Source organism: Halobacterium sp. R2-5 (assembly GCF_011734195.1).
Classification (GTDB): domain Archaea; phylum Halobacteriota; class Halobacteria; order Halobacteriales; family Halobacteriaceae; genus Halobacterium.
Genome location: NZ_JAANTH010000001.1, coordinates 545,058 through 600,779 on the forward strand (window position 1 = coordinate 545,058; position 55,722 = coordinate 600,779).

At 70.3% G+C, this 55,722-nt stretch carries 51 protein-coding genes and 1 tRNA gene (2 of these 52 running past the window's edge); 21 read left to right on the forward strand and 31 right to left on the reverse strand.

Features of this window, described 5'->3' with window-relative positions; all coding sequences use genetic code 11:
• Positions 1 to 370, reverse strand: partial view of an NAD(P)/FAD-dependent oxidoreductase gene (locus tag G9C83_RS02945; protein WP_167244615.1) — the start only. The gene continues 1,016 nt to the left of window position 1, outside the view; the window shows 370 of its 1,386 coding nt (coding positions 1–370); its start codon is at positions 368 to 370; the stop codon falls past the left edge of the window.
• Positions 371 to 475: 105 nt separating this feature from the next.
• Here G9C83_RS02945 and ggt point away from each other — a divergent pair, with 105 nt between their 5' ends.
• Complete coding sequence (ggt, locus tag G9C83_RS02950; RefSeq protein WP_167244616.1) at positions 476 to 2,098, forward strand: gamma-glutamyltransferase; 1,623 nt, start codon at positions 476 to 478, stop codon at positions 2,096 to 2,098.
• Here ggt and kdgK1 read toward each other — a convergent pair.
• Both kdgK1 and mutL read right to left on the reverse strand, forming a co-directional pair.
• Entirely contained in the window at positions 2,095 to 3,045 is a 951-nt protein-coding gene (gene kdgK1, locus G9C83_RS02955; RefSeq protein ID WP_167244617.1) for a bifunctional 2-dehydro-3-deoxygluconokinase/2-dehydro-3-deoxygalactonokinase, read from the reverse strand. The genes ggt and kdgK1 overlap by 4 nt on opposite strands.
• Positions 3,046 to 3,069: 24 nt before the next feature.
• Positions 3,070 to 5,076 (reverse strand): DNA mismatch repair endonuclease MutL, encoded by a 2,007-nt coding sequence (mutL, locus tag G9C83_RS02960; RefSeq protein ID WP_167244618.1) that lies wholly within the window; start codon positions 5,074 to 5,076, stop codon positions 3,070 to 3,072.
• 88 nt (positions 5,077 to 5,164) lie between these two features.
• Between mutL and G9C83_RS02965 the strand changes: the two genes are divergently transcribed.
• The gene (locus G9C83_RS02965) at positions 5,165 to 6,193 is read left to right on the forward strand and encodes a hypothetical protein (protein ID WP_208288410.1); all 1,029 of its coding nucleotides are present in this window, start codon (positions 5,165 to 5,167) and stop codon (positions 6,191 to 6,193) included.
• Here G9C83_RS02965 and G9C83_RS02970 read toward each other — a convergent pair whose 3' ends face one another.
• The 3 genes from G9C83_RS02970 to mutS (G9C83_RS02980) are packed head-to-tail and all read right to left on the reverse strand — an operon-like array spanning position 6,194 to position 10,525.
• Positions 6,194 to 6,382, reverse strand: a complete 189-nt coding sequence (locus G9C83_RS02970; RefSeq protein WP_167244619.1) for a hypothetical protein — start codon at positions 6,380 to 6,382, stop codon at positions 6,194 to 6,196. It lies immediately after the preceding gene.
• A gap of 49 nt (positions 6,383 to 6,431) precedes the next feature.
• A complete protein-coding gene (locus tag G9C83_RS02975; protein ID WP_167244620.1) occupies positions 6,432 to 7,841 on the reverse strand; it encodes an FAD-dependent oxidoreductase in 1,410 nt (469 codons plus the stop codon).
• Positions 7,842 to 7,888: 47 nt separating this feature from the next.
• Positions 7,889 to 10,525: a DNA mismatch repair protein MutS gene (gene mutS, locus G9C83_RS02980; protein ID WP_167244621.1), complete on the reverse strand. Its 2,637-nt coding sequence runs from the start codon at positions 10,523 to 10,525 to the stop codon at positions 7,889 to 7,891.
• 110 nt (positions 10,526 to 10,635) lie between these two features.
• Between mutS (G9C83_RS02980) and G9C83_RS02985 the strand changes: the two genes are divergently transcribed.
• Positions 10,636 to 11,892, forward strand: coding sequence for a hypothetical protein (locus tag G9C83_RS02985; protein WP_167244622.1), 1,257 nt, complete (start codon positions 10,636 to 10,638; stop codon positions 11,890 to 11,892).
• Here the strand turns inward: G9C83_RS02985 and G9C83_RS02990 are convergent, their stop codons facing one another.
• Entirely contained in the window at positions 11,893 to 12,915 is a 1,023-nt protein-coding gene (locus G9C83_RS02990) for an AIR synthase-related protein (RefSeq protein ID WP_167244623.1), read from the reverse strand. It lies immediately after the preceding gene.
• A gap of 84 nt (positions 12,916 to 12,999) precedes the next feature.
• On the opposite strand from G9C83_RS02990, the gene G9C83_RS02995 reads away from it, so the two are divergent.
• The 3 genes from G9C83_RS02995 (at position 13,000) to G9C83_RS03005 (ending at position 14,664) form a co-directional block, all read left to right on the forward strand.
• Positions 13,000 to 13,440 carry a hypothetical protein gene (locus tag G9C83_RS02995; RefSeq protein WP_167244624.1) on the forward strand — a complete coding sequence of 147 codons (441 nt, stop codon included), beginning with the start codon at positions 13,000 to 13,002 and terminating at the stop codon, positions 13,438 to 13,440.
• A gap of 83 nt (positions 13,441 to 13,523) precedes the next feature.
• Entirely contained in the window at positions 13,524 to 14,246 is a 723-nt protein-coding gene (gene psmA, locus G9C83_RS03000) for an archaeal proteasome endopeptidase complex subunit alpha (protein WP_167244625.1), read from the forward strand.
• Positions 14,247 to 14,316: 70 nt separating this feature from the next.
• On the forward strand, positions 14,317 to 14,664 hold the full coding sequence (locus G9C83_RS03005) for a thioredoxin family protein (protein ID WP_167244626.1): 348 nt from the start codon (positions 14,317 to 14,319) through the stop codon (positions 14,662 to 14,664).
• Between the two features lies 1 nt (position 14,665).
• On the opposite strand, the gene G9C83_RS03010 is transcribed toward G9C83_RS03005, so the two are convergent.
• Positions 14,666 to 15,385 (reverse strand): DNA-directed RNA polymerase subunit epsilon, encoded by a 720-nt coding sequence (locus G9C83_RS03010; protein WP_167244627.1) that lies wholly within the window; start codon positions 15,383 to 15,385, stop codon positions 14,666 to 14,668.
• A gap of 399 nt (positions 15,386 to 15,784) precedes the next feature.
• Complete coding sequence (locus tag G9C83_RS03015) at positions 15,785 to 16,411, reverse strand: DsbA family protein (protein WP_167244628.1); 627 nt, start codon at positions 16,409 to 16,411, stop codon at positions 15,785 to 15,787.
• 752 nt (positions 16,412 to 17,163) lie between these two features.
• Between G9C83_RS03015 and nucS the strand changes: the two genes are divergently transcribed.
• Positions 17,164 to 17,865: an endonuclease NucS gene (gene nucS / locus G9C83_RS03020; RefSeq protein ID WP_167244629.1), complete on the forward strand. Its 702-nt coding sequence runs from the start codon at positions 17,164 to 17,166 to the stop codon at positions 17,863 to 17,865.
• A gap of 32 nt (positions 17,866 to 17,897) precedes the next feature.
• Here nucS and G9C83_RS03025 read toward each other — a convergent pair whose 3' ends face one another.
• The 3 genes from G9C83_RS03025 to G9C83_RS03035 all read right to left on the reverse strand — a co-directional run bounded on the left by G9C83_RS03025 (position 17,898) and on the right by G9C83_RS03035 (position 21,786).
• A complete protein-coding gene (locus G9C83_RS03025; RefSeq protein ID WP_167244630.1) occupies positions 17,898 to 18,371 on the reverse strand; it encodes an FxLYD domain-containing protein in 474 nt (157 codons plus the stop codon).
• Positions 18,372 to 18,602: 231 nt separating this feature from the next.
• Positions 18,603 to 21,296, reverse strand: a complete 2,694-nt coding sequence (mutS, locus tag G9C83_RS03030; RefSeq protein WP_167244631.1) for a DNA mismatch repair protein MutS — start codon at positions 21,294 to 21,296, stop codon at positions 18,603 to 18,605.
• Between the two features lie 58 nt (positions 21,297 to 21,354).
• Positions 21,355 to 21,786 carry a CopD family protein gene (locus tag G9C83_RS03035; RefSeq protein WP_167244632.1) on the reverse strand — a complete coding sequence of 144 codons (432 nt, stop codon included), beginning with the start codon at positions 21,784 to 21,786 and terminating at the stop codon, positions 21,355 to 21,357.
• 113 nt (positions 21,787 to 21,899) lie between these two features.
• Here G9C83_RS03035 and G9C83_RS03040 point away from each other — a divergent pair, with 113 nt between their 5' ends.
• Genes G9C83_RS03040 through G9C83_RS03050 form a run of 3 tightly spaced genes read left to right on the forward strand, consistent with a single transcriptional unit; the run spans position 21,900 to position 25,232 of the window.
• Positions 21,900 to 22,883, forward strand: coding sequence for a carbohydrate kinase (locus G9C83_RS03040; protein ID WP_167244633.1), 984 nt, complete (start codon positions 21,900 to 21,902; stop codon positions 22,881 to 22,883).
• A gap of 32 nt (positions 22,884 to 22,915) precedes the next feature.
• Entirely contained in the window at positions 22,916 to 24,655 is a 1,740-nt protein-coding gene (locus G9C83_RS03045) for a DNA mismatch repair protein (protein ID WP_167244634.1), read from the forward strand.
• A gap of 58 nt (positions 24,656 to 24,713) precedes the next feature.
• Positions 24,714 to 25,232 (forward strand): DUF21 domain-containing protein, encoded by a 519-nt coding sequence (locus G9C83_RS03050; RefSeq protein ID WP_167244635.1) that lies wholly within the window; start codon positions 24,714 to 24,716, stop codon positions 25,230 to 25,232.
• A 45-nt stretch (positions 25,233 to 25,277) separates the two neighbouring features.
• Here G9C83_RS03050 and G9C83_RS03055 read toward each other — a convergent pair whose 3' ends face one another.
• The 4 genes from G9C83_RS03055 to G9C83_RS03070 form a co-directional block, all read right to left on the reverse strand.
• The gene (locus tag G9C83_RS03055; protein WP_167244636.1) at positions 25,278 to 25,868 is read right to left on the reverse strand and encodes a 50S ribosomal protein L15e; all 591 of its coding nucleotides are present in this window, start codon (positions 25,866 to 25,868) and stop codon (positions 25,278 to 25,280) included.
• Between the two features lie 145 nt (positions 25,869 to 26,013).
• On the reverse strand, positions 26,014 to 26,994 hold the full coding sequence (locus G9C83_RS03060) for a restriction endonuclease (RefSeq protein ID WP_167244637.1): 981 nt from the start codon (positions 26,992 to 26,994) through the stop codon (positions 26,014 to 26,016).
• 80 nt (positions 26,995 to 27,074) lie between these two features.
• Positions 27,075 to 28,790, reverse strand: a complete 1,716-nt coding sequence (locus tag G9C83_RS03065) for a BGTF surface domain-containing protein (protein WP_167244638.1) — start codon at positions 28,788 to 28,790, stop codon at positions 27,075 to 27,077.
• A gap of 203 nt (positions 28,791 to 28,993) precedes the next feature.
• On the reverse strand, positions 28,994 to 29,896 hold the full coding sequence (locus G9C83_RS03070) for a serine/threonine-protein kinase RIO2 (RefSeq protein ID WP_167244639.1): 903 nt from the start codon (positions 29,894 to 29,896) through the stop codon (positions 28,994 to 28,996).
• Between the two features lie 333 nt (positions 29,897 to 30,229).
• On the opposite strand from G9C83_RS03070, the gene G9C83_RS03075 reads away from it, so the two are divergent.
• Complete coding sequence (locus tag G9C83_RS03075; protein ID WP_167244640.1) at positions 30,230 to 31,039, forward strand: biotin/lipoate A/B protein ligase family protein; 810 nt, start codon at positions 30,230 to 30,232, stop codon at positions 31,037 to 31,039.
• Here G9C83_RS03075 and G9C83_RS03080 read toward each other — a convergent pair.
• Positions 31,032 to 31,562 (reverse strand): redoxin domain-containing protein, encoded by a 531-nt coding sequence (locus G9C83_RS03080; protein WP_167244641.1) that lies wholly within the window; start codon positions 31,560 to 31,562, stop codon positions 31,032 to 31,034. The two genes, G9C83_RS03075 and G9C83_RS03080, sit on opposite strands and share 8 nt — an antisense overlap.
• Before the next feature lie 79 nt (positions 31,563 to 31,641).
• Here G9C83_RS03080 and G9C83_RS03085 point away from each other — a divergent pair, with 79 nt between their 5' ends.
• The 3 genes from G9C83_RS03085 to G9C83_RS03095 all read left to right on the forward strand — a co-directional run bounded on the left by G9C83_RS03085 (position 31,642) and on the right by G9C83_RS03095 (position 34,569).
• Entirely contained in the window at positions 31,642 to 32,478 is an 837-nt protein-coding gene (locus G9C83_RS03085) for a deoxyribonuclease IV (RefSeq protein ID WP_167244642.1), read from the forward strand.
• A 142-nt stretch (positions 32,479 to 32,620) separates the two neighbouring features.
• On the forward strand, positions 32,621 to 33,436 hold the full coding sequence (locus G9C83_RS03090; RefSeq protein ID WP_167244643.1) for a methyltransferase domain-containing protein: 816 nt from the start codon (positions 32,621 to 32,623) through the stop codon (positions 33,434 to 33,436).
• 53 nt (positions 33,437 to 33,489) lie between these two features.
• Positions 33,490 to 34,569, forward strand: coding sequence for an aminopeptidase (locus G9C83_RS03095; RefSeq protein WP_167244644.1), 1,080 nt, complete (start codon positions 33,490 to 33,492; stop codon positions 34,567 to 34,569).
• Between the two features lie 165 nt (positions 34,570 to 34,734).
• Here G9C83_RS03095 and G9C83_RS03100 read toward each other — a convergent pair whose 3' ends face one another.
• On the reverse strand, positions 34,735 to 35,868 hold the full coding sequence (locus G9C83_RS03100) for a hypothetical protein (RefSeq protein ID WP_167244645.1): 1,134 nt from the start codon (positions 35,866 to 35,868) through the stop codon (positions 34,735 to 34,737).
• 119 nt (positions 35,869 to 35,987) lie between these two features.
• The gene (locus G9C83_RS03105) at positions 35,988 to 36,635 is read right to left on the reverse strand and encodes a hypothetical protein (protein ID WP_167244646.1); all 648 of its coding nucleotides are present in this window, start codon (positions 36,633 to 36,635) and stop codon (positions 35,988 to 35,990) included.
• A gap of 127 nt (positions 36,636 to 36,762) precedes the next feature.
• Here G9C83_RS03105 and G9C83_RS03110 point away from each other — a divergent pair, with 127 nt between their 5' ends.
• Both G9C83_RS03110 and G9C83_RS03115 read left to right on the forward strand, forming a co-directional pair.
• Positions 36,763 to 38,151, forward strand: coding sequence for an HD domain-containing protein (locus G9C83_RS03110; RefSeq protein ID WP_167244647.1), 1,389 nt, complete (start codon positions 36,763 to 36,765; stop codon positions 38,149 to 38,151).
• 211 nt (positions 38,152 to 38,362) lie between these two features.
• Positions 38,363 to 39,325, forward strand: coding sequence for a TIGR00269 family protein (locus G9C83_RS03115; RefSeq protein WP_167244648.1), 963 nt, complete (start codon positions 38,363 to 38,365; stop codon positions 39,323 to 39,325).
• 46 nt (positions 39,326 to 39,371) lie between these two features.
• Here G9C83_RS03115 and ftsZ read toward each other — a convergent pair whose 3' ends face one another.
• The 3 genes from ftsZ to G9C83_RS03130 all read right to left on the reverse strand — a co-directional run bounded on the left by ftsZ (position 39,372) and on the right by G9C83_RS03130 (position 41,434).
• On the reverse strand, positions 39,372 to 40,562 hold the full coding sequence (gene ftsZ / locus G9C83_RS03120; protein ID WP_167244649.1) for a cell division protein FtsZ: 1,191 nt from the start codon (positions 40,560 to 40,562) through the stop codon (positions 39,372 to 39,374).
• Between the two features lie 2 nt (positions 40,563 to 40,564).
• Positions 40,565 to 40,732 carry a ribbon-helix-helix domain-containing protein gene (locus G9C83_RS03125; protein WP_167244650.1) on the reverse strand — a complete coding sequence of 56 codons (168 nt, stop codon included), beginning with the start codon at positions 40,730 to 40,732 and terminating at the stop codon, positions 40,565 to 40,567.
• Between the two features lie 174 nt (positions 40,733 to 40,906).
• On the reverse strand, positions 40,907 to 41,434 hold the full coding sequence (locus G9C83_RS03130; RefSeq protein ID WP_167244651.1) for a zinc ribbon domain-containing protein: 528 nt from the start codon (positions 41,432 to 41,434) through the stop codon (positions 40,907 to 40,909).
• A 118-nt stretch (positions 41,435 to 41,552) separates the two neighbouring features.
• Here G9C83_RS03130 and G9C83_RS03135 point away from each other — a divergent pair.
• Positions 41,553 to 41,626 (forward strand) — tRNA-Tyr (locus tag G9C83_RS03135).
• A gap of 310 nt (positions 41,627 to 41,936) precedes the next feature.
• Positions 41,937 to 42,419, forward strand: coding sequence for a hypothetical protein (locus G9C83_RS03140; protein ID WP_167244652.1), 483 nt, complete (start codon positions 41,937 to 41,939; stop codon positions 42,417 to 42,419).
• Positions 42,420 to 42,698: 279 nt separating this feature from the next.
• Here the strand turns inward: G9C83_RS03140 and G9C83_RS03145 are convergent, their stop codons facing one another.
• Positions 42,699 to 44,114 carry a sugar porter family MFS transporter gene (locus tag G9C83_RS03145; protein ID WP_167244653.1) on the reverse strand — a complete coding sequence of 472 codons (1,416 nt, stop codon included), beginning with the start codon at positions 44,112 to 44,114 and terminating at the stop codon, positions 42,699 to 42,701.
• A gap of 178 nt (positions 44,115 to 44,292) precedes the next feature.
• On the opposite strand from G9C83_RS03145, the gene G9C83_RS03150 reads away from it, so the two are divergent.
• The 3 genes from G9C83_RS03150 to G9C83_RS03160 are packed head-to-tail and all read left to right on the forward strand — an operon-like array spanning position 44,293 to position 46,056.
• Entirely contained in the window at positions 44,293 to 44,763 is a 471-nt protein-coding gene (locus G9C83_RS03150) for a hypothetical protein (protein ID WP_167244654.1), read from the forward strand.
• Positions 44,756 to 45,529 carry an AAA family ATPase gene (locus tag G9C83_RS03155; RefSeq protein WP_167244655.1) on the forward strand — a complete coding sequence of 258 codons (774 nt, stop codon included), beginning with the start codon at positions 44,756 to 44,758 and terminating at the stop codon, positions 45,527 to 45,529. The genes G9C83_RS03150 and G9C83_RS03155 overlap by 8 nt, the downstream gene beginning before the upstream one ends.
• A complete protein-coding gene (locus G9C83_RS03160) occupies positions 45,526 to 46,056 on the forward strand; it encodes a hypothetical protein (protein ID WP_167244656.1) in 531 nt (176 codons plus the stop codon). The genes G9C83_RS03155 and G9C83_RS03160 overlap by 4 nt, the downstream gene beginning before the upstream one ends.
• 50 nt (positions 46,057 to 46,106) lie before the next feature.
• Here G9C83_RS03160 and G9C83_RS03165 read toward each other — a convergent pair whose 3' ends face one another.
• From G9C83_RS03165 to G9C83_RS03200, 8 genes are all read right to left on the reverse strand, one after another.
• Positions 46,107 to 48,968 carry an FG-GAP-like repeat-containing protein gene (locus tag G9C83_RS03165; protein WP_167244657.1) on the reverse strand — a complete coding sequence of 954 codons (2,862 nt, stop codon included), beginning with the start codon at positions 48,966 to 48,968 and terminating at the stop codon, positions 46,107 to 46,109.
• Between the two features lie 283 nt (positions 48,969 to 49,251).
• Complete coding sequence (locus tag G9C83_RS03170; protein ID WP_167244658.1) at positions 49,252 to 49,749, reverse strand: hypothetical protein; 498 nt, start codon at positions 49,747 to 49,749, stop codon at positions 49,252 to 49,254.
• Entirely contained in the window at positions 49,746 to 50,165 is a 420-nt protein-coding gene (locus tag G9C83_RS03175) for a hypothetical protein (RefSeq protein WP_167244659.1), read from the reverse strand. Before G9C83_RS03175 ends, G9C83_RS03170 begins: the two co-directional genes overlap by 4 nt.
• Positions 50,158 to 50,820 carry a hypothetical protein gene (locus G9C83_RS03180; protein ID WP_167244660.1) on the reverse strand — a complete coding sequence of 221 codons (663 nt, stop codon included), beginning with the start codon at positions 50,818 to 50,820 and terminating at the stop codon, positions 50,158 to 50,160. Before G9C83_RS03180 ends, G9C83_RS03175 begins: the two co-directional genes overlap by 8 nt.
• Complete coding sequence (locus tag G9C83_RS03185) at positions 50,817 to 51,287, reverse strand: hypothetical protein (RefSeq protein WP_167244661.1); 471 nt, start codon at positions 51,285 to 51,287, stop codon at positions 50,817 to 50,819. Before G9C83_RS03185 ends, G9C83_RS03180 begins: the two co-directional genes overlap by 4 nt.
• Entirely contained in the window at positions 51,284 to 51,988 is a 705-nt protein-coding gene (locus G9C83_RS03190) for a type IV pilin (protein WP_167244662.1), read from the reverse strand. Before G9C83_RS03190 ends, G9C83_RS03185 begins: the two co-directional genes overlap by 4 nt.
• Positions 51,985 to 53,829, reverse strand: a complete 1,845-nt coding sequence (locus G9C83_RS03195) for a type II secretion system F family protein (protein WP_167244663.1) — start codon at positions 53,827 to 53,829, stop codon at positions 51,985 to 51,987. The genes G9C83_RS03190 and G9C83_RS03195 overlap by 4 nt, the downstream gene beginning before the upstream one ends.
• Before the next feature lie 19 nt (positions 53,830 to 53,848).
• On the reverse strand, positions 53,849 to 55,722 hold the 3' portion of the coding sequence (locus G9C83_RS03200) for a type II/IV secretion system ATPase subunit (protein ID WP_167244664.1). The gene runs 268 nt beyond the window's last position; the window shows 1,874 of its 2,142 coding nt (coding positions 269–2,142); its start codon lies off the right edge, out of view; its stop codon occupies positions 53,849 to 53,851.

Genomic DNA, 55,722 nt, shown 5'->3' on the forward strand with positions numbered 1-55,722 from the left:
TCCGGTCGTCGACGAACGCCGCGGTCTCGTGGTGGAAGGTGACGTGCTCGCGCTCCGCGAGGTCGTGGACGGCCTCCCGGCGGTGCTCGGCGTACCCGAGCACGTTGTCGTCCTTGCGCTCGACGACCGCCTCCAGGTCGACGCCCGGCGGCGCTCCCGTCAGCCGGGGGTCGTGGCGCGCCTGGTACCGGTGTGCGGCCGCCGACAGCACCTCCTTCGACGGCATGCAGCCGCGCAGGATGCAGAGCCCGCCGCCGGGCTCGCCGTCGTCCACGAGTGTCAGCTCCACGTCCGCCTCGGCGAGCGCCTCGGCGGCCGCGACGCCAGCGCTCCCGTACGCCCCGACGACGACTACGTGCGGTCGCGTCATACCGAGACGGACGGCCGCCCGGGAGAAATGGTTTCGGCCCGTCGCGGCGCACACCGGGTTCGCTGGTTCGCTCACATTTACGGTGGTCGCGGCGCGCCTTCGCGTATGGACTCCCCCGACCTCGACAGATTCTCGTCGCGGCGCTCGACCGTCTACGGGCAGCGCGGCGTCGTCGCCACGAGCCAGCCGCTGGCCGCGCAGGCCGGTATCTCAGTGCTCGAAGACGGCGGCAACGCCTTCGACGCCGCCGTCGCGACCGCCGCCGCGTTGAACGTCGTCGAACCGACCTCCACGGGGCTCGGTGGCGACGTGTTCGCGTGCTACCGGACTGCCGACGGCGACGTCGGCGCGATGCGCTCCTGCGGACACGCCCCGGCGGACGCGACTATCGAGAACGTCCGCGAGGCCGTCGCCGACGACCAGGACGTCGCACCTGCGGACGCCGAGATGCCGGATAGCGGCCCGCACGCCGTCACCGTCCCCGGCACCGCCCGCGGGTGGGAGGCCACCGTAGAGAAGTTCGGTCGGCGGGACCTCTCGGACCTCCTCCAGCCCGCCATCCGGTACGCCACGGACGGCTACCCTGTCTCCGAGCGCGTCGCCGCCCAGTGGGAGCACGGCGAGGCGCTGTTCGACGACGAGCACGCCCGCGACGCCTACCTCTTCGACGGCGAGACGCCCGATGTCGGGCAGGAAGTATCGCTCCCGGCGCTCGGCGAGACGCTCCAGCGCATCGCCGACGAGGGCGCCGACGTCGTGTACGAGGGCGACATCGGGCAGGCCATCGCCGAGGAGGTCCAGTCGAAGGGCGGCTTCCTCACCACCGAGGACCTCGCAGACTTCGAGCCGGAGTTCCTCGACCCCGTCTCCACGACGTACAACGGCGCGGAAGTCTACGAGCTCCCGCCGAACAACCAGGGGTTCATCGCGCTGGAAGCGCTCAACATCGCCGAGGAACTGGGCGCCGGCGACCACCCGCTGGACTCCCCGGAGCGCGCGCACTACCTCGCGGAGGCGACGAAGCTCGCGTTCCACGACGGCCACCGCTACGTCACCGACCCCGAGTACGAGGACCACCCGCCGCTCGCCTCCAAGGAGTGGGCGGCCAAACGCGCTCGAGAGGTCGGCGAGACGTGCAACGGCGACGTCTCGTTCGGCGTGCCGGACGCCAACGCGGAGGACGCCGACACCGTGTTGCTCTGCGTCGCCGACGACGAGGGCAACGTCGTCTCCTACATCAACTCCCGGTTCGCGGGCTTCGGCTCCGGGCTGGTCGCCGGCGACACCGGCATCGCGCTCCAGAACCGCGGGTCGTCGTTCTCCCTCGACTCCGAGCACCCGAACAGCATCGAACCCGGCAAGCGCCCGTTCCACACGCTGATTCCCGGCATCGCGAAGCTCGGCGAGGACGACTGGGCGGCGTTCGGCGTGATGGGCGGCTACATGCAGCCACAGGGCCACGTGCAGGTGATTTCGAACGTCGTCGACTACGACCAGCCGCTGCAGGCCGCCCTCGACCGGCCGCGCTGGCGCTACCGCGAGAGCGGCGAGCTCGCCGTCGAACCGCACTTCGACTCCGACGTGGCCGCGAAGCTCGCGCGGAAGGACCACGACGTTCGTCTGCAGCCGATGGACGAGTTCGGCGGCGCGCAGATCGTCAGAAACGACGGCGGCACGCTGTCCGCGGCCACGGAGCCACGGAAAGACGGCAACGCCCAGGGCTACTAGCGGTCGATTTCGCCCGTCCCGCCCGTCAGCACGTTCTCGACCTCCTCGCGCGTGACGAGCGCCGTGTCGCCGGGTATCGTGCGCTTCAGCGCCGCCGTCGCCGCGCCCCACTCCAGGGCGTCGGGCACGCTCCCGCCCTCGATGCGCCGCGCGAGGAACCCGCCGACGAACGCGTCCCCCGTCCCGACCGGGTCGTGGGTGTCCGACTCGAACGCGGGCTGCGCGTGGACGTCGCCGCCGTGGAGCGCGAGCGCGCCGTCCGCGCCCCGCGTCACGACGACCGTCTCGAAGCCGAACTCCTCTGCTAGCTCGCGCGCGATCCCCTCGGCGTCCCCCTCGCGGGCGAGCACGCGCCGGGCGTCCCGCGCCGCGACGACGAGCACGTCCACGTCCGGGAACAGCGTCTCCAGCACCTCGCGGGCCTCCTCGGGCTCCCAGAGCTTCGCGCGGTAGTTCACGTCCAGCGCCGTCGTCGTCCCCGCGTCGCTCGCCAGCTCCAGCAGCGCCGCGGTCGTCTCCGCGAGCGTCTCCGAGAGCGCGGGCGTGATGCCGCTCGTGTAGAAGTAGTCGGCCGCCTCCACGCGCTCGGTCGCGAGCTCGTCCGGCGTCGCCGTCGTCACCGCGGCGTTCGCGCGGTCGTAGACGACGTTCGTCCCGCGGGGCTCGCCCGCGGGTTCGAGGTAGTACGTCCCCTGTCGGCCGTCCTCGCTGTACGCCACGTCGGGCTCGGTGCCCTGCGCGCGCAGCGTCGCCGTCACCTTCCGGCCGAGCGGCGAGTCCGGCAGCTTCGACAGCCACGCCGTCTCCGCGCCCAGCCGGCCCGCGTTCACCGCGACGTTGCTCTCCGCGCCCGCCGCGCGGAACTCCAGTTCGGTCGCGCGCTCCAGCCGCTCCTGTTCCGACGGCGAGAACCGGAGCAGGGTCTCGCCGAACGTCACGAGGTCCATACCCCGCGGTTGTCCGGCGAGGGTTTAGTTCCCGCCGTCTTCCCGCCGCCGGCCGCCGTGTCCGGGGTAGTCCCGCTCGAAGCGCTCGGCGAGCTCGTCGGCGTCCACGCGAATCAGCGTCGGCCGGCCGTGCGGGCACGCGTACGGGTTCTCGCAGCCGTCCAGCGCGTCCAGCAGCGACACCACCGACCCCTCCGTCAGCGACGTGTTCCCCGTCACCGCGGGCCGGCACGCCAGATCGGCGAGCAGCTCGTCGGCGGCGTCCGCGACCGGGTCGCCGCCCGCGTCCGCGACGAAGTCCGCGAGCACGTCCCGCGCCAGTTCGGGGTCGAGGACGTCCGCCAGCACCGCCGGCACCGCCGTCACGCGCGCCGTCCGCTCCGAGCGCTCCGCGTCGAACCCGAGCGCCCGCAACGCTTCGACAGCGGCGTCGAAGACCGCCGCCTCGCCCGCCGTCAGCTCCAGTTCGACCGGCGAGACGAGCGCCTGCGACGCGCCGCCGACCTGCTCCTGGAGGCGCTCGTAGTGGACGCGCTCGTCGGCCGCGTGCTGGTCGACGAGCACGAGCCCGTCGTCGCTCTCCGCGACCACGTACGTCTCCGCCAGCTGACCGAGCACGCGAAGTTCCGGCAGCGAGTCGAAGTCGCCCGTCGCGCCGTCGTCCTCCGCGCTGCTGGTCTCGGTGAGCCGGGCGTTCTCCGTCGGTGCGTCGAACGACGAACGAGTGCTCGCGCGCTCGCTGGTGTCGTTATCGCTCGTCGACGCGTCTCGCGTCGGCTCGCTCGCGCTCGGCTTCCGCTCGGTCGACTCGGGCTCGTCCCCCGCCAGCGAGTCCGTCGCGCGCGCCTGCCGTTCCGTGCTCGCGCGGCTCGATTCCGCCCCCGTGGTACTGTCGCCCGCCGCTGCACCTGTGTTCGCGTCCCGCCCCCGGGCTGGCGTCTGCACCGACGACTGGTCGTCGTCGCTCGCCGGTGAAATCGCCGCGTCGCCGGGCTTCGACGTCCCGCGGGGCGCCTGCGAGCGCACGATGCCCGCATCGAGCAGCGCGTCCCGGACCGCGTCCTCGACGGCCGCCCGCACGGCGTCTTCCTGCTCGAAGCGGACCTCCATCTTCCGGGGATGGACGTTCGCGTCCACGCCCTCGGTCTCCACGAACAGCACGGTGAACGGGTAGCGGTCCGCGGCGAGCTGGCCGCCGTACGCGTCGAGGACGGCCTCGCGGAGCACCGAGTCCCGGACCGACCGGCCGTTCACGTACGTCGCGAGGTACTCGCGGGTCGAGCGCGTCGTCTCCGGCTCCGAGACGTAGCCGTGGACGCGCTCCACGGGACCCTCGGAGGTCGCTTCGACTGGAACGAGCGACTGCGCGACCTCGCGGCCGTACACCGCCAGCGCCGCGTCCCGCACGTCCCCGGTGCCGGTCGTCGCGAATACCTCTCGTCCGTCGTGGGTCAGCGACACCGCGACCTCGGGGTTCGCGAGCGCGTACCGCGTCACCGCGCGGTTGACGTGCGCGAACTCCGTCGCCGGCCGTTTGAGGTACTTCCGGCGCGCCGGCGTCTCCGCGAACAAGTCCGCGACTTCGACGGTCGTCCCCGCAGGTCGGCCAGCGGGCCGCACGTCCCCAATCTCGCCGTGTTCGACGGTGAGCGTCGAGCCCGAGTCGCCCGCGTCCCGGGCGCGCGTCGTCACCGTCATCCGCGAGACGGAGCCGATGGTGTAGAGGGCTTCGCCGCGGAACCCTAGCGTCGCCACGGCTTCCAGCTCGCTGGCGTCGCTGAGCTTGCTCGTCGTGTGCTGGCGGACCGCCGTCCGGAGGTCCTCGCCGGTCATCCCGCGGGCGTCGTCCGCGACCACGATCCGGTCTCGGCCGCCGCGCTCGACCGTGACGTCGACGCTCGCGGCGCCCGCGTCGAGGCTGTTCTCCACGAGCTCCTTCACCACGCTCGCGGGCCGTTCGACGACCTCGCCCGCGGCGATCTGGGCCACGGTCGCGTCGTCGAGCTCGCGGATGCGGTCGCCGCCTGTCATACTCGCCGGCAGGCGCGCCGCGCGTATCAATCCCCCGTTGCGCTCGGACCGCCGTCACCTTTGTCAGCCGCTGTGACGACTCTAGAGTATGGGCGACGACCAACCCGAGTACACGATGCGGGGGCGGGTCGGGGGCACCTTCGACCGGAAGCGGCTGTGGGTGTTGCTCAACGCCAACCGGCTGCTCCTGACCGCCGTGGTGTCGGCCGCGATGTTCGGCTGCTTCGTGGTGCTCGGGGCACTGGCGCCGTTCCGAGCGTTCATGGTGAACATGGGCCCCAGTCGCTACGTGTTCCAGGCGCTCGTCGGCGCGCTCATCACGGGCGTCACGCTCGTCGTCACCATCACCCAGCTCGTGCTCTCCCAGGAGATCGGGCCGATCGGCAAGCACCGCGACCGCATGAGCGACGCGATGTCGTTCCGGGACGACGTCGAGGCGATCTTTCACTCGATCAGCCCGCCGGAGCCAGAGTCGTTCCTCCAGGCGCTCATCGACAACAGCCGCGAGAACGCGGCGGCGTTCCGGGCGGCCGTCGAGGGCAACGACAACGGCGAGCTCGTCGACGACGTGACGCAGTTCACCGACCACCTCGCCGACCACGCCGACGAGGTCGTCGCGAAGCTCGACGACCGGACGTTCGGCGAGTACGCGGTCGTCGAGGCCGTCCTCGACTACAACTACAGCGAGAAGATCTACCGCGCGCGGCGCATCCGCGACCTCTACGACGACGACCTCTCCGAGGACGAGGAGCGCGCGCTCGTCGCCCTCGTGCAGGTGCTGAGCTTCTTCGGGCCGGCCCGCGAGTACATCAAGACGCTGTACTTCCAGTGGGAGCTCGTCGACCTCTCCCGGAACATCATCTACACGACGATTCCCGCGCTCGTCGTCACCGGGTCGATGGCGCTGTACCTCTCCCCGACCACGTTCACCGGGGCGACCCTCGGCGTCGACAACCTCGTCTGGGTCACCAGCGCCGGCGTCACCGTCGGCCTCGCGCCGTTCGTGTTGCTGTCGACGTACATCCTCCGGCTCGCGACCATCGCCAAGCGCACGCTCGCCATCGGACCGTTCATCCTCCGGTCCTCGGAGCGCTCCAGCGATATCGACTGGGAGTGACTACGACTCGACCGGCCGGGCGAACACGAACAGGAACGTCGAGCTGTCGACCCGCAGCGTGCTCTCCAGCACCCAGCCGTCGCTGGCGACCTCGTTGAGGGTGTCGTCGAACTCGTAGCGCTCGTTGCGCAGTTCGTCCGGGGCGACCGACATCGGCTCCACGCGGTACTCGTAGCGTTGCTCGCCCATACCCGCAGTACGCCCGCCGGACACAAAGGTCTGGGTCGGCCAGGAACACTCAGCGCTTGCCGTCGACCACTTTCGCGGCGGTCAGCACGGGGTCCCACGTCGTGTTGAACGGCGGCGCGTACGCGAGGTCGTAGTTCGAGAGCTCGTCGACGGCGACGCCCTCGGTCACCGCGCCGACGAGCGCGTGGCTCCGGTGGACGGCGCCCTCGCCGTACTCGGACGCGAGGCTCCCGCCCAGCACGCGGCCGGACGGCCGGTCGACGGTGAGCGTCACCCGTACGGTCCCGCCCTCCGGGTAGTAGCCGGCGCGGGACTTCGCGTCGATGGTTTCGGTCATCGGCTCGAAGCCGGCCTCGCGGGCGCGCTCGTGGTCGAGGACGCCGGTGCGGGCGGCCTCCATCTCGAACGCTTTGACCGCCGCCGTCCCCGCGACGCGGCCGCCCTCCGTCGGCTCCCCCGCGACGGTCTTCCCGACCGCTCGCCCGTGACGGTTCGCGGTCAGCGCCAGCGGCACGTGCGCCGGTTCGCCGGTGACGACGTGCTCGGCTTCGGCGCAGTCCCCGGCCGCGTACACGTCCGGGACGTTCGTCTCCCGGTACGCGTCGGTCGCAATTGCGCCCGTCTCCCCGAGTTCGATACCGGCGTCCTCGGCGAGGTCGGTCCGCGGACGCACGCCCGTCCCGACGAGCACCATCTCCACCGGGACGCGCCCGTCGCCCGTGACGACTGCCTCGACCCGGTCGCGGCCCGCGAGTCCCTCGACTTCCTCGCCGAGGTAGACCGCGACGTCCTCGTCGCGGAGGTGGTCGAGGACGGCCTCGCTCGTCGCCTCGCTGAACTCCTTCAGGATGCGGTCGCCGCGCTGGAACAGGTGGACCTCGAAGCCGTTGGCCGCGATCGCCTCCGCCATCTCCACGCCGATGTACCCGCCGCCGACGATTCCCACGGGCCCGTTGCACGTCTCGAGGAACTGGCACGCCGGCCCGCGGTCGGGCTGCTGGAGGTCCTCGTCGGAGCGCGCCCGGCCGACGTACTCCCGGAGGTCGCGCCCGTCCGACATCGACCCGAGCGTGTAGACGCCCTCGCGGTCCATCCCCTCAATGGACGGCGTGACCGCTTCCGCCCCGGTCGCGACGAGCAGGTGGTCGTACTCCTGTCGCAGCTCCCCGTCGTCACTCTGCGCCGTGACGACTCGGCTCTCGGGGTCGACGTCGACGACCTCGTGGCCGGTCCGGAGGTCGACGTCACGCTCCTCGCGGAACTCCTCGGGCGTGACCGACACGAGGTCGTCGAGGGACTGGATCTCGCCCTTGACGTAGTACGGCAGCCCGCAGGCGCCGTACGACACCCACTCGCCCTTCTCGAAGACGACGACGTCGAGGTCGGGGTCGTCCCGTTTCGCTTTGCTGGCGGCGGACATGCCGGCGGCGTCACCGCCGACGACGACGAACGTTGACACAGTTCACGCGACGGCCGGCTGGACTATAAAGACGGCCTCGGCGCTCGTCACTCCCCGTCCAGCCGCCGCTGCCACTCCTGCACGCGCGAGAGCAGTTCCACCGGCGGCGTCTCCTCGACGTCCACGCCCCGCAGGTCGTCGAGCACCTCCCGGGCCTCGGGGTCGAGCCCGCCGGCCTCGCCGCCGTCCGCGGCACTCTCGACGCCCCGTTCGTCGCTCCCGCCGCTCGCCTCGAACGTCCCGGATTCGAGGTCGAACACCGCCTGCACGGGTTCGCTCGCGGAGCCGCGCGCTTCGACCGCCTTCTCCTCGCGCAGCCGGTCGAGCACCTCCCGCGAGCGGTCCACGACCGGGTCGGGGACGCCCGCGAGGTCGGCGACGTGGACGCCGTACGAGCGGTCCGTCGCGCCGTCCCGCACCGTCCGCAGGAACGTCACGTCGCCGTTCCGCTCCTCCGCCGCCACGTGGACGTTCGCGACGTCCGCGAGGTGGTCCGCGAGCGCCGTCAGCTCGTGGTAGTGGGTCGCGAACAGGGTCTTCGCACGGACCTCGTTGTGCAGATATTCGGTAGCCGCCCACGCGATGGAGATGCCGTCGTAGGTCGCCGTGCCGCGGCCGACCTCGTCCAGAATCACGAGCGAGCGCTCGGTCGCGGCGTGGAGGATGCGGCTCAGCTCCTGCATCTCCACCATGAACGTCGAGCGGCCCTGCGCGAGTTCGTCGAGCGCGCCGACGCGCGTGTAGATGCCGTCCACGAGCCCGACGCGGGCGCTGTCCGCTGGCACGAAGCTCCCGACCTGCGCGAGCAACACGATGAGCGCGACCTGGCGCATGTACGTCGACTTCCCGCTCATGTTCGGACCCGTGACGACGAGGAACCGCCGCCCGTCGCCGAACGCGGCGTCGTTCGGGACGAACTCCGTGGTCTGCTCGACCACGGGGTGGCGGCCGCCCTCGATTGCGAGGTCGTCGCCGTCTACGAGTTCCGGGCGAACCCAGCGGTTCGCGGCGGCGTGCTCGGCGAGGCTCGCGAGCGCGTCCAGTTCCGCGAGCGCGCGCCCGACGCGCTGGAGCGCTTCCGCGTGTCCGCCCACCCACTCGCGGAGGCCGTCGAACAGTTCGTATTCGAGGTCGCCGCGCTCCTCCTCGACGCGCAGAATCCGGCGCTCGCGCTCCTCCAGTTCCTCGGTGGTGTACCGCGTGGAGTTCTTCAGCGACTTCACCTCGCGGTACTCCTCGGGGACCGCGTCGGTCTCGGAGTTTCCCACTTGGATGTAGTAGCCGTCGGTCTTGTTCCGGTCGACCTGCAGGTGCGTGACGCCGAGTCGGTCCTTCTCGCGGGCGGCGAGCCCGTCGAGCCACTGCTCGTGCTCGCGGGCTTCTCGGAGTAGTTCGTCTAGCTCGTCGTCGTAGCCCTCGCGCAGTAGCCCGCCCTCGCGGAGCGTCTTCGGCGGGTCGTCAGCGAGCGCCGCGTCCAGTTCGGCGCGCACGCCCGCGGCCGCCTCGCGGTCCACGCCATCTAGCACCCCCGTCACGGGCGAGTCCGCGAGCTCGGGGTCGGATTCGAGCGCGTCCGCGGCCTCGGGGAGCGCCGCCAGCGTCTCCCGGATTCGCAGCAGGTCCGTCGCGTCCGCGCGACCGCCCGCGGCGCGGCTCGCGAGCCGTTCGAGGTCGTAGACGCCGCCGAGCACGTCCCGGAGCGCGTCTCGCGCGAGCGGGGCTTCGGCGAGCGCGCCCACCGCCGCCTGCCGGCGCTGTAGTTCCGCGCGGTCCCGCAGCGGGCGCGTCAGCCACGCCTGCAGCCGCCGGCCGCCAGCAGCGGACACCGTGTGGTCGAGCGTCGCGAACAGCGTTCCGTCGTCCTCGCCGCCCATCGTCGCCGTGAGTTCGAGGTTGCGCTGGGTCGTCGCGTCCAGTTCGACGTGGTCGTCCGCGCGGTACGGCTGGAGCCGCGTCAGCGACGCCAGCACGCCCGCGTCCGTCGCCGCGACGTAGTCGATTGCCGCGCCCGCCGCCCGGGCCGCGGGGCTGTCGCTGTCGACGCCGAGGCTGTCGAGCGCGCCGTCGCCGAACTGCTCGCGCACGCTGTGAGCTGCCTTCCCGGGCGCGAACGCCGACGCCTCGTGCAGCGTCAGCGTCGCGTCCGCCCGCTCGCGGAGCGCGCCGAGGAAGTCGTCGTCGCTGCGCAACTCCGGCCCGGGCAGCACCTCCTCGGGGCTGAAGCGATGGAGTTCCGTCAGCACGTCCGTCTCCGTCTCGGCGTCCGCGACGTGGAACTGGCCGGTGGTCACGTCCACGAACGCCAGCCCCCACGCGTCGTCGCGCACGACCGCCGCGAGGTAGCGGGCGTCCGCGCCGGTCACGTCCACGAACGTCCCGGGCGTCGCTACCCGGGTGATTTCGCGCTCGATGTCGTCGGCGCCGTCCTCGATCTGGTCCGCGATGGCGACCCGGTAGCCGCGCTCGACGAGCGTCGCGACGTACGGCGTCAGGTCGTCGACCGGCACGCCCGCCATCGGGTACGACGACCCGTGCGCGGACTTCTCGGAGACCTGCAGGTCGAGGACGTCCGCGACCGTGCGCGCGTCCTCCGCGAAGAACTCGTAGAAGTCCCCGACCTGCATCGCGAGCAGGTCCGCGTCCGTCCCGTCTTTCAGGTCGAGGAACTCCTCGACTATCCCCATGGCTCGGCCCTCGCTCGCATCGTCGGAACCTCGCCGCGCGTCGCCAAGAACCCTCCGGACGCGTCGTCCCCACCGCAACCAGTTAGTGTCCGGTCGCCGAAACGTCTCGCATGGACGCCACCCGGACGGTGCTCGTCTGCGCCCTCCTCGCGCTCGCCGGGTGTACCGCCCCGAGCACGACTGCGCCCGGCGCGACCGCGCCCGCAACGACGGAGGCCGACGCCACCGCGACGACGGAGGCCGACGCCACCGCGACGACGGAGGCCGACGCCACCGCGACGACGGAGGCCGACGCCACCGCGACGACCAGCAGCGACCCGACGACCGACTCTCCCGACGGCGTGGTCGTCGACGGCGACCTCGACGTGGCCGCCAACGCGACCCACGAGCGCGTCCAGCGGCTGCTCGGCGCGGAGTACGAGCGCACGCGCGTGGTCGTCCGCGACCTCTCGGGGTACAAGACCGCGGACTACGACAGCGTGCCGTTCTTCCGGCTGTTCGGCGTCTCCGACCCCGCGCTCGACCGCAGCGAGCCCACCGGGCTGACGACCCTGGACGCGACCGTCTACCTCTCGCCCGCGGACGCCGGGCCCGCGCGCGTCGAGCAGGTGCTCGCCCACGAGTTCGTCCACGTCGGCCAGCTCCGCGAGGAGCCCGTGCCGTGGTTCGGCGAGCTCTCCCTCGAACGCGTCGCGCTCGACCAGCGGCTCGCCCGCCGCGCGCTCGTCGAGGGCGGCGCCGTCTTCGTCACGGACGCCTACACCCGCGAATACCTCCCGGAGACGTCCCTCCAGTCCGAGCGCATCGCCGCCGCCTACGCGAATGCCTCCTCGGGGGGTCGCGTCGCCTGGTCGGCGTACCACTTCGGCCATCGGTACGTGAACGCCACCATCGACTCGTCCGAGAACCTCGGCGCAGTGTACGACGATCCGCCGGAGACCACGGAGAACGTCCTCCACCCGAACGCGTCCGACGCCCCCGTCCCGCTGAACGTCACCGTCGAGACCGAGACGTACCCGCAGGCGAACTCGCCGACCACGCGCGCCGGCGAACTCCTGACGCGCATCGCGCTCCGGGACGCCGTCGGCCGGGCGGCCGCGGTGAACGCGAGCGCGGGCTGGGGGAACGACCGCGTCGTCGCGTTCGGCACGAAAGGCACGCGCTCGCTGGCGTGGGTCACGCGCTGGGACTCGCCCGCGGACGCCGACGAGTTCGAGACGGCCGCCCGCGCGCTCGGCGGCGAACCCGACGGCGCCGACGGCTTCCGCGTCGAGCGCGTCGACGACGCGACGGTCGTCGCGTTCGCCGGCACGGAGTCGTTCGTCGAGCGCGCGTCCGCCGCCGGGAACGTCACCGTCGCGGCGTAGCTACTCGCCCCGGAAGCGCTCGCGGCCGGTCTGGTAGGCGGCCCACAGCGGGTCGGACTCGGGCTCCGGGAGCGGGTCGCCGTCCGCCGTGACGCGCGCGCCGCCCGCTTCTTCGACTCTGCCGACCTCGGCGGCCGGGACGCCCTCGCTGTCGAGCGCCGCCAGCACCGCGTCGACGTCCCCGGGTGCGACCGTCGCGACGACCGTGCCCTCGCTGGACGACGTCCACGGGTCGATATCGAAGTACTCGCAGACCTCGCGCACGCCCGGGAGGACGGGTACGCGGTCGCGCTCGACCGCCAGCGAGACGCCGCCGGCGGCCGCGAGCTCGTGGAACGCGTTCGCAAGGCCGCGCTCGGTCGCGTCGTGCATCGCGGTCACGCGCCCGGCGGCCGCCGCCGTGAGCGCGTCTCGTACGGGGCTGACGTCCTCGAAGCGTTCCCGGGCGGCGGCAGCGGCGTCCTCGCCGATGGGGAGGTCGTCGCCGAACAGCACGCCGAGCAGCCCGGTCGTCTCGATTGCTGGTCCCTTCGTGACGACGACGCGGTCGCCCGGCCGCGAGCCAGTCGGCACCACGAGGTCCGCCCGGTCGCCGACCGAGAGGGCTGTCGCGGCGCCCACGGTCGGGAACGAACAGCCCTCGTAGGTGCCCGTGTGGCCGGTCGTCAGGCTCGTCCCCAGTTTCTCGGCCTCCCGGTCGAACACTTCCCAGACGGCGTCGAACGTCTCAGTGCTCGTGTCCGGCGGGAGATTGAGGTTCACCGCGAGATGTGCGGGCGGCAGCCCGGAGAGCGAGACGTCGCTGACGCAGATGTGGAACGCGAACCACGCCGCCCGCTCCAGGCCGAGGTCGCGGAGCACGAACACGGGGTCGGTCGCCATCGCGACCACGCTATCGCCGACGTCCACGACGCCGAAGTCCGCGCCGTACGTCGGACCGAGCCGGACGTCCCCGCGGTCCGCGCCCGTCCGCCCGGCGACGTGGTCCTCGAAGAACCGCCGGCTCGCCTTCCCGGAGTCCATACCCGCGCTTGTGCGCCGGGGGTAAAGTAGCCCCGCGACTTCGGCGCGGGAACGACTAAGCCCCTCGCCGCCGACGCCACGCCTATGGTTCCGACGACATCTACCGCTGCGGCCGCGGGTACAGTCCGCCCGAGCGCGCTCCTCGCGCCGCTCGGCGTCTGGCTGGTGCTCGCCGTCCTCGCCGTCGCGAACGGCGCGTTCCGGGAAGTCGTGCTGATTCCGCGCGTCGGCGAACACACCGGCCACGTCGTCAGCACGCTCGTGCTCGTCGCCGTCATCTTCGCCGTCTCCGCGGCGTTCTTCGCGTCGACGGACGCCCAGTACGCCACCGCGGAGCTCGTCACGATCGGCGTCGTGTGGACGGTTCTCACTGTCGGCTTCGAGTTCCTCGTCGGCTACGTCGAGGGCACGCCCGTCTCCGTGACGGTCGGCCAGTACGACGTGTTCGCGGGGCAAGTGTGGATTCTCGTGCCGCTGTCCCTGCTGGTCGCGCCGCTCGTCTTCGGGCGCGCGTTCGCCGGCTGACCGGCGATTCGGCCGGCTGGCGCACCCTGCCGAAAGTCAAAGCCCTTTACGTGGGCGTGACTTACGTCGTGTCAAGGAAGACAATGCAGGGTCAGAACCAGCAGCAGGCCTACGACCGCGGTATCACGATCTTCTCGCCGGACGGCCGCCTCTACCAGGTGGAGTACGCGCGGGAAGCGGTCAAGCGAGGCACCGCCAGTATCGGCGTCCGCACCGAGGACGGCGTCGTCCTCGTCGTCGACAAGCGCACCCGGTCGCCGCTCCTCGAGGGCTCCAGCGTCGAGAAGCTCCACAAGGTCGACGACCACGTCGGCGCCGCCAGCGCCGGCCACGTCGCCGACGCCCGGAAGCTCATCGACCACGCGCGCCAGCAGTCCCAGGTCGAGCGCGTGCGCTACGACGAGCCCATCGGCGTCCGCACGCTCACGAAGGAGGTCACCGACCACATCCAGCAGTACACGCAGGTCGGGGGCGCGCGGCCGTTCGGCGTCGCGCTCCTCATCGCGGGCGTCTCCGACGGCGAGCCCCGCCTCTTCGAGACGGACCCGTCGGGCACCTCGAACGAGTGGAAGGCCGTCGCCATCGGTTCGGACCGCTCCGCGATCCAGGAGTTCCTCGAGGACAACTACGAGGAGGGCCTGTCGCTGGACGACGGCGTCGACCTCGCGCTCCGCGCGCTCGGCGAGGGCCGCGAGGACGACCTCTCCCCGGAGGGCGTCGGCGTCGCCACCGTGGACGCCGAGACCGGGCTGTTCCGCGAACTCGAGACCGAGGAGACCGCCGAACACCTCGACGACCTCGAGTAACGCTCCCGCGAGAGCGGCGGTTCACGCCCCGGCAGCAGTCCTTTTCCGCGCTCGTCCCCTACGTTTTCGTATGAGTACAGAGTCACAGCAGAGCGCACAGAAGCCGATTCGCGTCGCCGACGGCGACGAACTCCGCGAAGTCCTCGACGAGCACGACCGTGTGCTCGTGGACTTCTGGACGAAGGGCTGCTCGCTCTGTCAGGCGATCGAGCCCGTGCTGGGCAACGTCGCCCGCGAAACGGGCATCACGGTCGCGATGGCCAACCCTGGCGACGACATCGCGCTCGTCGACGAGTGGAACGTCCGGAGCGCGCCGACGCTCGTGCTCGTCGAGGACGGCGAAGAAGTCGGGCGGCTCGCCGAGGGGTTCCAGGGCGGCGACGACATCGAGGCGTTCCTCGACGAGCACCTCGACTGAGCTAGTCGTCGCTCGCCGGCTCCTCGGGGACGTCACGCTCGGTGACGTCCGGGAGGTGGGGGTCGCGGTTCGGGTCCCGGCCGAACGCCGGCAGCCCGTCGCCTAGCTGTTCTTTGAGCACGCGACGCAGCCGGTTGAGGCTCGTCTTGTCGAGGCCGTAGCGCTCGGCGAGCTCCGCGAACGCGGGCTCGTCGGTGACGTCGTGGCTGCGATAGCGCTCGTAGAGGTCGTTCATGCGGTCGGCGTCGAGGTCGCCGGGGTCGAGGTCGTCGATGCCGAAGTACCGGCGGCGGTCGACGTCGACGACGTGGCGGATGACCACGAGCGCGACCTTCTCGATGGCGCGCTGGCTGCCGAACTCCCTGAGGTCGATGTTGCCCATCACGCCGAGCGCGACGTCGCGCTGCCACGGCGTCACGTCCACGGCGTTACAGAGCGCCTGCGTCGTGCGCAGGCGGTCGAGGTAGTGGGTGCGGCGGCTGTGGCCCTCGGTCGCGGTGTGGCGCTCCTCGTGGAGCCGCCGGATGCTCTCCGAGAGGTCCGCGTCCGGGGACTCCGCGCGCCCGATGACGGTCGCGCTCGGGGAGACGACGCCCCACTTTCGGACCGTGGTGTCGCGCTGGGCCTCCGCCCGGGAGAGCGCGCCCGAACCCGGCCGGTTCTCGACGCGGCGCTCGTCGCGGGTCTCCCAGCGGACGTGGTCGCCTCCGTCTGCACTCATTGCACGTCCATCCGGCCTCGTCGGGTTTAAACTCTCGGCCGGCGACGCCGCGGCTACGCGGTCGGGGTCCCTGAGAAGCTCCTCGTATCTACCCCTTGTCGCCAGAACCACTTAAAGAGGGCCGGCGAGCGGTCTCGCTGCCGCTGGCCGCTGGAAACCACAGCGCTGTCGCTACGAGGCGTAGTGCGCTGAGAAGCTCTTCGTATCTACCCCTTGTCGCCAGAATCACTTAAAGAGAATCGGGGGTGGCTCGCCGCTCGCGAGTTGGCCTCGGATTCCGAGAACAGCCACGGCTGGCCGGTGCAACGCTCGGGAGAAGTCCTTCGTATCTATCCTTTGTCGCCAGAACTACTTAAAGCGAGAGCCGCCCCGGCCGCACGCCGGGCCGTCCATACTGGTTTACTCGCCTTCCACGAGCCGCCGGAGCTGGGACGGCGGGACGGCGCCGCGGGCCGCGTAGCCGTCGTACGCGAACGTCGGCACGCCCGTGACGCCGTGCTCGCGCGCCTCACGGAACCGCTCGCGGAGCTCGTCGTGGTACTGCTCGGTCTCGACGACCTCGCGGAGCTCGTCGGCGTCGAGGCCGACGTCGGCCGCGAGCTCCGCGAGCACGTCCACGTCGCCGATGTCGCGGCCGTTCTCCCAGAGCGCCTCGAAGATCGCGACGTCGAACTCCAGCCACTGCTCGGGGTGCTCCTCGCGGACGTACAGCGACGCCGCCTGCGCGTCCAGCGAGTCCACGTCGCGGGAGAAGTCCATCACCATCTCGTCGGCGCCGTACTCCTCGCGGAGGCGCTCGACGTTCTCGCGGGCCTGCTCGAAGTACTCGTCGTCCTTGCCGTCGTCGACGTCGTGGTCGATCTCGCCGTCCGGCCCGCGCTTCTGGGCGCGCAGATCGAAGGGATGCCAGTCGACGTTGAGTTCTTCCTCGCGCTCGTCCTGGTACGTCGACAGCGACTGTCGGCCGAGGTAGCAGAACGGGCAGACGTAGTCCGAGTACACCGTGATAGCTTCGGCGTCGCTCATCGCCTACACGTAGGACGCGCTCGCCGAAAAGGCCCGTGCTGGCGGGGGTTCCCGCTGGAGTCCGGCGTGGACGAGGCAGCGGCTACGCGGTCGGTGTCTCCGAGAAGTCCTTCGTATCTACCTCTTGTCGCCAGAATCACTTAAAGAAACGTCGGAGTTTGGGCTCGACACCGCTATCTCTCGTGCGTGGGAGAACGACGGCACCGCGGCTACGGGGCGTAGCGCGCTGAGAAGCTCTTCGTATCTATCCCTTGTCGCCAGAGATACTTAAAGCGAGAGCGGGGGTCGGACGACGGGGAGCGAACGGGCTCTCGTGGTTCGACAGGAGCCACTCGACTGACAGCCACGGCTGGTCGGTGCAACGCTCGGGAGAAGTCCTTCGTATCTATCCCTTGTCGCCAGAACCACTTAAACCGAGAACGGTCGGGGACCCGAGAAGATGTTCGCCACAACGCCTTCCACAGTTCGCGGTCACCGCTCACGTGCGTGGCTGGTGTCCCCCCGTACGGGTCCTCCGTACACGGCCAGTCCGCAGTGGTCTAACGTTCGATGGCGACACTCGACTCTCGCGCCGTCGGCCGGCAGCGGCCGGCCGCTCGGCGGAGTCTTTTCCCCTGTACCGACGTGCCGTGTCGGCCGTGGCCGCGTGCTCTTTGCCGGCCTCGACGCACAAGCGCGAGCGCTCGCCGTCGCCCGCCCTCAGGTAGCGTCGCATCCACGCGCTTTTTCCCGTCCGCCGTCTATCTGGTGCCGTGACTCGCGCGCTCTCGAACCCCGACGCTGCCCGCGCGGCCGAGTTCGCCGCGGACGCCCGCAGCGGCGGCCTCGCGGTCTCGCTCGTCGGCGAGTGCGCAACCGTCTTCGAGGGACGCGCCGAGCGCCGGCTCCCCGCGGGCGTCCGGAGCGTCCTCTGGAAGCCCGACGACACGGTGCTCGTCCACGGCGCGACGGGCCGCGACCCCGACGCGTGGGCGTCCGGCGGCGGCGTCGACGTCGAGGCCACCGACGGCTCTCTCGAACTCCGCTGCGGCGACGGCGACGCCGCGGACGCGCTCACCGTGCGGCTCGACGCCGTCCACCACGCCGCCGCGTTCGACCCGGCGGACGCCGACGCCGAGGTGTCCGGCACCGAGTCCGACCTCAAGGAGCGCGTGCTCGCGAACCCCGACCTCGTCGAACCCGGTTTCCGGCCGCGCAGCACGGAGCGCGAGACGCCCGCCGGTCCCGTGGACGTCTACGGCCGCGGTCGTGACGGCGCCGTGGTCGTCGTCGAACTCAAAGCCCGCCGCGCCGGTCCGTCGGCGGCCTCCCAGCTGGAGCGGTACGTGAACGCGCTCCGCCGCGACCTCCACGCCGACGCCGACGTTCGCGGCGTGCTCGTCGCGCCCGAAGTCACGGAGAAGACTCGCCGCCTGCTCGCCGAGAGCGGGCTCGCTTTCTCTGCCGTGTCGTAGCGAGTGACCGTGCTCTGTCCGGTTACGGTATCCTACCCGTTCTCGGACGCGTAGTTGGCGGTCGCCGCGACGCTGTAGTGGTCGATTTCGAACTCGGGCACCTCCTCGAAGGTCGCCGCCCACTGCCACGTGGCGCCGGCCGCCAGCTCGCCGTGGGTCGACTCTTTGCTCGCCGAGTCGAGGATGCTGTCCTGGTTCTCGTTCGCGTCGTACAGCGTCACCTCGACGCTGGCTGATTCGAACGCGCGGTCGGACGCGTTCGTCAGGTCGCCGGCGACGACGAGGCCTTTCTGGCCCGCGCGCTGGAACTGCACGTTCTCGAGGGCCAGTTCTTCGGACTCGTGGTTCGTCAGCGGCGCGACCCCTTCCTCGTAGGGGCCGGGATTCTCGGGGGCGTTCCGGACGATAACCGCCGCGGCGTCCGCCTCGTCGGCCGCTCCGGCGCTCTCGTCGGAACCCGGCCCCGTACAGCCGGCCAGTGCCGCGCTCGCCGCCGCGACGCTCACCGCCCGGAGGAGTGTTCTTCGATTCATTTTCCTTAGAGAGTAGTGTGTCCCGGCGGAGCCGGCGCGCTGCGCTCGGCAGTCGTCGGTGGTCTCGCGTTCGCCGAGAACCGACCCGGGTGTGAACGTGACGGCGACGACGGGGAAAAAGCCGGGCGTCGCTTCCGCCCCGTAACCGCGGCCAAACAGTCGGTAGGCCCGGCCACGAGCGGCCCGCCCTCGGCGGGTTTCCCGCTACGTTCGTCGCTTCAGCTCGTTGAGGACGTTCAGCGCCTCGACGGGAGTGAGCTCGGCGATGTCGATCTCGTCCAGTCGGGACGCGAGGTCGCTGTCCTCGGCGTCCCCGCTGCCGTTCTGCTCGCTCTCGGACGCCGACGCTCCGGTCGGGTCCGACTCCTCGTCCGACGGCTCCGGCGCGTCGAGGAACTCGCGGGCGCGCTCGACGACCGTCTCCGGGACGCCCGCGGTCTGCGCGACCTCGATGCCGTAGGACGCCGTCGCCGGGCCCTCTCGGACCTCGTGCTGGAACGTAATGCCGTCGTACTCGCGGTGCTCGCACGACGAACCCCCACTCGTCTCACTCGCGGGGACGCCGTCCTCTGCGCGCGTCGCGCCGAAGTGGAGGTTCAGCGCGTCGTCGAGGCGGTCGGCGTCCGCGGTGAGCTCGTGGTGGTGGGTCGCGAACAGCGTCGTCGCGCCGAGCTCGTCGTGGACGTACTCGGTGACGGCGCGCGCGATGGCGAGGCCGTCCGTCGTCGACGTGCCGCGGCCGACCTCGTCGAGCAGCACCAGGGAGTCCTCGGTGGCCGCGCGCAGAATCGAGGACAGCTCCGTCATCTCCACCATGAACGTCGAGCGCCCGCCCGCGATGTCGTCGCTCGCGCCCACCCGGGTGAAGATGCGGTCGACGACGCGCAGGTCCGCGCTCCCCGCCGGGACGAAGCTCCCGGCCTGCGCGAGCAACACGATGAGCGCGACCTGGCGCATGTACGTCGACTTCCCGCTCATGTTCGGACCCGTGATGACCGCGACCCGGCGCTCGGGCGTGAGGCCGGTGTCGTTCGGCACGAACCCGGCCTCCGTGCGCTCCACGACCGGGTGGCGCCCGCCCTCGACGTGGATGCCGTCGCCGCCCACCTCGGGGCGCGCGTAGTCGTGGCTCGCGGCGACCGTGGCGAACGACGCGAGCGCGTCCACGGCCGCGACCGCCGCCGCCGTCGCCTGCACGCGCTCGGCCTCCTCGGCGACTCGGTCGCGTACTTCGCAGAACAGCTCGTACTCGAGGTCCTGGGAGCGCTGCTCGGCGCGCACGATGTCGTCCTCGCGCTCCTTCAGTTCGGGCGTGACGAACCGCTCGGAGTTCTTCAGCGTCTGCCGGCGCTGGTAGTTCTCCGGCACCGCGTCGAGGTTCGGGTTCGTCACCTCGATGTAGTAGCCGTGGACCGCGTTGTGGCCGACTTTCAGCGACTCGACGCCCGTGCGCTCGCGCTCCTGTTCCTCCAGGTCGTCGATCCACTGCTTGCCCGAGCGCTCGGTCTCCCGGAGGTCGTCCAGCGTCTCGTCGTAGCCGTCCCGGATGACGCCGCCCTCCGTGAGCTCCTGGGGCGGGTCCGGGACGATGGCCCGAGAGAGCAGGTCCCGAATCTCGGGGAGGTCGTCGAGGTTCGCGCGCAGCTCGCGCAGCTTCTCGCTGTCTGCGTCCGCCAGCAGGCCCCGAATCTCGGGCACCACGTCGAGGGTGTCCTTCAGCGCGCGCAAGTCCCGAGCGTTCGCGCGGCCCCGCGCGACGCGGGAAATCAGGCGCTCTACGTCGTAGACGTCCCGCAGGTGCTCGTGGAGCTCCTCCCGAGTGAGGGGGTCCGCGAGCAGTTCGCCGACGGCCTCGTGGCGCGCCTCGATCTCGTCGGTGTCGGTCAGCGGCCGGCGCAGCCAGTCCGTCAGCGTCCGCCGGCCGAGCGCGCACGCCGTCTCGTCGACGACGTCCACGAGCGCGGTGCCCTCCGCGCCGTGGACGCTGCGCTGCTCGAACACTTCCAAACTTCGGAGCGCCACCGCGTCCATCTGGAGGTACTCGCGGGGGTCGTACCGCGTCAAGTGGTTCAGGTAGTCCAGCCGGTCGCCATCTTCACCCCCTCGCGTGTACTCGGCGTAGTCCAGCAGCGCGCCGCAGGCCGCCACCTCGGCGTCACTCGCGAGCGCGTCCGCGCTCCCGAAGTACGCCTCGACGGTCTCGCCGGCGCGCTCGGCGTCGAACGCCGCGTCGTCGTACTCCGCGACGAACGTCCCGTCCTCGAAGCGGTCGGTTGCGACGCCCGGCCCGGTCACGAGCTCCGCGGGCGCGAATCGTCCGAGTTCGTCCCGGACGCGCGCCGCGTTCGGGAGGCTCGTCGCGTAGAAGTCCCCCGTCGAGACGTCCAGCAGCGCGAGGCCGAACCCACCTGACTCGCGGGATTCCCCGCTCGCCGTTCCCGTGGCGCTGCGCGCCACGCTGTCTGCCGCGAGCGCCGCGACGAAGTTGTTGTCGTCGCCCGCGAGCAGTTCGTCCTCGGTCAGCGTCCCGGGTGTCACGACCCGGGTGACCGCGCGGTCGACGACCCCCGTGACCTCGTCGGGGTCCTGCACCTGGTCGGCGACCGCGACCCGGTAGCCCGCGTCCAGCAGGTCGTCGATGTACGGCTCCGCGTTGTCTATCGGCACGCCCGCCATCGGGTACCGGCCCGTGGAGTCCTCGCGGGCCGTCAGCGTGATCTCGCAGATGCGGGCGGCCGCCTCCGCCGCGTCGCAGAACAGCTCGTAGAAGTCCCCGACCTGGAAGAGCACGAGCGCGTCCTCGTAGCGCCGCGTGAGCTCGAAGTACTGGCTCATCATCGGCGTCAGGTCGCCCTCGTTCTCGGCCATCTGGTCGGGTGGCCCGAGCGCCGCGTCCATGCCCGAAGGCAACGGGGCGGGCGCTGTTATGCTCACCGATTGGCGCGCCTCGCTCGCGTCAGAGCAGGCCGGCGAGCACGAGCAGCGCGACGCTCACGACGGCCGCGGCACCGAACCACGGTGTCGCGCTGTCGGCCGCGGACTCGACGTCGTGGCCGGCGGTGAGGCGACTCGTCGCGACGTGCGCGAGCCCGGCGAGCACCAGCCAGAGGCCGGTCATCCCCAGCACGAGGTGGCCGCGGGAGGAGCCCGCGAGCGCCTCGAACGTGTAGAGGTTGCCGGCGAGGTGGCCGCCGGTCAGCAGCATCGCGAGGACGCTGGCGACGCTGAGTTTCGCGAAGCGGTCGGCGATCCACTCGACGGGTGCGGCGTCGAGCACGCCGCGGCGGGCGGCGGGCACGACGAACAGCGCGACGGCGAGCGTGCTCCCGGTCCACGCTGCCCCGAAGACGACGTGGACGACCCGGGCGGCGGTGATGTCGAAGCTCATCGCTTCCGGGTTCGCAGACGGAGGGAAATAACGCGTCGGTCTCCGGCCGGTACCGACCGACGCGTCCGGGCGCGTCGCCGGAGACTAAGTGCCAGTAGGGCGTCGGCGGACGCGTGCGCACCGACCGCATTCTCGTCGCGGGGGAGACGCTCGTCGACCTGTTCCCGTCCGGCCCCGGCGACCTCGCGACCGTCGACGGCTTCGTCCACCGCGCAGGTGGCGCGCCGGCGAACGTCGCCGCCGGGCTCGCACGCCTCGACAGCCCGCCCGCGTTCTGGACGCGGCTCGGCGCCGACGCGTTCGGCGCGTACCTCCGGGACGCGCTCGCCGACCGCGGGCTCGACGGCGAATTCGTCGTCGAGGGCGACGCGGCCACCGCGCTCGCGGTCGTCAGCCCGACGCCGGGCGGCGACCGCTCGTTCACGTTCTACGAGAGCGACACCGCCACGCTCGACTTCGATGCGGGGACCGTCCCCGACGACGCGCTCGCCGGCTACGACTGCGTCCACGTCGGCGGCGTCGCGCTCGCGAACGACGCTGGCCGCACCGCAACGCTCGACTTGGCCGAGCGCGCCCGCGACGCGGGCTGTCTGGTCTCGTTCGACCCGAACGCCCGCCCCGACCTCTGGGCTGCTCCCGAAGCCGCCGGCAACGTGCTCCGCGACGCGCTCGCACTCGCGGACGTGCTGTTCTGCAGCCCCGACGACCTCCAGCCGCTCGGCCTCGCCGAGCGCGCACGCAGTGACCCAGAGAGCGCCGCCGAACTCCTCGACCTTGGCCCGGAGACCGTCTTCCTCACGCAGGGCGGTGACGGTACGACCGTCGTCGCGGGCCGGTCGAGCAGGGAGCGCGTCACTTGCTCCGAACCAGCGTTCGACGTGGACGTGGTGGACACGACGGGCGCGGGCGACGCGTTCACGGCGGGCGCGCTCGCGGCCTACGAGCCCGGGATGGGCGCGTCCCGGCTCGCGGACGTGCTCCAGTACGCGAACGCGACGGCCGCGCTCACGACGACCGAGACCGGCGGGATGGCGGCGCTCCCGGACGACGAGGCGGTCCGCGCGCTGCTCGCCTCGGAACGCTCGCAGTCCACGTAACCCTTTACCCCCGTGGTCGCACAGTCGCAGGTATGCGATTAGAGGAGTACTGGGGGGTCGGCCCGAAGACCGCCGACAAACTGGAGACCGAACTCGGCGTCGCGGACGCCGTCGACGCCATCGAGTCCGCGGACGTCCGCGCGCTCGTCGACGCCGGCATCTCGCGGGGCCGCGCGACGCGCATCCTGCGGCGCGCGAACGGCGGGGAGGGGATGGACGCGCTCGCGACCGACGACGCCCGCGCCGTCTACAAGGAGCTCGTCGCGCTCGCAGCTGGTCACGCGGTCACGCCCGGCGCCGCCGACCGCATCCGCGTGCGCACGCCGCTGACCGACCGCGACGAGATGCGCGAGCGCCTCGACGACGTGCAGGCCGCCCGCGAGACGTGGGTCCGCTTCGGCGAGGAGACCCGTCAGGCGGTCCTCGACACGTTCGACGCGCACGACGACGCGGGCGACAGCCAGCGCGCGGCCGTCGAGACCGCGCTCGCCCTGCAGGACGTCGTCGGCGACGACGCCGGCGTGTTCGCGGCCGTCACCGCGCTCGACACCGACGCCCTGGAGGACGCCGCGGACGCGCTGCGCTATCTCGACGGCGACGGGGTGGCGGACGGCGCGGACGCGAAACTCGACCGGCTCCGGGAGCACGCTCGCGCGCTCGAACGCCTCGAACGGGACACGTTCGACGTGCTCGAAGCGGTGCGCTCGCAGGGCGTCGAGGGCACCGAGGAGTTCCGCGAGGCGTTCGTCCAGTACGTCGCCAGCGAGACCGACGTCGAGCCCCGGCGCGTCCGCAACGCCGCGGAGCCGGACGCCACGGACGCCGCGGACTTCGTGAGCACGACGCTGCGCGCGCTCGCCGACGACGTCCGCGAGGACGAAAGCGACCGCGAGGAGGCGGTCGCGGCGGAGCTCCGCGGCGCCATCTCGAACGCCCGCGACGAGGTGGACGCCGCCGTCTCGGCGGTCGGCGACCTCGCGGTCGACGTCTCGCTCGCACGCTTCGCGGAGGCCTACGACCTCACGCGCCCCGAGTTCGTCGACGCGGACGCCATCGCCGTGGAGAACGCGCGCAACCTCTCGCTGGCCGCGGACGGAAGCGACGTCCAGCCGGTGACGTACGCGGTCGGCGACCACTCCCTCGACCCGCCGACCGGCGACCGCGTCGCCGTGCTCACGGGCGCGAACTCCGGCGGGAAGACGACGCTGCTGGAGACGCTCTGCCAGGTCGCCGTGCTCGCCGCGATGGGGCTGCCCGTGCCCGCCGACCGCGTCGAACTCGGACCTGTCGACTCCGTCGTCTTCCACCGCCGGCACGCGTCGTTCAACGCGGGCGTGCTGGAGGCGACGCTGAACTCCGTCGTGCCGCCGCTGGCCGCGGGCGACCGCACGCTGATGCTCGTCGACGAATTCGAAGCCATCACCGAGCCCGGGAGCGCCGCCGACCTCCTGCACGGCCTCGTCACGCTCACTGTCGACGAGCAGGCGCTGGGCGTGTTCGTCACCCACCTCGCCGACGACCTCGAACCGCTGCCCGACGTCGCGCGCACCGACGGCATCTTCGCGGAAGGCCTCAGCCAGGACCTCGACCTGCTCGTGGACTACCAGCCGCGCTTCGGCACCGTCGGGAAGTCCACGCCGGAGTTCATCGTCTCCCGGCTGGTCGCCGACGCCAGCGACCGCGCCGAGCGCGCGGGCTACGAGACGCTCGCGCGCGCCGTCGGCGAGGAAGCCGTCCAGCGCACGCTCGCGGACGCCAAGTGGACGGAGTGAGGGAACCGCCGAGGGCCGTGTGCCAACGCCTTAGTGGCTGGTCGCCATCGCTGCCCGCATGCCGATCGAACTCTCCGTGCTCGCGTCGCTGGCCGCGGTCGCGGTCCTGCTGGCGGTGTCGGCGTTCTTCTCCAGTACGGAAATCGCGCTGTTCTCGCTGACGCCCGACCGGCTGGACGCGCTCGCCGCCGGCGACGACCGCGGCCCCGCGCTGAAACGCCTCCGCGAGGACCCCCACCGGCTGCTCGTCACCATCCTCGTCGGGAACAACCTCGTCAACATCGCCGTCTCCAGCATCCTCACCGTGATACTCGTCGCGTACCTCCCGCCCGAGCTCGCCGTCGTCGGAACGACGCTCGTCGCCACGTCGCTGGTGCTCGTCTGCGGGGAGATTCTCCCCAAGTCGTGGGGGCTCGCGAACGCCGAATCGTGGGCGCTGACGGCCGCGCGGCCGCTGAAGTACGTCGGGCTCGCGCTGTGGCCGCTCGTCGCGTTCTTCGACGCGCTCACGCGCGGCGTCGCCGGAGCGACCGGCGGCAGCCCCGACATCGAGCAGGAGCTGCTAGAGGAGGACTGACGGCGCCGCCGCTGGGCGGCGGAAAAGAACGGGAGGAGTGAACCGCTACGACTTCCGGCGCTTGCCGGCGTTCGTGCTCGGACGGAGGTGCTCGGCGCCCTTGCCGCGAGTCTGGAGGCCGCGGGCGCGCTGCCCGGCGCTCGTCTTCCCGTGGAAGACGCGACCCTGCTGGCTGTCGTCGCAGATCCAGCTGAGGTCGTCGTCGTTCTGGATGGCGCCGTGCTCGGGGTCCAGCAGAATCACTTCGAACCACTTCTGCGAGCCGTCCTCGCCGACCCAGTAGGAGTTCAGCACGCGGAGGTTCACGTACTTCTTGGACGCGCGCTCCTCGGCGATGCTCTGGAGGTTCTTCGCGCGACCGATGCGGTTGACGCCCTGCCGCTTCGTGCGGCGGCCCGCCTTGAAGCGGGACTTCCGGGCGTTGCCCTTCCGGACGCTGACGCGCGCGACGACGACGCCCTGCTTGGCCTTGTAGCCCAGCTCTCGGGCCTTGTCCAGCCGGGTCGGGTGGTCGACGCGCTCGATGGCGCCTTCCTTTCGCCAGTCCTGCTTGCGTTGCCACTGGAGCTCGGCGAGCTTCCCGTCCTCGGGGTCCCGCCAGGCTTCCTTGATGTGGGAGTAGAAGCTTCGTGCCATGTGTTGTCCGCGGGCGTTGCGTGGTTCAATTCTCGGTTCCCCCGAGAATCACATCCCGTCCCGACTCCCGTCAGGAGCCCGCTGGAGCCCGCTCGCCAGCGAGTTACCGACGTTTCGCATCGGTCGGGGTTAAGAACTTCGAATCCTACTCCGCGTCGAAGTCGAGGGCCGCGCGCTCGAAGCGGAGGCTGGGGCCGTCGGCGCGCTCGACGAGCGTCGCGCCGTCGAAGCCCTCCGGCACCGAGAACACCACGAGCAGGCGGCCGGACTCGCCGGGCGCCGCGGTCACTGCCGCCTGCCGCTGCCGGAACTGTTGGCTCGCGTTCTCGAAGCGCTGGTGGCCGTAGTTCGTCCCGTTCGCCGCCAGCGCGAAGTTCTGCTGGCGGACGACCACCTGCGAGTCGCCCGCGGTCACGTTCAACTGGACGACGACGAACGTCTCGCCCTCGGGTGGCCGGTAGGTGTTGGCGTCGGTCTGAAGCTCGTCCTGCACGCGGACGTCCCACTCCGCGGTCGCGGTGGTGTTCTCGTCGGCCGCCATCGAGAACGCCGTGAACGCCGGGCCCGCGTCTCCGCCACCGCCCGCGCCGACGAACGGCACGAGACTGAGCACCGTCCCGCCCGCGAACACCGCCGCGAGCACCACGACGGCCGCGACCACCAGCGGGACGACTGGAATACCGCTCGGCACGCCGCCGGGCAGCGGGGGGCTCGGCACGCTATCGAGCAGTGACCCGCCGTCGCCGTCGTCCGTGAACTCCGCGACGAGGTCCTCGGCGCCCTCGTCGCGGACGGACGAGGCGAGCTCGTTCGGATCGAGCAGGTGGACGTTGCCCGCGTCCGCGGCGCTCCGCGCGCCGGTCGTGAACCGGCCGCGGGTCGCCATCACGCGCACGTCCACGCCCTTCCGGTCGCAGAACGCCGCGAAGTCCTCGACCTCCGAAGCGCCGATCTCGGTCTCCGCGCTCGGGCGGACGCCGATGAGCCCGCGCTTGCCGTTGTCCTTGTCGCCGCCCACGAGGTACGTGCCGTCGTCGTTCTCCGTGACGGACGTCGACCACCCTTTCTCCTCCCAGAACGCCGCGAGGAACGCGGGGAACTCCGACGCCGCCATCTCGTCGAACATCAGGCAGCCCTCCGGGTCGGACGCGTACTCTCTCCGGTCATGCGGTCCCCAGGTACTGTCTTAGTCACCACGGTGCCACCTCATAAACGGTCGGGTCCGCGGCGGAGCGCCAGCAGCGCCGCCGCGACGAGCGCGACGAGCGTCGTCACGGGCGACAGCGGCACGAACCCGCCGGACGAGCCGTCGTTGTTCGCGACCGGCGCGAGCGGCTCCGCGTCGTTCACGTGTAGCGTCACCTCCGTCGACGTCGGCGCTGCTGTCGTCTGTGTCGCGTTCGCTGTGGTCGTGTTCGGCTCTGGCGTCGTCTCCGGCTCGACGACGGCCGTACCAGCGACTGGCGACCCCGACGCTTCGTACGCGGGGTCGTCAGCGTCCAACTCCCCGTTCCCGTTCGCGTCGACGATCGCGGTCGCAGTCACGTTCGTCGGGCCGTCCAGCGACGTGTTCAGCGGGAGGTCGACGCTACCGTTGGTCGTCTGCGAGAGCGGCCCCGAGGTACCGACCGTCTCGTTGTCCGCGGTCAGCCGGAGGAACCCACCCCGGGAGAGTGTCACGCGCTCGACGGTCACCGTCCCGTTTTTGGCCACCTGCGAGGGGAACAGGACCGACGCCTCCGCAGCAGTCAACCGGACCGTGCTGCGCGTCTCGTCCTCGTAGCTCTGCACCCACAGCGGGAACTCCGCCGGTCGGTCGGCGTTCGAGAAGTCGAACGTCGTGCCGAATTCTCCCCCACTGGACACTCGCACGTCGGACTGCCAGAGACGGGGCGGATCCCCGTCCTCATGGAGCGCGCGCACGTTCAGTGTCGTCCCCGGGAGGAGGTTCGTCTCCCCGGAAATCTGCAGTTTGTCGCCGTTCCACGGCGCGAGCGTGTACCCGGGGTCGGCGCTGATGCTCACCGAGGGCTCTACGAGCGTCACGCGCTCCGTGAGCAGCGTCTGGTTCTCCGAGAAGAGCGGATTCTGCGTCTCGTCGACGGTGAGCTCGAACTCGTAGGTGTGGTTCGACCCCGTGCCGAGGTCGACGCGGCTGGTGTCCCAGAGCACGGCGAACTGGCCGTCGCCGCTACCGAACTGCGCTTCCACGCGCAGGTCCTCGGCGGTGTACGTTTCGGCCTCCGTGTTCGGTTCCGGGTCGAGTTCCTCGATGCGCATCTCGAAGCCCTCGCTGGCCAACTCGTCCACTGTCACGTCGCCGTCGAACGGCGCACCGTACCCGCTCTCGTTCTCGTCGACGACGAACGCCGCGTAGTCGCCGAGCACGACGTCGTCGTTGCCGCGCCCGATCTCGGCGTGGGTCTGAATGGCGCCGAGCGCGTTCCCGTCGCCGTCCTCGCCGAAGTAGTCGCCGGGGAGCGCGCCCGTCTCGCTCGTCATCTCGCCGTTCGGGAGCACCGTGAGCGTCCCGTACGCTTCGGTCTCCCCGTCGACAGTCACCTCCAGGACGTACTCGCCGGGCTGGACGGCTTCGTCTAACGGTGGTCCCTTCAAGTCCGGCGCTCCACCCGAGATGAACTCGCCGGCGGTCTCGCCGTCCGAGTTGTACGTGTCGAACTCGATGGTGTCTGTCCCGCTGCCACCGAGACCGACCAGAACCTCGAAGCCGCCGCCCGAGATCGTTAGATTCGCGGGTCCGGAGTGCCCGACGCTGATACTGACTGTTCCGCCCCGCGTCACCGTGTAGTCCCCGACTGACGCGGACGCCTGTGTGTCAGCGGCGGCCGGCGCGACGCCGGCCAGCGCGGCAGCTACCAGCACGAGCGCGGCGACGACGGGGACGAGGCGGGTGTGTGCCATGGCCGAGTGTCGTTCGCCCGTCTCTTCCGCGCGGCCGTATAAATACAGTGGGGTGTCGAATCAGCGCCCGGACACGACGGGGTCCTCGAAGTAAGGCGGTCCTACCGCCGGACTCGTGAATTTCATATCGCGAAATAGGGTTTACCGAGATGAACCGCGCGAACTCACGCCATCGAAAATCTGTGCGTGAGCGCCGTACGCGCTCAGAACTCGGAGACCGACTCGAACTCGCCGTCGGCGACCGCGCCCGCGACCGCCGACCCGTCGATTTCGGGCACGTCGCCCGGGTACTTCTGCCGGAAGTAGCCGACGATGTTCCCCACGTCGCGGGCCAGCAGCTCGCGGGCGTTCTCGTGGTCGCTCGGCGTGGCCTGCGGCCAGTCGAACAGCGTCACGCCGTCCTCGCTCACGAAGACGTTGTACTCGCTGACGTCCGCGTGCACGTACCCCGCGTCGTAGGCGGTCGCGACCTCCCGGAGTATCAGGTCGAGGACGCCGCTGGCCTGCTCGGGCTCCAGTTGCGCTCGCGAGAGCTCCACGCCGTCGACGCGCTCCATCACGATCGCGTGGCGGTTGTGGTCGACGGGCCGCGGGACGTGCACGTCCGGGTACAGCGTCTCCAGGGCGTCGTACTCGCGCTCGGCGGCCTTCCGCGCGGTGTACTGCCAGGACGTGTGCTCCTTGTCGCTGGTGTAGTCGCGGCCGCGATGTACTTCCCGGAACTGCGTGTACCCCTCGCGGTGGAACTTCAGCGCCATCGGGCGGAACGACTGCACCTCGTAGACGTCGCTCTCCTTGCCGACGCCCAGCGGCGCGCCGAACCCCTCGACGGTGTCACGCTCGGCGAACGCGTGCAGCGCGAGCGCGTCGTAGCCCGCGAACGTCAGCTGGACGCCCTCGTACTGGATGGTCTTCCGTTCGAGGAACTCCCGGTCGAGCATCCTGTCGAGCCGGTAGTCGACTTCCTCCTGGGTCAGCCGGGAGAACTCCGGGAGCTTCTCGCGGCTCACCCACTCGGAGAACCGCATCCCGTGTTCGACGCCCGAGAGCAGGTGGAAGTCCTCCGGGTCGAGGTCCGCCATCTCGGCGGCGACGTTCCGAACCATTCGCTGGGAAGTAGACGGCGCCGGGGTAAAAGCGCCTCGCCGTCGCCGCGCTCACCGCTCTCGCGCCCCCGTTCCGCGGAGCTGTCCCTCGTTCGTCGGATTACACGCCGTTCGGGCGTTCTACGATCGGCTTCTGTCTCCGCTCCGAAATCCCGCCTACCGTGGAATAAATCACATACCACGATATAGAATTCCGGCCACTCGGGGATAGCGGCGGGACCCCGAGCCCACAGATTCACCCGTCGCTCGGCGCTCACGCTGGCGTCCCGCTCGTCGGCCACTGCTGGCGGCACGGAGGGCCGGTTTTTTGCCGTCGGCCACGAACGGTAGGGCATGACACTGGCCGACCGAGAGTGGCGGCTGATACCCGAGGAAGCCCGTGACGGCCCGATGCAGATGGCCTTAGAGGAGGTCGCCGCGGAGACCGCCGCCGACGGCGGACCGCGGACGGTCCGCGCGTACCAGTGGTCGCCGTCGACGCTCTCGATGGGGTACCGGCAGGCCGCCGACTCCGTCGACTGGGCGTTCGCCGGGCGCGAGGGAATCACCGTCACGCGCCGCCAGACCGGCGGCGGCGGCATCTATCACGACGAGCACGCGGACATCTCGTACAGCATCGTCGCGCCCGCCGACGAACTCCCCGGGGACCTGATGGAGTGCTACGGGATGCTCTGCGAGCCGATTCTCGACGCCTTCCGCGAGATGGGCGTCGACGCGGACTTCGTCGCCGAGGAACACCCCGCGATTCACGAGCCCGCGTGCTACCTGCGCGCGCTCCACCCCGCCCACGACATCGCCGTCGACGGCCGGAAAATCAGCGGCAACGCCCAGTACCGCACTCGGGACGCCGTCATCCAGCACGGCTCGCTGTCCTACGACCTCGCGGTCGGCGACCACCTCGGCGTGTTCGCCGACCCCGGGGTCGACGAGCAGCAGTTCCGCGACCGCGTCACGAGCATCTACGAGGAGTCGGGAATCAGCCGCGACGAGGCCGTCTCCGCGCTGGAAGACGCGTTCGCGGAGTGGTGCGACGCGGCGGTCGGCGAGTGGACCGACGAGGAACTCGCGGCCGCCCGCGAGCTCGCCGACGAGAAGTACGCGAGCGAGGCGTGGACGCGCGAGCGGACCGCGCCGACTAGCTGAACCCGAACGTCTCCGGCTCGCCGCCGGTGTGTTCTTCGACGGCCTCGCGAATCTCGGCCAGCGGCGGCTGGTCGCGGGTCGGGTCGAGTGAGTGTTCGCCCACCCAGCGGTACTGGACGACGCCGTCCGCGTCCACGAGGAACACCGAGCGCTTCGACCGCGGGAACACCTTCAGCGCGCGGTACGTGACGCCGAACGCGTCCGAGAGGGCGAGGTCGGTGTCGGCGTACAGCGGGAAGTCGATGTCGAGGTAGTCGATGAACCGCCGGTGGGTCGCCGCGCGGGACCTGCTCGCGCCGACGACGCGGACGTCATCGGTCGACGTGAACCAGCCGTAGTCGCGGAACGAGCACCACTCGTTCACGCAGTCCGGGCTGAAGTCGTTCGTGTAGAACACCATCAGCACCGGCCGGTCGTCGTACAGCTCCGACAGCGCTGTCTCCGTCACGTCGCCGCTGGCGTGGACGAGCGGCGCCGACACGTCCGGTACTTCTTCGCCGTTCCCGACTGCGCCCCCTGTCATACTATCACCAGAGAGGGGAGTCGGGATAGGTGTTCCGACGCTTCGAAGCCCCTATGTCGCCCGCGCCGAACGGGGGCGTATGCGAGTAGGCGCACACGTCTCTATCGCGGGCGGCGTCGACAACGCCGTCGAGAACGAACTGGACGTCGGCGGGAACTGCGGCCAGATCTTCACGCACTCTCCGCAAGTGTGGCAGGACCCGAACATCGGCGACGACGAGGCCGAAGCCTTCCGCGAGGGAACGGACGGGAGCCTCGACGGCCCGTGGGTCATCCACTCGTCGTACCTCGTGAACCTCTGTACCCCCAAGGACGACCTCCGCGAGAAGTCCGTCGGCAGCATGCAGAAGGAGGTCGAGGCCGCCGACCAGCTCGGCATCGAGTACGTGAACGTCCACCTCGGCGCGCACACTGGCGCGGGCGTCCAGCAGGGCCTCGACAACGCCGTCAGCGCGCTCGACGAACTCGACATTCCCGAGGGCGTCACCGTGCTCGTGGAGAGCGACGCGGGCTCGGGCACGAAGCTCGGCGGGGACTTCGAACACCTCGCGTACGTCCTCGAGGAGTCCGAACAGGACCTCGACGTCTGCGTCGACACCGCGCACGCGTTCGCCGCGGGCTACGACCTCTCCACGCCCGAAGCCGTGACGGAGACGCTCGCGGAGTTCGACGACGTCGTCGGGTTCGAACACCTCGCGTGCGTCCACCTCAACGACTCCAAGCACGACTGCGGCACGAACAAGGACGAGCACGCTCACATCGGCGAGGGGCACATCGGCGAGGACGGCATGGACGCGTTCGTCAACCACGACGCCATCGTCGACAACGAGGTGCCGCTCGTGCTGGAGACGCCACACGAGGACGGCCGCGGATTCGCGTGGAACATCGAGAAGGTGCGGGAACTGCGGGAGTCGTAGACTCCCGGAATGGTGACCGGCGGGAGCCGTGAACTGCGAGGCGCGTAAGCGCCTCGTCGTTGCGAGCGTCGTAGTCCGACTTCGGCAGTCCGAATCGCACGAGGACCCCGTCGCTTTTGCCGACCCCGTATTTAGTGGGGGTGTGCGCCGCTTCAGCGCCGACTACCTCGAAGAGACGCGCCGCGGGATGTGGGCCGAGCGAGAGGCCCTGGACGCGCTCCGGCTGGGCAGTCGCGAGCGGATTCTCGACGTGGGGTGTGGCACCGGGGAGCTCACGCGGGTGTTCCGAGAGGAGTCCGACGCGGAGGTGCTCGCCCTCGACGCCGACCGGGAACTGCTCGAGCACGTCGCCGCGGACGAGCGCGTCGTCGGGGACGCGACGCGGCTGCCGTTCCGCGAGGACGCCTGCGACCTCGTCGCGTGCCAGGCGCTGCTCATCAACCTCCCGGACCCCGTCGCCGCCGTCCGGGAGTTCGCGCGCGTGTCCTCGGGGCTCGTGGCGGCAGTCGAGCCGAACAACGCCGCGGTCACCGTCGAGTCGACGGTGGCGAGCGAGCCGCCACTCGCCGCCCGCGCCCGCGACGCGTACATCGCGGGCGTCGACACGGACGTCTCGCTGGGTGCGGGCGCCGCGGACTGCTTCGAGGAAGCCGGGCTCGTGGACGTGTCGACGACGCGGTACGAGCACGTGCAGGCCGTCGAGCCGCCGTACGGCGAGGCCGCGCTAGAGGCCGCCGCGCGCAAGGCGACCGGCGAGCGCCTCGCCGAGCAGCGGCCGACGCTCGCGGCGGGCGGGCTCTCCTCGGAGGCCTACGACGCGCTGCGCGCGGAGTGGCGGGAGATGGGCCGCGAGGTGGTCGCGCAGATGCGCGAGGACGACTACGAGCGCGTCGAGACCGTCCCGTTCCACGTCACCGTGGGCCGCGTCCCGGACGCCGACAGGGCGGCTCCGGAGTAGGGCTCGTTTTCCACTTCTCCGGGCTTTATTCGTCGGACACTCCACCTCGCGGTATGGACGACAGAGTCCGCCGCCACGCCGAGATTCTCGTCGAGGACTGCACCGACGTGCAGCGCGGCGACATGGTGTTGATTCGCGCGCCGAAGGAGGCCGAAGACCTCGTGGTCGCGCTGTACGAGCAACTCGGCGAGGTCGGCGCGCGGCCGACCACGAAGTGGGGGTCGGCTCGCGCTGCGCGCGCGTACAACCGCGCGATGGACGTCGGAGATTACGAGACGAAGGCTCACGACCTCGCCGCGATGGAGGAGACCGACGTCGTGTTCCTGATCGGGGGCGGCGGGAACGCCTTCGAGACCAGCGACGTTCCGCCGGAGAAGGGCCAGGCCGCGAGTCGCTCGCACGGTCCGATTCTGGAGGAGCGCCTCCGCAAGCGCTGGGTCATCACCCAGCATCCGACGCCCGCGGACGCCCAGCAGGCGGAGATGAGCACGGCGGCCTACGAGGACTTCGTCTACGACGCCGTGGACAAGGACTGGGACGCCCAGCGGGAGTTCCAGGCCCAGATGGTCGAAATTCTGGACGAAGGCGAGGACGTTCGCGTCGTCTCCGGGGACACCACCGACATCACGATGAGCATCGCGGGGATGGAGGGCGCCAACGACTGGGGCGACAAGAACATGCCCGCGGGCGAGGCGTTCACGTGCCCGGTCCCGGACAGCGTGGAGGGTGAAGTCCTCTTCGACAAGCCGCTCATCCGGCAGGGCAAGGAGATCACGGACGCGTGGCTGGAGTTCGAGGGCGGCGAAGTCGTCGACTTCTCGGCCGCACAGAACGAGGCCGCGCTGGAGAGCATTCTGCACACGGACGAGGGCTCGCGGCGCCTCGGCGAGCTCGGCATCGGGATGAACCGGGCCATCGACCGGTTCACGTACAACATGCTGTTCGACGAGAAGATGGGCGACACCGTCCACCTCGCCGTCGGCGGCGCCATCGAGGAGTGCGTCCCCGAGGGCCAGCCGTTCAACGAGTCCGCGACCCACGTCGACATGATCGTCGACATGAGCGAGGACTCCTACATCGAGGTCGACGGCGAAATCGTCCAGCGTGACGGGACGTTCCGGTTCGAAGAGTAGCGTGGTTCGGAGTGAGTGAGCGGGGCGAACGAATGAGACCCACGTCATAGCGCACGGCGACGTTCGGAAGCCGTGAGCACGCGAGCACAGCGACGCGAGTGCGAACTACGGACAGCCGAACGGCGAACGCGGGAGGCCGGTGAGACCGGTCCTGCCGGGAGCGCGTCAGTCGTCCAGGCTGGAGTTGTCGGAGTCACCGAAGTCGGTGTCGTCGGTGTCCGAGCTCCCGAGGTCGCTGTCGCGAGTCGCGTCGTCGACTTCGGAGTCGGGCGACCCGGAAGTTCCTGCGCCCGTGCCACTCGACTGCGTGGCCTCGCGAGCGGACTGCACCCAGTCGTCGATGTTCTCCTCGACGTAGTTCTGGCCGCCGAGGCCGAGGGCGACGCCGATACCGATGGCGAGCGCGATGGCGAGCGCGCCGAAGAACGCGACGAAGAACGACGTGAACACGCCGGCGAGGATGGCGGTCTGGAAGCCGATGGCGCCGAGCGCGATGGTCGCGGTGACGTAGTAGATGAACAGCTTCACGCCGAGGCCGGCCCAGTCGGTCGCCCGGCTGGCGTCGCTGTTCGCGACGTGACCGCCGACGCGCTCGGCGAGCCAGATGCCGACCAGCAGCACGATGAGCGCGCCCGCGAGCGCGGGCAGGTAGGCAGCGAACGTGTCGAGGAGTTCGGTGAGCGCCTCGATTTCGACGATGTCTGCGACGGCGAGCAGCGTGAGCAGGTAGATGTAGTACGTGACGAGTAGGCCGACGATGTGGCCGAACTCGCCGCGCTCGTCGCCGAACTGTTCGAGCGGCGTGTCACGGAGGTGCGGGCCGATGTCGAACCCGCCGACGAGGTCCGCGACGATGTCCCCGATGATGCGGCCGACGACGAACCCCACGATGAGCAGGACGACCGCGCCGAGGATGGTCGGGAGGTACGACGCGAGGTTGCCCAGCAGCTCGGAGAGCTGGGTGATGTCGAGGACGTTCACCGCGGCGACGATGGTGACGAAGTAGATGTAGTAGGCGACGAGCTTCCCGAGCGCGCGTGCGATGCTGTCACCTTCGTCCCCCTCAGACGTCCCCTCGGTGTCCCTGCCGGGTCCGTATTGTGAGATGCCGATGCGTTCGATTATCCGTCTGACGACGCCGCCGACGATTCGGCCGATGATGAAGCCGATGACGAGGATGATGATTGCGCTGAGGATGGTCGGCAGGTACGCGATGACCTCCGCAATCGTCTCCTGGACGGCGTCGGTGACCGTCTCCGTCTGCTGGAGTGGTGTGAGTGCCGTGCCTGTGGGTTTCATGCTACCTCAGATACAAAAACTCCTTGAGGTATTGTTACACGGAGTCTGTTAACAGTACACGTAGCTTACTGGCAGGCGCAGAGAGGAGGACTCAGGACCCGGAAAATCGCACCTGTTCGCTACACGACGTCGCCGCGGACGGTCGCCCCTTCCGCGCGCTCGCGGCGTTCCTCGACGGCGGCGGCGGCCGTCTCCGCCTCGCTCTCGTCGGCGCCGAGCATCTCCAGGGCGCCCGACAGCGTCGGGAAGACGAACTCGCCCTCGCGGAGCTTCCGGAGGGCGTCGTCGCTGCGCTCGCCCTCGGCCCACAGGCAGACGCCCCGCGGGTCGAGGACGTTCTCGTAGGTCTCGGTCGCCCGCGCGCCCTCCAGGCGCTGCGTGACGTTGTCCTCGAAGCTCGCGTTACACACCTCCAGGTGAATCGGCTCGTCGTCGTCGAGGAGGTGCGCGGCGAGACAGCGCTCTGGCGCGACGTGGCCGTTGTCGTTCGCGCGCAGGTACTCCGGGTGCTCGTCGGCCCACGACGCGCGAACCGTCTTCCCGACGCCCTTCACCCCGTACTCGCGCTCGAACTCGTCGGCGCGGTCGGCGTCGTCCCCCCGCAGGAGGATGTCCTTCGTGAGGTAGACGTCGAGGCGCTCGACGGGATCGAGGCCGAGCGCGACGTCGCCGTACACCCAGAGCTCGCGCACCGGCACCGGCATCTCCTCGCTCGCGACGGTGTCGACGAGCTCCTCCACTCGGTCGACGGCGGCGTCTCGGTCCATCGCGTACCCGTAGCCCGCGAGCGCCGAAAACCGTTGTGCACGCCCGCGGCAATCGAAAGACCAACCCGCTCGGGGGTCGTATCCCTGACAATCTCGGTCGGTCCCTCCGGACCGGCGACGCACACCCATGCCGGCCACGCAAATCAAAGACCCCGTCCACGGCTACGTCGAACTCGAACAGCCGCTCGTCGACAACGTCCTCGACCACCGCGCGTTCCAGCGGCTCCGCCACGTCCGCCAGCTCTCGGCGACCTACCTCGTCTACCCGGGCGCGAACCACACGCGCTTCGAGCACTCGCTGGGCGTCTACCACCTCGCGCGCACCGTCTTCGAGAACCTCCGCGAGCAGCCGTACTTCTACCGGGACGCCACGACCGCGGAGCTCGACGACATCCAGCGCACCCTGGAGTGCGCCGCGCTCCTCCACGACGTCGGCCACCCGCCGTTCAGCCACCTCGGCGAGCGCTTCGTCGACACCGACGACCTCCGCGACCGGCTCGCCGACCACGGCCTCCAGGCGACGTTCGCGGACGCCGGCGTCGGCGACGCCCCCATCCGCGAGGCGTCCGCGCACGAGCTCTTGGGCTGTCTCATCGTTCTCGAAGAGTTCGCGGACGGCCTCCACGAGATGGACGTCGACCCCCACGACGTCTGCGCGCACGTCCTCGGGTACAGCCTCGAGTACGAGCGCGGCGGCCGCTGGCAGCACGGCGTCGCCGCCCAGATCCTGCACTCGCCCATCGACGTCGACCGCCTCGACTACATCACGCGGGACAACCAGATGACGGGCGCGGACGTCCTCAGCTTCGACACCGACCGCATGGTCGGCTCCTACACCGCCCACCCCGAGGAGGGGCTCGCGCTCTCGGACAAGGCGCTCTCGACGATCGGCAACTACCTCGAAGGCCGCATCGCCGTCTACATGTGGGTGACCCAGCACCACAAGTCAGTCTACGCCCACGTCCTCCTGAGCGAACTCCTCGACGAGCTCGCCGCGCTCGCCGACGAACCGCCCGTCACCGCCGACCGCGTCCTCGACGGCGAAATCGACGACAACACCATCATGGAGCGGCTGCGCGTCGCCGCCCGCGAGCACCCCGACTCCACGCTCGCTGCGCTCTACGACCGCTTCCGCGCGCGTCGCTTCCCCGAGACGTGCTGGAAGCACCGCATCGCGTACGCCGACCGCGTGGACGCCAACCTCGACGCATTCAGCGACTGGCTCGTCGAGCACGCCGACCGCATCGAGGCCGACCTCGCCGACGAGCTCGACGTCGCCGCCCACGAGGTCTGGGTCGAGCAGTCCTACGTCCCCGAGTACGAGCCACAGGACCTCGAAGACATCCCCATCGCGTACGGCGGCACCACCCGCTCGGTCGGCGACTGGGGGCTGTACGGCGAGCGCGCGTTCGACCGCCCGATCCCGTTCGTCTACGTCCCTCACGGCGTCGAGAAGCGCGCGACCGAGACGCTCGTCGACTGGTTCCACGCCGCGCAGTACGAGCCCACCCCGTGAACGCGGCCGCTCTCCCCTGACCTCGTCCCCCTCGTTCCCGCCGCAAGCTCCGAGGTCGCCGGCTGAGCCATCGCCCGCTCGCTCCCGCAGCCGAATCTGTGTGCGTATGTTCGCTGCAATCGCCGATTTGCTATCCCGACATGTGATTTATCGGTCGCCGCGGTTCGCCGAGACGTAACGGTGAAACGCCGGCGCTGCAAACGTGTACCCAATGGACTGCACCAAGTGCGACCGCGAGGCCGTGATGCACGCGGCGTACTCCGGCGCGCACCTCTGCGAGCGCCACCTCTTCGAGAGCGTCGAGCGCCGCGTGCGGCGGCGCATCCGCGAGGACGACATGCTGCCCGACGACGCCACCCCCGAGGACCCCGAGACGTGGGTCGTCGGGCTCTCCGGCGGGAAGGACAGCGTCGTCCTCACGGACATCGTCGAGGAGACGTTCGCGGAGGACCCGCGCGTCGAACTGGTCGCGCTCACCATCCACGAGGGCATCGAGGGCTACCGCGACGAGAGCCTCGCCGCCTGCGAGGAACTCGTCGCGGACCGCGACGTCCGCCACGAGGTCGTCGCGTACGCCGACGAGTTCGACGTGGAGATGGACGACGTCGCCGAGGACGACCCGCTTGACATGGCACCCTGCGCGTACTGCGGGGTGTTCCGTCGGGACCTCCTCGCGCGGTACGCCGAGGAGTACGACGCCGACAAACTCCTCACCGGCCACAATCTCGACGACGAGGCCGAGACGGCGCTGATGAACATCTTCGAGGGGAACGTCGAACAGGTCGCGAAGCACTTCGACGCCAGCCTCGGACCGTTCGACGAGCGCACGCCCAAAGAGGACATGATTCCGCGCGCGAAGCCGCTCCGGGACGTCCCCGAGAAGGAGGTCGCGCTGTACGCCCAGCTCCGGGACCTCCCGGTCCACATGGAGGAGTGCCCGCACGCCAGTGAGGCGTTCCGCGGCGAGATCCAGGACCTGCTGTTGAAGCTGGAGGAGAACCATCCGGGGACGCGCCACTCCATCATGGCGGGCTACGAGGAGCTCGCCGGGCTCGCGGCCGAGGAGTACGGCGACGAGGACGAGCCCGTCGGCGAGTGCGAGGAGTGTGGCGCGCCGACGACGCGGGACCGCTGCCGGAAGTGCGCGCTCGTCGAAGCCGTCGACGCCGTCTGAGACCTACCGCTACGGGTCGGTAGCTGCCGCGAAAAGAACTGGGCGGTTACCGGATGACGTCGAGGCCGTTGTTCTTCTCGACCTCTTCCTTGCCGCCGTCCGAGTGCGCGCCGAACTCGCTCGAGGTGCTGCCGGCATCGTCGACGGCGCGCTGCTTGGCGTCGGCGTCGACATCCTTGAGCTCCTGGCGGGACTTGTCCGCCTGCTTCTGGGTGCTCGGACCGAGCACCTGCGCGGACTGCACGCCGGTCATGATGGCCATGACCCGCACCTTGCCCTTGTAGTTCTCCTGGATGCGCGCGCCCCAGATGACGTTCGCGCTCGCGTCCAGCCGTTCCGTGATGTTGTCCGCGATGCCCTCGGCCTCTTTGAGCGTGAGGTCCGGGCCACCTGTGATGTGGACGAGTCCGCCGCTCGCGCCGCGGTAGTCGACGTCCAGCAGCGGGTGGTTCATCGCGTCCTTGACGACCTCGTTGGTCTTGTTCTTGTCCTGGGTCTCGCCGACCAGCATCACCGCCACGCCGCCCTGGTTCATGATGGCGGTCATGTCGGCGTAGTCCAGGTTGATGAGGCTGGGCTGGGTGATGGTCTCGCTGATGCCCTTGACCGTCTCCGCGATGATCTGGTCCATCACGGAGAAGGCCTTCCCGATGGGAAGGTTCGGGACGTAGTCGAGCAGGCGGTTGTTGTCGAGGACGATGATGGAGTCCGCCTCGTCGCGGAGCTTCTCCAGGCCCTCCTCGGCTTTCACCGTGCGGGCGCGCTCGACGTTGAACGGCGTCGACACCATGCCGACGACGATCGCGCCCTGCTCTTTGGCGATCTTCGAGACGACGGGCGCGGCGCCTGTGCCGGTACCGCCGCCCATCCCGGCGGTCACGAACACGAGGTCCGCGTCGCCGAGCACCTCCTTGATGGTTCCCTGGGCCATCTCGGTGGCGCGCTCACCCATCGAAGGGTCGCCACCCGCGCCGAGGCCGTTCGTCAGGGACTTCCCGACGAGAATCTTCGTGTCGGCCTCGATCATCTTGAGGTGCTGTTTGTCCGTGTTGATGGCGATGGTGTCGGCGCCCTCGACGCCGATGTTGTACAGCCGGTTGACCGTGTTGTTGCCGGCGCCGCCAGCGCCCACGATGACGATGCGCGGGTCGCCGAACTCGTCACCGTCGCTGCTCGCGTCCATCTCCCGCTGTTCGGCTTCGGCGTTGTCGAGGGCGTCCTGAACGATGTCCTGCATCGTTACACCTTCGCCCAGTTGTTCGTGCCGGCCTGGTCGGTCTGCTCGTCTATCATCTCACGGACCGCCGACCGAATCGCCTCGCTACGATTCGGGAACTTGCCCCGTTCGACCATCTGTTCGACCTCGTCGATCTGCTGTTTCGGAATGCGGAGTGTCACACGCTCCATATTTGGTATCCCCGTTGTGGTAAGACGGCGTTCGGTTCCGGCTGCGTCTTACAGAACCGTTGGGCGGGTCATAACCCCGCGCCGTCGTCCGATTCTCTGTAAGACAACCGTCTTACGTACCACTACCCACAGTGTCTCAACGTATATAATTAACGGCGGATGTAAACAGATGTCTTACCGATCGAGGGCGTCCGCCGACGCGGTCCGCCGGCCGCAGTGCGGACAGAACGACCAGTCCGCGCGCACCTCGTCGCCGCACTCGCAGAACACGCGCCGCGTCGCCTTCTCCCCGCAGTTCGGACAGTACACGTGGTCGTCAGACAGCGCCGCACCGCACTGCGCGCAGCTCTGCTCGCGCCGGCCGCCGCTGTCCGTCGGACGACCGTCGCCGCGGCCGGTCGGCTCGCGGCGCGGCGCTCCCTGCTCGCTCCGAACGTCCGCACGCAGTCCGTCGGCGGGCTCGACCGTGATATTCACGTTTACGTCCCGCTCGCGCGCTCTCGCGGCGAGCCGCCGCTCGACGAGTTCGTCGACGCGCTCGGCGATAACGTCGTCGACGCGCTCCCCGCCGGCGTCCTCGTCCGCGCCCCCGCCGTCGAGGTACGTACGCAGCGCCTCGCGCATCACCTCGCTCTTGGACTCCTCGCGGTCGTCGACGGCGTCCACGAGGTCGTCGTCCGCCCGGAAGGTTATCTTCGACATGCCCGTTCGCTACCATCTATCACCTGTGGGGTCTTCAAGCCACTCCTCGCGTCTGACGCCCGTCGTCGCCCCGAATGGTAACTCTTAAATCCGGACGACGGCCTACGAACGAATGCGCCCGCCCTTAGCTCAGACTGGTAGAGCAGTCGACTGTAGATCGACTTGTCCCCCGTTCAAATCGGGGAGGGCGGACTCGTTTTCCAGTCGAACTACGTTCGAGGGACGGCGCCGCGTTTTCGACGCATACGCCGCACAATCCGTCTGCGAGTCGAACGGGATACCCAGTCAACGCTCCGCGTCCTCGTCCTGTATGCAGCAGCCCTCCTCATTGGGTGGACTGCTCTCGTGAACGAGCAACAGTGCAAAGCATACCGTCTATGGGCGCAGCCTCTCCGGAGTCGTCCCCGGTGAGGAGTGCCTGTACCGGGCGAAAACCTCCTCTCCTTTCTATTACAAGGCTAATAATTTTCCGCGTACATCTCGACTCTGAAGTTGGACTACAATGAAAATTCCACTGCTGGGAGGGTCGTCTGCGGTCTCGCAGAGGGCCGAGAGTGATCGGTTCGAGGAGGCCGTGATAGATGCGATCAAGGAGTCGAACGACAAGACCGTCGAGATCAGACCAGCGAACGAGTCGAAAGGAGGGGGGATATCGCGGCTGCTGTTGTTCGTCGGCGCTGCGATCGGGCTCGGCTACTGGATGCGGAAGTCACAGAAGCCGAAGGAGATACTCGAGAGCGCGAAGAGCGAGACCGCCGACCGAACCGAGGAGATGTCCGAGCGGGCTGCCGATCGGACCGAGGAGATGTCCGAACAGGCCGCCACGACGATTCAGGAGGGTGGCGAGACGGTGGCCGAGCGCGTCGAGGCGGGGTCACAGGAGGCCGGAGAGCAGATCGAGCAGACGGGCGAGGATGCCGCCGAGGCGACCGAGGAGGCCGGTGAGGAGGCCGCGGAGAAAGCCGACGAGGACGAGAGCAACTAACCGACTGGGTGCGGCGCGGTCGCGTTCGTCGCTTCGACGCGGAGACCGTCGGCGTTCCCCCGCTAATCCACGTCACCTGCGCGCTGTGGTCGTCGACCGAGACGTCGCTGCCGGCTATCACGTCCTCTTGCGCCCGGGGGAACCCGAAGTGGAACGGCGGTGATCGTCGCGAGGATGGCCGTCACCGCGACCATCAAGTTGAACTCCTGCATCGTCCGTTTTCACCAGTAATACGCCCGGCGGACGCGTGCGTCAGTAGTTGCCAGTAACCGCGCTCGGTCAGTCGTCGCCGACGTCCGGGCGCTGGTGTGGGGCGGCGCCCGCGGAGCCGGCGACGTTCTCGCGGAGGTCGGCCTCGATGGCTTCGAGCGTGCGGCCCTTCGTCTCGGGGACGAGGCCGTACGTGAACACGAGCGCGACGGCGCTGAAGCCGCCGAACAGCCAGAACGTCCACGACGGGCCGACGTTCGCGGTGAGAATCGGGAACGACAGCGACACCGCGAGGTTGGCGCCCCAGTTCGCGACGGTGGCGACGCCCTCCGCGGAGCCGCGGACCGACAGCGGGTAGATTTCGGAGATGAGCAGCCAGAAGACGGGGCCGAGCCCGACCGCGAAGAAGGAGATGTACAACATCAGGCAGACGGTCGCGGCGATTCCGAGCACGCCGGAGAGCCCGGGGAGGTAGAAGATGACGCCGAGCCCGGCGAGCGTCACGGTCATCCCGCCGGTGCCGACGAGCAGCAGCGGGCGGCGGCCGACGCGGTCGACGAGCGCGATGGCGACGACCGTGATGGCGACGTTGACGGCGCCGATGCCGACCGTCGCGAGGATGGACGCCGTGCTCCCGAAGCCCGTGGACTCGAGGATGGTCGGCGCGTAGTACATCACCGCGTTGATGCCCGTGATCTGCTGGAGGACGGCGAGGCCGACGCCGACGACGAGCGCGGGCCGGAGCCACGGCGCGAGGAGGTCGCGGAGACTGGTGCCGGATTCGCGTTCGACGGTCTCCTCGATTTCGGCGAGTTCGTCGTCGACGCTGCCCTCTCGCGTGCGTTCGAGGACGCGGCGGGCGTCGTCGGGCCGGCCGTGGCTGAACAGCCACCGCGGGCTCTCGGGCATCTTGAGCACGCCGACGCCGAGCACGACGGCGGGCACCATGCCCGCGCCGAGCATCCACCGCCACGCGCCGGCGTCCGCGAACGCGTAGTTCACGAAGTACGACGCGAGGATGCCGATGGTGACCATCAGCTGGTGCAGCGACGTGAGCCCGCCGCGGATCTCCGGCGGCGCGATCTCGGAGATGTACAGCGGGCCGACGACGGAGGCGAACCCGATGGCGACGCCGTCGACGAGCCGGCCGGCGACGAGCACGGGGACGTTCGGCGCGACCGCCATCAGGAACGACCCCGCGAAGAAGACGACCGCGGACAGCAGGATGAGCCGCCGTCGCCCGATTCGGTCTGCGAGCCGGCCGCCGAGCATCGCGCCGCCGGCGGCGCCCGCCATGGCGCCGCTGACGACGATGCCCTCGACGAGCGGCGAGAGGCTGAACGAGTCGTTGATGAACAGGATGGCCCCCGAGATGATGCCCGTGTCGAAGCCGAACAGCAGCCCGTTGAGGGCGGCCATCGCGGCGACGACGTAGACGAAGCGGGATTGCCCGCCGAGGGCCCCGTCTGCGTCCGTGAGTCCCATGCGTACGACACGGATTTTTACTACTAATACAAAAAATTCTCCAAAATTCCCGGTCGCTCGGAACGAGCCATCGCGGCCGGACTACCCCGCTGCCGTACCTGGAATTCACGCTCGCCAACGGGGAATTTTCGATCTCCTCCCCGAAAATATTTTCACGGAGAACGCGAATACTCTGCACGTGACACTCCTGGTCGCGGACGAAACGCGGCAGGCGCTCGCCGCCGCGCTCCCGGACACCGTCGTCGTCGACGCTGCGGGGGTCGGCGACGCGGTCGCCCGCGACGCGCCGGACGTCGCCGTCGTCGACGCGAACGCCGTCGCAGACCCCGCCGCTGTCGTCGACACGATCCGCGAGCACGCCGACGGTGCCGCGGTCGTGGTGGTCGGCACGTCGACCGTCGACGCCGACGTCGCGTGCGCGACCAGCGACGAGGCCTCCGTGCTCGCGGCCGTCGAGCGCGCCCGCCAGATCGCCGCCTACCGGAACTCCGTCTCCGAGCTCTACGCGGCGTGCCGCGAGCGCGCGCTCGGCAGCCCGAGCGAGGACGTCCGCGAGCGCCGCCGCGTCGCGGACGAACAGTTCGCCTCGCTGCCCGACGACAGGGACGCGTTCGCCGCCGCGCTGCGCCCGGAGGACGAGGATGGTTGAGGCGTTCGCCGTCGCCTCCGGGAAGGGCGGCACCGGGAAGACGACGAGCACGCTCGCGCTCGGGATGGCGCTCGCCGACGACTACGACGTGACGGTCGTCGACGCCGACACCGGGATGGCGAACCTGCTGTTCCACGCGGGCCTCGCGGACGTCGATGTGACCCTCCACGACCTCCTGATTACCGACAGCGGCGCCGACGTCTCGGACGCCGTCTACGAGCGCTACGGGATGCGCGTCGTTCCCTGTGGCACGGGACTCGGGGACTTCCGCGAGGCGGACCCGGCTCGGCTCCGCGACGTCGTCGCCGACCTCGCGGCCGACACGGACGTCCTCCTCCTCGATTCGCCGGCGACGCTCGCGAGCCGCAGCGCCGTCCTCCCGGTGGTGCTCGCGGACCGCGCGGTGCTCGTGGTGCAGCCGACGATTCCCGCCATCTCGGACGCACTCAAGGTCCAGGAGTACGCGACGTCGTACGGCACGGGCGTCGCCGGCACGCTCTACAACAAAGTCCAGGACCCCGAGGCGGTCGAGCGCGTCGCCGAGCAATCCGGGAAGTACTTCGAGGGCGCGACGCTCGGCTCGATCCCCGACGACGACGCGGTGCGGTCGGCGCGGCGCGCCGGTGAGCCGCTGCTCGCGCACGCGCCCGACAGCGACGCCGCGGCCGCGTACCGGCGCGCCGCCGATGCCATCGACGTCCGAGAGGCGGACGCCGAGTCGGTCGCCGACCGCTTCCGGAGCGCGGTCGTCCCGGAACAGCCATGACCGAACTGACGTTCGCGCGCGTCGTCGACGACGCGGCGGCCGCGCTGTCGCTCGCGCTCGACCGCGAGCTCACCGGCCACGCTGTGCTCACCCCGCAGGACGCGCTCCTCCTCGACGACGACGGCGAGGGCGTCGTCGCGTTCACTGACGGCGTCCCCACGCACGTCCGCCACACGGGAACGGGGCGGGGCGGCGCAGCGGCGCTCGCGGACCTCGCGACGACCGGGCCGCTGCGCGTGGAGTGCTACGCGGGCGACGACGGCAGCGTCCCCCGCACGGACCAGCACGCCGTCGCACCCGGCACGCCCGCCGAGCGACTCGCCGGCGACGACGTTCTCGCGCAGCGAACCCGAGAAGCCGCCGAAGCCGGGGACATCGGAGACGGCGACCCCGCTGACGACGACCTCGACGCCGTCGAAGCCTTCCTCGCGGACGAGGAGAAAGTCGAGGCGATTCGGGACCGCGCCCGCGAGGAAGCCCGCGAGCGCGCCGAGGAGTGGGGATTCGACGAATTCTCCGAGGACTGACTACTGCTCGGCGGATCGCGGCGAAAAATGGAACGCGTGGAGTTCGGAGTTCAGTTGCGGGTGCGGACGAACAGCCCGAGAGAGCCCACGGACGCGATGAGCGCTGCGCCCGGCGCGGCCGCGCCGGTGTTCACGATGGAGAGTCCACTGTTGGAGTCCAGGGTGTCCGACCAGTCGAACGAATCACCTTCGACTACACCGCCAGCTCCGCCACAGTTCCCCGTATCAAGGTTGAAGTTCGGGCTCACGTAGTCGGCCCCCTGGTAGTCGACGACGCCGACGACCTTGATGCCGGACTCGAACTCGTCGCCCTGCTCGAATCCGTAGCCGACGACGCCCTCTTCACCGCTCCCGAAGTTCTGCTGGTCGTAGTCGTACTCCGAATCAGCGTCGTCAACGTCCACAGTGACCGTGCTGTACGCGTCACCCTCCTCGTCGTACAACACGATTTCGAAGGAGCTCACGGACGTGTCGGAGTAGACGATAATCTGACTACACCCGGCGAACTTCGGTGGGGGGATTTCGGGCACGGCCGTAGTAGTGGTCGGCTGTTCGGTGGTTGGTGCCTCTGTCGTTGGCTGTTCGGTGGTCGGTGCTTCCGTGGTCGGCTGCTCGGTAGTTGGCGCCTCTGTCGTTGGCTGTTCGGTGGTTGGTGCTTCCGTGGTCGGCTGCTCGGTAGTTGGCGCCTCTGTCGTTGGCTGTTCGGTGGTTGGCTGTTCCGTCGTCGGTTGCTCCGTCGTCGGTTCCTCGGTCACGGGCGGGGCGCCATCGGCTGTCGTAGTTGGCGCTTCGGTGGTCGGTGCCTCGGTGGTTGGTTCCTCAGTGGTGGGTGCTTCGGTAGTCGGCTGTTCAGTCGTGGGTGCTTCGGTAGTCGGTTGTTCCGTTGTCGGCTGCTCGGTAGTTGGTGCCGGTGCTGGAGTGGTCGGCTGTTCGGTCGTAGGGGCTTCAGTGGTCGGTTGTTCGGTGGTCGGCTGCTCGGTGGTCGGCTGCTCAGTGGTCGGCGCCTCCGTCGTCGGCGCTTGGGTCGTTGGCTGCTCGGTAGTTGGTGCTTCCGTGGTCGGTGCTTCGGTAGTTGGCGCCTCTGTCGTCGGCTGTTCGGTGGTTGGCTGTTCCGTCGTCGGTTGCTCAGTCGTGGGTTCTTCGGTGGTTGGTTCCTCAGTGGTCGGTTGCTCCGTCGTCGGTTCCTCGGTCACGGGCGGGGCGCCATCGGCTGTCGTAGTTGGCGCTTCAGTGGTCGTCTTCTCGGTGGTCGGCTGTTCAGTCGTGGGTTCTTCGGTGGTTGGTTTCTCGGTGGTCGGTGCTTCGGTCGTGTCCGGTTGCTCGGTCGTCTCTCTGTCGTCGTCTTTCTCTTTCGGCTCGGGGCAGTGGCCTGCGATCAGGTACGCCGCGCCGGTGTCGACCTCGCCGGAGTCGTTGCGCGGTGCGCCGACGAGCACGTCCGTGCTCCCGTTGTCGGTCGCGTCTCCGGCGTCGGACACCGCCTGGCCCGCGCGGTCACCCTCGCTTTCGCCGACGAGCTTCGCGGTCGCCGTCGAGAGATTGCGCTCGGTGGCGGGCTCCTCGCTACCCTCGACGAGGTAGACGGCGCCCGCGTCCGGCGCCGTCGAGTTGTTCCCGGGTGCGCCGACGAGCACGTCCGCGTACTCGTCACAGGTCACGTCACCCGATCCCGCCGACGAGACGTCGTAGCCGGCCTGGTCGTCCTCGCTGTCGCCGAGCAGCGTGGTGCCGGCGTCCGTCAGATTCACCGTCCCGGTGACGTCCTCGCCGCCGTGGACGACGTAGGCTGCGCCGGCCGACGTGCCGTGCTGGTCGTTGTACGGCGCGCCGACGACAACGTCGCCGTAGCTGTCGTTGTTCACGTCACCGGCTTCGGCGACCGACCAGCCCGCGTGGTCGCGGGCCGCGTCCCCGGCGAGCTTCACGGTCGCCTCGGACAGCGACTGCGTCCCGGAGACGTTCGCGGTGAGGACGTACGCTGCGCCCGCCTCGCCGGCGTTCGAGTCGTTGTTCATCGCGCCGACGACGATGTCCCGGTCGCCGTCGCCGTCGAAGTCACCGGCGGGTGCGACTGACCAGCCCGCGAAGTCGCCGGAGCTCTCGCCTTCGAGTGTCGCCGCCGCGTCCGCGAGGGACACGTTCTCGCCGTCCGCGTCGGAGACGACGTAGACGGCGCCCGCGTTCTGGCCCGCGGAGCTGTTCTGTGGTGCGCCGACGAGCACGTCGTCACCCTGAGAGCGGTTCACGGTGGCGACCGCCCAGCCGGCGCGGTCGCCCGCGCTCGCGCCGACGAGCTTCCGGTCGGCTTCAGCCAGGGACGCACTCTCGGGGAGGTCGCCGCCGTGGACGACGTACGCGATCCCCGCCGACGAGCCGTTTCGGTCGTTCAGTGGCGCGCCGACGACGACGTCGTCGGTGCCGTCGTCGTTGACGTCGCCGGCGGCGACGGAGTAGCCGGCGCGGTCGCTGTCGTCGACGCCGGTGAGCGTGACGTCGGCGGACGCGGCGTCGACGTCGGTTTCGTTTACGGGGCCGTAGAAGACGTAGACGGCACCGGACTTGTTGCCGCTGGCCGTGTCGTTTTCGGGTGCGCCGACGATGAGGTCTTCGACGCCGTCGCCGTTCAGGTCGCCGTGGGCGAGCGCGGCTCCGAACGTGTCGTTGGCGCTCGCGCCCTCGAACTTCGTCTCGGCGTCACCGAGTGGGGTGGTTCCGGAGTTCCACCCGTCCTGTTGTGTCGCTTGGCTGGCGCTCACGTCGCTTCTACTGGGGTCGTCACCGACGCGCTCGCTGGAGTCGATGACACCGGAGACCCCCAGGCTCGCCGCTCCGACGGCGAGGAACACGACGACAGCGACTGTCAGCCACGGTCGCGCTCCCGACGCTCGCTGAGTGTCTGTTGTGGAATCCATACGCTATCGTCGGCATCCAGCAATTTTGTTATAGAATTCGAACACGAGAGTAGGCTCACCCACAGGAACTGACCGGATCCGGGCCGAGCGATCCGAACGCGGCCCCTGCGCGGAAAGTGTATGTTACCAAGACACATACGAGTGATTCGACGAACTGCGAGGTTAATAGCGAGAAACGCTCCTCAGTCTCTATGGCGCTCGCTATCGACGGATAAAGCCAGTAAATCACGGCTGAACGACACCGGCGTTCGCGGTAAGGTAGCTTTCGAACCGCGGGGTCCTGTCAGTGCGGCCGAGCGACGTGCCCCAACCGCGTCGTCCCCTCGGGTGTGGTGACGCGGACGTCGAACGCGACGGCGACGACCACCGTCTCCCCAGCGCGCTCCTGTACGACGACGCCACCGTGCGCTTCACACGAGCCGAACGACCGACCCTCTCCACCGGGACAGTCGACGCGCTCCGCGAGCGCACCGTCGTACGATACGCTCACGACGACGCCGTCGCCGAGTCTACTCCGCTCGACCGTGCCGAGCCGCGGCGCCAGCGAGTCCTCGACGCGATCGACAGCGGCCTCTCGGTCCGCCCACGCGGTCCCGGTCGCCGTCTCCGCGGCGTCGTCCGCGATTCGGTCGAGAGCACGCGTAACGTGCTCGCCGTGGCTTTCGTCCACATCCGCGACCGCGGGCGCGTAGCCGAACTGGAGGTACGCCGCGGCGACCGGGACGAGCGCCAGCGCGGCGACGGCGGCCGCGACGAGCACGAGTTGACCGCGCTCGCTCACGCGTACCACACCCACACTGTGACGCGGCCGTTCCCGGTCGGGACGCGTGCGACACCCACCGCCGCGTTCGACGGCCGGACGTGTCCGACGGCGCCGTGGGGCGTCCGCACCCGGAACAGCAGGTTGTCCGGGAGAATGCGGTCGACCCGCCGCTCCAGGGAGGCCCGCTCCCGCTCGAACGTCTCCTCGGAGGCCGCGACCTCCGACAGCCGGGTGGTGTCGCCGTGCTGGGGCGGCTCGTTCGCCAGCACGGTCGCGGCGTCCTGCGCGTACGCGTCGAGCTGTGCCTGCTCACTGACGCCGCCCGCGGGCGTGCCGAACGCGAACGCGCTCGCGACGGCGGCCACGAACAGCACACCGACGCCCGCCTCGACGACCGACAGCGAGAGCTGACCGCGATTCCTCCGGTCACGCATCGACGGTCACCCCCAGAACTGCCTTCGTCGTCGTCTCCGCGCGATACGTAATCGTCACGCCACCCGGCGCGAGCTCGCCGTCGCCCTCGAAGGCCAGCGAGACCGTGTCGTACCGGGCGAGTTCGACGTCGTACGAGCCGTCGAGACCTCTCTCGTCGCGGAGGACGACGCGGTCGTTCGCGCGCACGGTCGTCACGTCCGCGCCGTCGCCGAACGTCAGCGTCGCGTTCGCGGTGCGTCGCGGCAGCGTCACCGTGGTGCCGCTCTCGAACCTCGGCGAGAGCTCGCGCCGGTCGACGTCTGCGACGAGCACGACGCGACGCATCGTCGCGCCGCCGGTGGGGTCGCCGCGTTCCACGACCGACTCGCCGTCGAGCGTGACGCGGACGGCGGCGTCACCGGGGAGCCAGTCGTCGCCGAGCCGCGCGCTCGCGGTCTCGACGGCCGCCCGCGAGAGCACGTTCGCGCGCACCGCCAGCGGGCCGTCCGCGGCGACGAGGCGCTCGGACACGCTACCCGCGAGCCGGCCGTCCTCGGAGTCGGTGTTCGCGCCCGCGAACGCGCTCCCCGCGAGTCCGATCGCGGCGCCGACGCTCGTGACGACGAGCAGCAGCGCTATCGCGAGCGCCGGCAGGTTCGCCTGCGCACGCGTCACGACTCTGCCCCCGCGAGCTCGACGACGTACCCGCCCTCGGAGTGCGTTCGCACGCGGACGAGCGCGTCGCTGTCGGTCCAGTTCCCCCGGACGTCTCGCACGCTCTCGGGGAGCACGAGCGGCGTCTCGCCGCCGACGTCCCCGTGCCCGTGAACGAGCACGAGTCGCTCGCCGTCGGCGGTGACCCGATAGTCGCTGCCGCGAATCGTCGCCGGGAGGCTGACGCGGCGCTCCGCGACGACGTCACCCGCGTCGGCTCCCGCGCTCGCCCGTACGGGCACGGCAGCTTCGACGTTCGCGGCCGCGTGCTGGAGCGTGCGCTCGCCGACCTCGTCGGCCGCCGCGGTGCGCGCGTTCGGGACGACGCCGCCGTACAGCGTCGTCGTCAGGAGCGCGACGAACAGCACGACGATGCCGGCTTCCAGCGCCTTCCCGACCGCGGGCGCGGCGGCGCGGCTGTCGCTCACGTCACCGTCACCCCCGTCTCGTGGACGACGACGTACGCGGTCCGCGACCCCGGGAAGTCGGCTATCACGCTCGGCGTGCCGTCGCCGTCGACGTCCCGCTGGCTGACGGTGGCGTTCAGCTGCTCGAACTGCTCGCGGACGGCGTCGGTGTGCGCCGTCTCGACGGCGACGCGGTAGCCGCCGCGCCCGAGGTCCCGGCGGTCGTGGGAGACGTTCGACCGCAGCGTGTACGTCACGCCGCCGGTCGCTGTCCGTGATACGTCGCCCTCCAGTGCTGGCACGCTCACGACGAGCACGTCCGGGTCGGCGGTCACGGACACCGGCGTCCGCGTGCGCGACCAGCCGGCGCCGTGCGCGAGCACGGACCCGGCGAGATAGGTGGCGCCGCGATCGCCGGCGGAGAACCGGAGCGCGTTCGCGTCGACGGTCGCGACGACGCCGCCGCTGTCGAGCACGCGAACCTCGCGGTCCAGCGTCTCCAGGCTGCCGCTCGTGAACGAGACGGTGCCGCGGCGCACGCCCGTTGTCTCGACGGGCTGGAGCGCCTCGTCGAGGTCGCCGGCGACCCGCTGGGCGTCGCTGGCGGCGGCGTGCTGGTCGACGACGTTGCCGACGCCGGCGGTCAACAGGCCGAGCGCGACCACGGTCACCCCGAGCAGGACGGCGACGCCGACGACGTTCGACTGCGCGCGACCGCTCACAGCATCCCCACCCCCGCGAAGACGGCATACGCGAACGCCACCAGGAGCCCCGAGTGCAGGAGCGCGTCGTACCGGCCGCGGCTCGCGGCGCCCGCGAACCACCCGCAGGAGAGCATCGTCGCCTGCGTCACGAGGTAGAACCGGTAGCGGTCGCGTTCGAGGTCGACCGCGTCCGGGTCGATGGCGAGCCCGCCGGCGCTGGCGGCGTTCGACACCGACGACAGCTGCGCGAAGCTGTCGAGGACCGAGAGGTTCACGGCGACCGTGATGCCGACGACGAGGACGGCGGTCGTCCACCCGACCGCGACGTAGACGAGCAGCCGCGAGCGCAGCGCGCGCTTCTCGTGGTAGAGCCGCCCGACTTCCGCCTGCAGCGCCTCGAAGGCGGCGTCGGCGTCGCTGCCAGCGTCGAGCGCACCGGAGACGAGCCCGACGGTCTGGGCGGCGAGCTGGGTGTCGACGCGCTCGACGAACCGGTCGAGGGCGGCCGCGCGCACGTCCTCGCCGCGCGTGGCGACGCCGAGGTTGAACGCGAGGTCCCGGACGTCCGGGTTCAGCGGGCCGGCGTCGACGTCGCGGGCGACGCGCTCGACGGCCTCCCCGAACGGCCGCCCGAGGCTGACGTGCCCGGAGACGGCGTGGACGAAGTCCTGGATCTCGCGGTCTTTCGCGTCGTCGATGCGTGCACGCCGGGCCGCCACGAGACCGACCGGAACGGTGAACGCGACGTACGCCAGCAGGGCGACGTTCGCCGGCCGGAATCCGCCCTCCCAGAGCGCGGCGCCGACCGCGAGCGCGGGCAGGGCGAGGACGACGGCGGCGTCGGCGGGGTTCCGTGTGGCGTTCGCGAGCACGCCGAGCCCCGACGAGCGCCGGTGGCCGCTCCAAGCGAACCCGCGCGGCCGCATCGACTCCACGATGTAGGCGGCGAGCGCGCCGACGACGAGCACGAACCCGCCGCTGCCGTACACGAGCAGCTCGCGAACGGTCGCGGTCCCGACCGGCGTCGCGACGGTCCGTCCGAGTCCGGGCGCGAGCACGCTCAGGACGGTAGCGACGATGACCAGGAGCGCGGGGAGCACGAGCAACACGATGAACAGCTCGGCGACGAGCTCGAGGAAGCCGGCGGCGCGCTCGCGGGTGCGTTCGCGGCTGTTCGCGAGCATCCGCGATTCGAGTTCGAGGTACTGCGCGACCGCGTCCGGGCCCTGGGCGGCGTGCTCGCGGAGCTTCAGGAGGAACGGTGCGAGTAGCTCCCGGCTCGGCGTGTCGCGGGCGACGACGCGCAGTCCGCGGTCGACGCTCCCCGTGAGTTCGGCGGTGTTGAGGACGTCCTGGAACGCGGCCGCGGTCTCGCCGTACGCGGCCGGCCGGTCGGCGACCCGCGAGAGCAGTTCGCGCTCGTCCGTAGTGCCGGAGGCGAGCACGGAGAGGTAGCGGACGGCGCCGGGGAGCGTGCCCGCGATGTCCGAGCGGCGGCTGCGGGCGCGCCACCCGAGGTAGTGGCCGCCGAGCCGTACGGTAGCGTGTTTCGCGACGACGCCCGTCGGCAGCCCGACGACGACCGCGGCGGTGAGCGACGGCGTGAACGGTGACGGTTCGACGACGGGGCCGAGCGATTCTGGCGGGAATAGGAGCGCGACGGCCGTCGCAGCGAGCGCGCCGCCGGCCGCGAACGCCAGCCAGGACGCGCCGTAGACGCGCGCGAGGAAGACGTCGAAGCTCACGGTCAGCCGGCTCGCGCGGTAGCGCTTCCGGTCGGCGTCGTGGCGCGAGCGGTCGGCTTTGCGCGCGAACAGCGCGTACAGCGCGCGGTCAAGGACGCCAAGCGTCGCGCTCACGGCTCGTCCTCCGGCCGCATCACTCGCTGGCCCTCCGCTGGAGGCGTTCGACGGTCGCGGTCTCGTCCGTCCGGAGGTCCGACAGCAGCCCGAACAGCTCGTCGAACTCCGAGACGTCCTCGCGGTCGAGGTACTCGACGTACCGCCGCTTCTTCGCGAACTCGTCGCGGACGTCCTCGACCGGGCGGTCCGTGCGCTCGGCGAGCTGGTCGAGGAAGCGCACGTCGTCCGCGCCGGCGAAGTCGAAGCCGCCGTCGGGAACCCGCTCCAGTATCCGGCGGTAGTGGACTTCGCTGCCGTCCTTCTCGACGGTTTCGGTGTCGCTGCCGGGCTCGCCGACGAGCTCCACGATCTCGCCGACGTAGCGCTCGCCGTCGACGTGCCGCGGGAAGACGACGAGGTCGACCTCGCGGAGGAGGTACGCGGGCACGCCCTGCTCGATGGCGCGGTTGACGAGCGTCTCGACGCCCTCGGCGTGCGTGGTGCCGACGACGCCGTGCCCGGTATTCAGGACGTTCGCGAAGCTCTCGAAGCTCTCCTCGGTGTTGATCTCCGCGATGACCTCTACGTCGGGGTTCAGGTAGTTCGTCTCGGTCATCAGGTCCGCCATGGAGACCCGCTTGAACTCGCGCTCGTGGTCGCGCGTCGTCAGCGAGACGCCGGTCTCGTGGGGGAGTCGGACCTCCCGGGACCCCTCGTCGATGCTGATGGGGCGGTCGTCGAACGGGACGAACGGCATGTGGGCGTTCATCAGCGTCGTCTTCCCGACGCCCGTGGGGCCGGAGAACAGGACGACGCCGTGGTGCTCGTAGACCATCCACAGCAGCGCGACGACGTCGACGGAGACGGTGTCCTGCTGGAGCAGGTCGACGGGCGTCAGCGCCTCGGCGGCCTGCTTCCGGATGGAGACGTGCGGGCCGTCCTCGCTGATGACGGGGAGCGCGACCGCGCAGCGAATCGTGACGTCCGCTTCGACTTCCGCGGGTTCGAGGTTCACTTTCGCGGAGGGATTCGAGGCGTTCAGCTCGACGCCGTCGCGGGCGGCGAGCTGGGTGACGAGGTTGACGAAGCGCTGCTCGTCGTCCAGCGAGAGGTTCGTCGGCAGCCGTTCGGCGGACGCGCTGAGCCGGCCGCGGGGGACGACTTTCACGCGCTCGCCGACGGCGTTGGCCTCGACGTCTTCGAGGCGGTCGTCGCGGACGGGGACGGTGAGTTCGCCGTCGCCGACGAAGTCCCGGAGCACGTAGTACGTGAGGTCGTCGAGGCGGTCGTCGCTGAACCGGCGACCGACGGGCGGCACCGCGAGCCCGTACTCGGCGAGCGCGGCGCGCAGGCGGTGTCTGGTGGCGTCGAGCCACGCTCGCGTGTTGCGGACGGTGAGCCGGCGCGTGAGGAATGTGCGGGCGCGGTCGGCGACGAACTCCGCGCGGCCGTCCTCGTCGCCGAGCAGGCCCTCGACGTTAGCCTCCCAGATGCGGGACTTGCACTCGTCGATGAGGTCGTCGTCGCCGGGGAGGCGGTCGGGCTCGCGGACCGCGTACTTGGTGTCGAAGGCGTCCCGGCCGAGGACGTGCTCGCGGTAGACGACGACGGGCACGTCGAATCCGCGGAACGGGACGGTGTAGCGGGCGAGGCGCTCGGAGAGGAAGCGGTCGAGGTGCGGCGGGCTCGCCGGGAGGTCGGTGCTCGCGGGCGCGTACTCGCTGGTGTGGACGACCAGCGAGTCGGCCGCGGCGTCGGCGACTTCGACGCCGTCGTCGAGCGCGAGCGGCGTGAGCTCGCCGAGCCCGCGGAGCTCGCAGAGCGCGTGGAACTCGACGCGCCGGCGGGCGGCCCGCGAGCAGTCGGTGAGTCGGGCGAGCACGCGGCGGTGTTTCTCGCCGAGGCCGGCGG

What these genes read in the sequence shown, in the direction of transcription:
- ggt (WP_167244616.1), top strand. Translation starts at nt 476, where the DNA reads ATGGACTCCCCCGACCTCGACAGATTCTCGTCGCGGCGCTCGACCGTC.
- mutL (WP_167244618.1), bottom strand. Translation starts at nt 5,076, where the DNA reads ATGACAGGCGGCGACCGCATCCGCGAGCTCGACGACGCGACCGTGGCC.
- G9C83_RS03080 (WP_167244641.1), bottom strand. Translation starts at nt 31,562, where the DNA reads ATGACAGGGGGCGCAGTCGGGAACGGCGAAGAAGTACCGGACGTGTCG.
- G9C83_RS03045 (WP_167244634.1), top strand. Translation starts at nt 22,916, where the DNA reads ATGCGATTAGAGGAGTACTGGGGGGTCGGCCCGAAGACCGCCGACAAA.
- ftsZ (WP_167244649.1), bottom strand. Translation starts at nt 40,562, where the DNA reads ATGCAGGACATCGTTCAGGACGCCCTCGACAACGCCGAAGCCGAACAG.
- G9C83_RS03095 (WP_167244644.1), top strand. Translation starts at nt 33,490, where the DNA reads ATGGACGACAGAGTCCGCCGCCACGCCGAGATTCTCGTCGAGGACTGC.
- G9C83_RS03010 (WP_167244627.1), bottom strand. Translation starts at nt 15,385, where the DNA reads ATGAGTGCAGACGGAGGCGACCACGTCCGCTGGGAGACCCGCGACGAG.
- G9C83_RS03130 (WP_167244651.1), bottom strand. Translation starts at nt 41,434, where the DNA reads ATGTCGAAGATAACCTTCCGGGCGGACGACGACCTCGTGGACGCCGTC.
- mutS (WP_167244631.1), bottom strand. Translation starts at nt 21,296, where the DNA reads ATGGACGCGGCGCTCGGGCCACCCGACCAGATGGCCGAGAACGAGGGC.
- G9C83_RS03100 (WP_167244645.1), bottom strand. Translation starts at nt 35,868, where the DNA reads ATGAAACCCACAGGCACGGCACTCACACCACTCCAGCAGACGGAGACG.
- G9C83_RS03110 (WP_167244647.1), top strand. Translation starts at nt 36,763, where the DNA reads ATGCCGGCCACGCAAATCAAAGACCCCGTCCACGGCTACGTCGAACTC.
- G9C83_RS03070 (WP_167244639.1), bottom strand. Translation starts at nt 29,896, where the DNA reads ATGGTTCGGAACGTCGCCGCCGAGATGGCGGACCTCGACCCGGAGGAC.
- G9C83_RS03175 (WP_167244659.1), bottom strand. Translation starts at nt 50,165, where the DNA reads ATGCGTGACCGGAGGAATCGCGGTCAGCTCTCGCTGTCGGTCGTCGAG.
- G9C83_RS03155 (WP_167244655.1), top strand. Translation starts at nt 44,756, where the DNA reads ATGGTTGAGGCGTTCGCCGTCGCCTCCGGGAAGGGCGGCACCGGGAAG.
- G9C83_RS03065 (WP_167244638.1), bottom strand. Translation starts at nt 28,790, where the DNA reads ATGGCACACACCCGCCTCGTCCCCGTCGTCGCCGCGCTCGTGCTGGTA.
- G9C83_RS02985 (WP_167244622.1), top strand. Translation starts at nt 10,636, where the DNA reads ATGGACGCCACCCGGACGGTGCTCGTCTGCGCCCTCCTCGCGCTCGCC.
- G9C83_RS03035 (WP_167244632.1), bottom strand. Translation starts at nt 21,786, where the DNA reads ATGAGCTTCGACATCACCGCCGCCCGGGTCGTCCACGTCGTCTTCGGG.
- mutS (WP_167244621.1), bottom strand. Translation starts at nt 10,525, where the DNA reads ATGGGGATAGTCGAGGAGTTCCTCGACCTGAAAGACGGGACGGACGCG.
- G9C83_RS03015 (WP_167244628.1), bottom strand. Translation starts at nt 16,411, where the DNA reads ATGAGCGACGCCGAAGCTATCACGGTGTACTCGGACTACGTCTGCCCG.
- G9C83_RS03105 (WP_167244646.1), bottom strand. Translation starts at nt 36,635, where the DNA reads ATGGACCGAGACGCCGCCGTCGACCGAGTGGAGGAGCTCGTCGACACC.
- G9C83_RS03085 (WP_167244642.1), top strand. Translation starts at nt 31,642, where the DNA reads ATGCGAGTAGGCGCACACGTCTCTATCGCGGGCGGCGTCGACAACGCC.
- G9C83_RS02995 (WP_167244624.1), top strand. Translation starts at nt 13,000, where the DNA reads ATGGTTCCGACGACATCTACCGCTGCGGCCGCGGGTACAGTCCGCCCG.
- G9C83_RS03050 (WP_167244635.1), top strand. Translation starts at nt 24,714, where the DNA reads ATGCCGATCGAACTCTCCGTGCTCGCGTCGCTGGCCGCGGTCGCGGTC.
- G9C83_RS02970 (WP_167244619.1), bottom strand. Translation starts at nt 6,382, where the DNA reads ATGGGCGAGCAACGCTACGAGTACCGCGTGGAGCCGATGTCGGTCGCC.
- G9C83_RS03115 (WP_167244648.1), top strand. Translation starts at nt 38,363, where the DNA reads ATGGACTGCACCAAGTGCGACCGCGAGGCCGTGATGCACGCGGCGTAC.
- G9C83_RS03140 (WP_167244652.1), top strand. Translation starts at nt 41,937, where the DNA reads ATGAAAATTCCACTGCTGGGAGGGTCGTCTGCGGTCTCGCAGAGGGCC.
- G9C83_RS03005 (WP_167244626.1), top strand. Translation starts at nt 14,317, where the DNA reads ATGAGTACAGAGTCACAGCAGAGCGCACAGAAGCCGATTCGCGTCGCC.
- G9C83_RS03125 (WP_167244650.1), bottom strand. Translation starts at nt 40,732, where the DNA reads ATGGAGCGTGTGACACTCCGCATTCCGAAACAGCAGATCGACGAGGTC.
- G9C83_RS03165 (WP_167244657.1), bottom strand. Translation starts at nt 48,968, where the DNA reads ATGGATTCCACAACAGACACTCAGCGAGCGTCGGGAGCGCGACCGTGG.
- G9C83_RS03160 (WP_167244656.1), top strand. Translation starts at nt 45,526, where the DNA reads ATGACCGAACTGACGTTCGCGCGCGTCGTCGACGACGCGGCGGCCGCG.
- kdgK1 (WP_167244617.1), bottom strand. Translation starts at nt 3,045, where the DNA reads ATGGACCTCGTGACGTTCGGCGAGACCCTGCTCCGGTTCTCGCCGTCG.
- G9C83_RS03060 (WP_167244637.1), bottom strand. Translation starts at nt 26,994, where the DNA reads ATGTTCGACGAGATGGCGGCGTCGGAGTTCCCCGCGTTCCTCGCGGCG.
- G9C83_RS02965 (WP_208288410.1), top strand. Translation starts at nt 5,165, where the DNA reads ATGGGCGACGACCAACCCGAGTACACGATGCGGGGGCGGGTCGGGGGC.
- G9C83_RS02990 (WP_167244623.1), bottom strand. Translation starts at nt 12,915, where the DNA reads ATGGACTCCGGGAAGGCGAGCCGGCGGTTCTTCGAGGACCACGTCGCC.
- G9C83_RS03075 (WP_167244640.1), top strand. Translation starts at nt 30,230, where the DNA reads ATGACACTGGCCGACCGAGAGTGGCGGCTGATACCCGAGGAAGCCCGT.
- G9C83_RS03055 (WP_167244636.1), bottom strand. Translation starts at nt 25,868, where the DNA reads ATGGCACGAAGCTTCTACTCCCACATCAAGGAAGCCTGGCGGGACCCC.
- G9C83_RS03145 (WP_167244653.1), bottom strand. Translation starts at nt 44,114, where the DNA reads ATGGGACTCACGGACGCAGACGGGGCCCTCGGCGGGCAATCCCGCTTC.
- psmA (WP_167244625.1), top strand. Translation starts at nt 13,524, where the DNA reads ATGCAGGGTCAGAACCAGCAGCAGGCCTACGACCGCGGTATCACGATC.